This window comes from Gluconacetobacter azotocaptans (assembly GCF_014174355.1).
Taxonomy (GTDB): domain Bacteria; phylum Pseudomonadota; class Alphaproteobacteria; order Acetobacterales; family Acetobacteraceae; genus Gluconacetobacter; species Gluconacetobacter azotocaptans.
Genome location: NZ_JABEQF010000020.1, coordinates 1 through 57,671 on the forward strand (window position 1 = coordinate 1; position 57,671 = coordinate 57,671).

Sequence of the window (57,671 nt, forward strand, 5' to 3'; positions counted from 1 at the left end):
ACCCAGAACAAACCAGATGCCCAATCCTCCAAAACAACCCAGATCACTCCAGATCGTCAGAACGCCGCCAACATATCCCTTCCAAACTCTCTTATTCTATTGTCAAAGACCAGCACCGAAGGGGCAGTGCCGTTCGGTGAAGCGGCTTTTACGGGGACTGGCGGGGGATGTCAACACACTGTCTCGCCTGCCAAAAATCGCTACTTCCGCCGAAAAACCGCCATTCCCGCCCCCTATCCCCCCAGGCGGGCCGAAAGAATGATGAATTTTTTTCGTCAGCGACCGGCAAATAACCGGGGAAGGCGGAATCCGCCTTCCCCCACGTGCCGTCAGGCCGCCCCGATCGGCTTGCCGTTGATGGTCAGGCCGCCTTCGTTGGCAGACACCCGCACCGTTTCCCCATCGTGGATGGTGCCTTCCAGCAGCAGGCCCGCCAGCGGGTTCTGCAAGGCGCGCTGGATCACCCGCTTGAGCGGACGCGCGCCATAGACCGGATCGTAGCCTTCCTCGGCCAGCCACAGATGGGCGGGCTCGTCCAGCGTCAGTTCGATATGCCGATCGTCCAGCAGCTTGCGCAGACGGGCGATCTGGATATCGACAATCCGGGTCATGTCGGCGCGCTGCAGGCGCGAAAACAGGATGATCTCGTCCAGGCGGTTGAGGAATTCCGGCCGGAAATGATCCCGCACCACCTTCATCACCTCGGCCTGCACCATGTCGGTCGATTCATTGTCCGGCAGGTGGGCCAGCACGTCGGACCCCAGATTGCTGGTCAGCACGATGATGGTGTTGCGGAAATCGACCGTCCGGCCCTGTCCGTCCGTCAGGCGTCCGTCGTCCAGCACCTGCAGCAGGATGTTGAACACGTCCTCGTGCGCCTTCTCGACCTCGTCGAACAGGATCACCTGATAGGGACGACGCCGCACGGCCTCGGTCAGCACGCCGCCTTCCTCGTACCCGACATAGCCCGGCGGGGCGCCGATCAGGCGCGATACCGCGTGCTTCTCCATGAACTCGCTCATGTCGACACGCAGCAGCGCCTTTTCGTCATCGAACAGGAAGCGGGCCAGCGCCTTGCACAGTTCGGTCTTGCCGACACCGGTCGGGCCGAGGAACAGGAACGATCCGATGGGCCGATTGGGGTCCTGCAGGCCCGCCCGGGCGCGGCGCACGGCGTGGGCCACGGCCGTCAGCGCCGGTTCCTGGCCGACGACACTGCGGCGCAGTTCGTCCTCCATCCGCAGCAGCTTGGCGCGCTCGCCCTCCAGCATCCGGTCCACCGGCACGCCGGTCCAGCGCGAGACGATCGCGGCGATGCCCTGGTCGGTCACGGCCTCGCTGACCAGGCCGGCCCCCTCGGCCGCCCCCTCGATCTCCTCCTGCGCGCGGGCGATCTGGTCCTCCAGGCCGGGGATGACGCCGTACATCAGTTCCGACGCCCGCCCCAGGTCGCCGCGGCGCTGCGCCACCTCGACATCCGAACGCGCCTGGTCGAGCTGTTCCTTCAGCTTCTGGACCGCGTTCACCCGATCCTTCTCGGCGTGCCAGGCGGCGGACATGGCGTTCGATTTTTCCTCGATCTCCGCCAGTTCCGCCTCCAGCTTGACCAGCCGTTCGCGGCTGGCGGAATCATCTTCCTTGCGGATGGCCTCGCGCTCGATCTTGAGCTGGATCAGGCGGCGGTCGAGTTCGTCCAGTTCCTCGGGCTTGCTGTCGATCTGCATGCGCAGCCGGCTGGCGGCCTCGTCCATCAGGTCGATCGCCTTGTCGGGCAGGAACCGGTCGGTGATGTAGCGGTTGGACAGCGTCGCCGCCGCCACCAGCGCGTTATCGGTGATCCGCACGCCGTGATGGAGTTCGTACTTCTCCTTGATGCCGCGCAGGATCGAAATCGTGTCGGCCACCGACGGTTCGCCGACATAGACCGGCTGGAACCGGCGGGCCAGGGCGGCGTCCTTTTCGATATATTTGCGGTATTCGTCCAGCGTCGTGGCGCCGATGCAGTGCAGCGTGCCGCGCGCCAGCTCCGGCTTGATGAGGTTGGACGCATCCATCGCGCCATCGGACCGGCCGGCGCCGACCAGCGTGTGCATCTCGTCGATGAACAGGATGACCTGCCCCTCGGCGCTCTCGATCTCCTTCAGGACGGCCTTCAGCCGCTCCTCGAACTCGCCCCGGAACTTCGCCCCCGCGACCAGCGCGCCGAGATCGAGGGACAGCAGTTTCTTGTTCTTCAGCGCCTCGGGCACGTCGCCATTGACGATCCGCAGGGCCAGCCCCTCGACGATCGCGGTCTTGCCCACCCCGGGCTCGCCGATCAGGACGGGATTGTTCTTGCTGCGCCGCGCCAGAACCTGGATCGCGCGCCGGATTTCCTCGTCCCGGCCGATGACGGGGTCGAGCTTGCCCTGCTGTGCGACCTCGGTCACGTCGCGGGCATATTTCTTCAGCGCGTCGAAGCCGGCCTCGGCGTTCTCGCTGGTCACGGTGCGGCCCTTGCGGATGGCGGCCACGGCCTTGTCCAGCGCCTGCGGGGTGGCGCCGCCGTCGCGCAGGGCGCGGCCGGCCGGCGTCTCGGACGCCGCGATGGCGACCAGCAGCCGGTCCTGCGCGACATATTCGTCGCCGGCCTTCTGGGCCGATTGCTGCGCCGCATCCAGCAGCCGGACCAGGTCCGGCGTGGCCTGCGGCTGCCCGGCGCCCCCACCCTGCACGCGGGGAAGCTTCGCCAGCGCGGTCTCGACGGCCGACACGATTGCCGGCGTCTGGCCGCCCGCCGCGCGGATCAGCGCCGACGCGGCCCCTTCCTCGTCATCCAGCAGGGCCTTGAGCAGATGCTCCGGCGTCAGCTGCTGATTGTACTCCCGCACCGCGATGGTCTGCGCGGCCTGAAGGAAGCCGCGCGACCGTTCGGTGAATTTCTCGATATTCATGATCCCATGTCCCTTTCACTCAGGCGACCTGACAGCCGGCGACATCGCCCCTTCTCGAGGCAGCGGCGTCACCGGATCAAATCCGAGATGGGGTGCCCCAGGCGTTATGACAAGAGGACCGCCATGGGCGGAGGAGATGGCAGACCCCCGCATAACCGGGGAAGGCCGGGCCGCCCGAACCCGGCAAGGGCCAAGGCCCTTGCATCCCCATTCGTTTATAAAACCCTGGGTTTCCAAAGGGCGAAGCCCTTGCCTCCCCTCTCAGTTCCGGAAGTCGATCACCATCCGACCCTGCACCGTGCCGTGTTCCAGGTCGTCGAAGATGCGGTTGATGTTCTCCAGCCGTTCCGGCGCCACCACGGTGCGGACCTTGCCGTCGGCGAAGAAGGACAGGGCCTCGATCATGTCCAGGCGGGTGCCGACGATGGACCCCCGCACCGTGGTCCCCGCCATCACCATATCGAAGATCGAGATGGGGAATTCGCCCGGCGGCAGGCCGTTCAGCACGATCGTCCCGCCCCGACGGGCATAGCCCATGGCCTGGGAAAAGGCGCTGCGCGACACCGCGGTCACCAAGGTGCCGTGCGCACCGCCCACCTGGTCCTGGATGAAGGTGGCGGGATCGGTCTGGGCCGCGTTGACCGTCAGCGCCGCCCCCAGCGACCGGGCCGTGGCCAGCTTCTCGTCGTCGATATCGACGGCGATCACGTTCAGCCCCATGGCCACGCCATATTGCACCGCCATCTGCCCCAGCCCGCCGACGCCCGAGACCGCCACCCACTGGCCCGGGCGGGTATCGGTCATCTTCAGGCCCTTATAGACCGTCAGCCCCGCGCACAGCACGGGCGCGACCTGGATCGGATCGACCCCCTTGGGCAGATGCGCCACGTAATTGGGGTCGGCCACCACGAATTCCGCGAAGCAGCCGTTGACGGTATAGCCGGTGTCGTCCTGCGTCTTGCACAGCGTTTCCCACCCGCCCAGGCAATGTTCGCAATGCCCGCAGGCGGAATACAGCCAGGGCACGCCGACCACATCGCCCTCGCGCACCCATTTCACCGCACTGCCCACGGCCACCACATGGCCCACCCCTTCATGCCCCGGAATGAAGGGCAGCGTGGGTTTGACGGGCCAGTCGCCGCGCGCGGCATGCAGGTCGGTATGGCAGACGCCGCAGGCGTCCATCTTCACCAGAATCTGGTCGGGCCGGATGTCCGGAACAGCCAGTTCCTCGATCGTCAGTGGTGCGCCGAACGCCCGCACGACGGCCGCCTTCATTGTCCCTGCCATCCTGGTCCTCCGAATATGTCGGTTCTCAAGAGAAAGGCATGCACCCTGCGCCGCCATGACCCAGATCAACGGCGGCGGGGTGCGCCTGCCGTCCTGCCCCGCGCGGGGGCAGGACAGGATGCGGGTCAACCTGGCAGATTGTCGGTCCGGCGGATGAAGTCGGCGGCGTTGTCGTGCAGTTCCTTCAGCGCCGGCGCATGGGCGTAGACCATATGGCCCGACATGTACTGGTGGATTTCGACATTGCCCGCCAGCCTGCGCGGAATCGGCAGGTGGCGCATTTCGAACACGCCCTCGAAATACGGCGTGCCGAGATCGAAATAGCCTTGGTTCAGCTGCACCTTCAGCAGGGGGTTTTCCTTCATCGCCATGGCCAGGTCGGGCAGCACGTTGGGCAGGCCACGGTTGGAGAAGGGCATGTCGGGCTGTACGTGCGTGAACGACCATTTGCTGATCGAATGGGCGCTGGGCTTGTATTCCTCGTACGCGCCGGTGGGGCTTTCGCCACCGTAATGCAGCACGTCACGCGCATAGGCGTTGAAGGTCGAGATATAGGCCGCCCCCATCGACGCATCCATCGGGTCGTAGAACGGCCGCTGCGACAACGGGTCGATCGACGCGCCCGAGAACCGGCTGTCGAGACGGCCGGTGTCGATGTCTTCGTCCCCCATCAGGGTCTTCTCGAACTCGCCGCCATTCACGCGCAGGTTCGCGTGCTTGATGTACTCGACCGGCAGCCCGGTATAGGCATGCAGGCGCGTGGCGATATCGTTGAAGTGCGCGTCGGAAATGGCCGTGCCCTCCTGCAGGGCGGCGGCATAGTCGGTCAGGGCGAACTGCTCGACCTCGTGCAGGAAGGCCTTCAGGTCTGCCGGCTGCTGCGGCAGCTTGTGGTGATACCACGCCGTGGCGGCGAAGCTGGGCAATGCCAGGACATAGGGCTGGTCGACGCTGGGATTGGCCTGCGGGCGATCGATGCTGTTGTCGTAATCGAGGATCTGCGACAGCAGCATCACCCCGTTCAGGTCGATTTCCTTGTCCTGCTTCAGCATGTTCGCGACGATGGCCGACCGCGTGGTGCCATAGCTTTCGCCATATAGATATTTGGGCGAATTGAAGCGGCCGTAGCGGCCCAGGAACTGGGCGATGAAATCGGTGAACGCCCAGGCATCGGGATCGGTGCCGTAGAATGCCTTGTCCTTGTCCTTGCCCCCCAGCCGGCCGAAGCCGGTGCCGGGCGCGTCGATGAAGACCAGGTCGGTCACATCCAGCAGGCTGTCGTCGTTGTCGACCAGCCTGTAGGGGGCGGCCGCGGTATGGGAATCGTCCGACGTCACGATCCGGCGCGGACCGAATGCCCCCATATGCAGCCACACCGTGGCCGACCCGGGGCCGCCGTTATAGACGAAGGTGATCGGGCGCGCGATGCTCTGCACCCCCTTCTTGAAATAGGCGACGTAGAACATCGCGGCGACCGGTTCTTCCTCGGGCTTGGCCTTCTTTTCGGGCGCGGCATCGTCCCAGTCGCGGGGATGAACGACCAGGGTTCCGGCAACGGCCTGATAGGCGATTTTCTGCCCGCGCACCGTCACGCTGCCATCGGAAATCTTCTGCTGCGGGGTGAAATCGAACCCGTTGGATGCCGGTTTGGCCGGGGTGTCGGCGTGGGCCGGATGGTCCTCGGCCCGCGCCGGAGAGAGGGGGGCCATAGCCACCAGACACGGCGCCAGGATCGCCAGGGCGACGCCGTCGAGAAGGAAGGATCGTGTCATCTCAATTGATTTCCGTAATGATACATCGGGTCGGGCGTCGCCCGAACCCACCAGGGCGGGCGTAAGCGGCGTCAATGTGTATGGCCCGGGATCGGACGCGGCGGCATGCCGGCGAAGGTCACCAGGCTTTCGGCCCCCGACGCGGACAGGGCCGACACGCCGAAGACGTGATCGTCGATATTCACGTTCTTCAGCACCAGCGACGTCGCATCCGCGGACGCATTGTGCTGGTCCGTCCAGGCCGTCCCGTCGGCGAGGCGCCAGCGCACGCGATAGGACGCGGCCCCCGGCGCGGCCGTCCAGGTCACCGTCGTGTCGTCCGACAGCGCGCCGGCGATCGTCGCGGTCGCCGGCGCGGCGGGGGCGGCGGCCAGGTCCGACAGCACCGCCATGTTCAACGCCGTGACCCGCGCCAGGTACGGGAAATCCACGAAGGCGATGGTGTCGCCGTACTGGCGTCCGGCTTCGATCCGCACGCGCTGGTGCTGGCGGTCGTAATCCTCGACCGCCTCGGTGAAGCGGACGGCGGGAAAGCCTTCGGCCAGGAATGGAATATGGTCGCCGCCGCGCATGAACCGGTCGGGTCGCCGCACCGCCCGCACCGACAAGCCGATGCCCGGATGCGCGGCTGCCTGCATCACCACCGCCTTCGCCAGCGCGCGGGACGGCGAATCGTCCTCGGCCCCCGTGGCGCGCTGCGCCTTGATGCCGGCGGCGTCGGCGGCGACGCGGATCCCCTCGCTGAACACGCGGACGCGATTGTCGACGTGCTCCCCTCCGATGCCGTGGGTGTTGCCGACGATATCGTTGTTCAGCACGCCGGCCACCTGCCAGCCCCGCGCCTTGGCCGTACGGGCCAGCAACTCGCCCCCCCACAGGCCCTGTTCCTCGCCCGACAGCACGGCATAGACGATCGTTGCCGGGAAATGCTGCCGCGACAGCAGGCGCGCGGCCTCCATCACCAGCGCCACGCCCGACGCGTCGTCATTGGCACCCGGCGCGTCGGTGGTCGCGTCCATCACGTCGTTCACGCGGGTGTCGATATGGGCCTGGACGATCACCACACGGTCGGGATCGGTCGTGCCCTTCTGGACCGCCAGCACGTCTTCCACCCGCACACCGTCCGGCGCGCGCGGGCCGGTGAAGCGGTCGCCGATCGTTTCAACCGACAGGCAACCGCCGCAGGCCGCGCCATCGGCCGCGAACCGGTCGGCCACCCAGCGCCGCGCGGCGCCGATCCCGCGCCGCGAATCCGTCGTGGTGGACAGGGTGTGCCGCGTGCCGAACCCGACCAGCGCCGTCACCGTCCGGCGCAGCGCCGCCTGGTCCGGATGCGGCAGCCCACTCGGGGGGTCGGCCATCGCGGCGTGTGCGATCCCCCCACACAGGCCGGCGGACAAGGCCGCGAGGAGGAACGGACGAAGCCGGGCGTGCAAGCCAGAAAGACGTTTCATATCGAAAACATTGCCGCCTTTCCGCCGCCATGCAAGACCGCCGCCCCGTCCGCCGGACACCGACCTAGCGGAACTGCGGCGAGACCTCCTTCAGCGCATCGACGGCGCAGGCCTCGTCCTTGTCGCCGCCGGGGGCGCCGGACACGCCGACGCCCCCCAGGATGGTCCGGTCGGCACGCCGGATCAGCGCGCCGCCCGGCACGAACAGAACCTGCGGGATGGTGTTCAGCGCCCCGTTTTCCGGGCCCGTCACCTTGGCCGCAATCAGGGCGCTGGTCGTGTCCTTGTCGAAGGCCAGACCGTAGGCATAGGCCGTATAGGCCTTGCGATAGGACACCGACAGCGATTGCAGCGGCACGGCATCGCCCTTGATGATGACCTGTTCGTGCCCCGACGGATCGACCACCGCCGCCGTCACCGACCAGCCGCGCCCGGCGCAGATGCGCACCGCCGTCGCGGCCAGGCGTTCGGCCAGTTCCCATGTCAGTTTCTGGGTCGTGACCACGGGCGAGCCCGCCGCCCGGGCCGGGAACGCGGCGAGGAAGGCCGAAGCGACGAGGGCGGCGCAGCCCATCCCCGTCGCCATGATGGCGGGTCGCGTCATCGCTGCTATGCCGTCTTGATCGAGGGGCCGAGCAGTAGCAGATCCGCCGCCGACAGCCGGTCCGACGCCGTGCTGGCCTGGTGCCAGTACGGATAGAGCAGCGGCGGCGCGCTGGCCTTGTCCAGCCGGGCCATTTCCTCGGCCGACAGCGCCAGTTCGGCGGCCTTCAGATTGTCGGCAAGCTGCGCGTCGGTGCGAGCGCCGATCACCACCGAGGTGATGGCCGGGCGATGCGCCACCCACGCCAGCGCCACCTGGGCCGCCGACACCCCGCGTTCCGCGCCGATCGCCACCAGGACCTCGACCACGTCGTATAGCTTTTCGATGTCGTAGACCGGCGGTTCGTTCCACTGGGCCAGCTGGCGCGTGCCCTCGGGCTCGGGCTTGCCGCGCCGGTGCTTGCCGGACAGCAGGCCGCCGGCCATCGGGCTCCAGACCTGGACGCCCAGGCCCTGGTCCAGCGCCAGCGGCAGCAACTCGTACTCGGCCTCGCGCGCCTGCAGCGAATAGTAGATCTGCTGCGACACCGGGGCGATCAGGCGGTTGCGCTCCGCCGTGCTCAGCGCCTTCATGATGTGCCAGCCCGAGAAATTGGACACGCCGGCATAGCGGACCTTGCCCGCGCGGGTCAGGATGTCCAGGGCCTCCAGCGTTTCGTCCAGCGGGGTCTGGCCGTCCCATTCGTGCAGGTAATACAGGTCGATATGGTCGCGCCCCAGGCGGCGCAGGCTGGCCTCGCACGCGCTGACGATATGATGGCGCGAGGACCCGGCGTCGTTCTGCCCCGGCCCCATGCGGAAACGGGCCTTGGTGCCGACCAGGACTTCCTGCGAGCGGCCCTTCAGGGCCTCGCCCAGGATCTCCTCGGACACGCCGGAGGAATAGACGTCGGCGGTGTCGAACATGTTGATGCCGGCGCCGATGCACATGTCGATCTGTCGCTTCGCGCCCGCCACGTCCGTGCTGCCGGTCTTGGCGAAGGCGCCCTTGCCGCCGAACGTCATCGTCCCGAGGGTAAAGACGGAGACGCGCAGGCCGGAGCGGCCGAGTTGGCGATACTGCATGGTGGATCCTCCCGGTCGAAGATGATCGAATATCCGGGGGACTATGGGCGCCGCCGCCGGGGAATGATAACCGTCGAAATCAGGAAACAGTTTCCGGAAAAGGCGAAGGGTCAAATGCGCGACTCGGACGAGATGGAGATTTTCGTCGAGATCGTCCGCCAGGGGGGCCTGTCGGCGGCGGCCCGTCACCTGGGTCTGGCGCCGTCGGTCGTCAGCGAACGGCTTTCGCGGCTGGAACGCCGGCTGGGCACCCGCCTGCTGGTCCGCACCACCCGCCGCCAGACCCTGACCGAGGCAGGACGGATCTATCTGGACGAAGCCGGCGCCATCATGGCGGCCACGGCGGAAATGGAAGCCCGGGTCCGCGCCACCGTCAGCGCCCCGGGCGGCATGCTGCGCGTCACCGCGCCCATGCCCTTCGGCCGCATCCGCCTGGCGCCCTTCGTCGCCGGGTTTGTCCGCCGCCATCCCGACATCCGCGTCCATCTGGCGCTGGAGGACCGGATGACCGACATCGTGGGCGAAGGGTACGACATCGCCATCCGCGCGGCCCCGGTGGTGGATACCACGCTGACCGGGCGGCGGCTGATGGAAAGCCGGCGGGTGCTGGTGGCCAGCCCCGACTATCTGGCGCGGCACGGGCGGCCCCACACACCGGCCGACCTGGCCCGCCATGCCTGCCTGGTCGCCAACATGACGGGGCAATGCCGGGGGGAATGGCGATTCGGCCGAGGGAAGGACATCCGCATCCTGCGGGTCGACGGCGTGCTGGCGTCCAGCAATTCGGAACTGCCCGTCCACTGGGCGCTGGACGGGTTGGGCCTGACCCAGAAATCACTGTGGGAGGTCGAGGACCATCTGCACGCCGGCCGGCTGGAAACGGTGATGGAGGCGTGGGAACCCGACCCGGTCACCTTCTACGCCATCCACACCGTCAGCACCGCCCAGTCGCACAAGATCGCCCTGTTCATGGGCGAACTGCTTCAGCCGGGGGGCATCGATCTGGCGCCACCCTGCTAAAGGAAGGTCGGGCGCTGCCCGAACCCGGCAAGGGCCTCGGCCCTTGCATCCCATTCGTTTTAAAAGTCCTGGGTTTCGCGCCCGATCACGCCCCGTAGGTCACGTCCAGTTCGCCGAGGCCGTCGCAGGTCGCGTGCAGCACATCGCCGGGCTGCACCGCGCCCACCCCCGCGGGTGTGCCGGTCATGATCAGGTCGCCCGGGGCCAGTGCCACGAAGGCGCTGAGCTGCGAGACGATTTCAGCCACCGGCCAGATCATGTCCGCCAGATCGCCCTGCTGCCGGAGCGTGCCGTTCACGGCGAGGGCGATCCGGCCCGCGTCCGGGACGCCGAATTGGTCCGCCGGCACGACGGGGCCGATCGGGCAGGACTGGTCGAACCCCTTGGCCAGCGCCCACGGCCGGCCGGCCTTCTTGGCCTCGGCCTGCAGATCGCGCCGCGTCATGTCGAGGCCCAGCGCGTAGCCATAGACATGCGACAGGGCCTCGGCCGCCGGGATGTCCCGCCCGCCCCGGCCGATCGCCACGACCAGTTCGACCTCGTGATGCAGATTGGACGTCTTCACCGGAAACGGCAGCGCCCCGCCGCCCGGCACCACTGCGTCGGCGGGCTTGGCGAAGAAGAACGGCGGCGCGCGGCCGGGTTCCTGCCCCATCTCGCGCGTATGTTCGGCATAATTCTGGCCCACGCACCAGATGCGGCGCACCGGAAAGCGCGCGTTGCTGCCCGCGACCGCCAGGCTGGCCTGCGGCGGCGGGGGAATGACATAATCGACCATCTATCCTGCGTCCCTGTCTGTTGCCACGCATGGCGTGCCGCCACATAGCATGCACCGGCGCGACAGGTTGACGCACGAGCCGGTGAGGCGGTGTCCTTGTCGCACGCGCTGCGGTATTCAAGGAAGGGTCGCGCCATGCGCCATCACATCGTCCGGCACGCGCGACATATCGGGGTCGTCGCCCTGGCCGCGGGCCTGGGGGGATGCTTCGGGCCGACCGGTCCCATCTACGGCCAATGGTCGGGCTATCAGCCCGACGGCGCCTTGGGATATGAACGCAATGTGCGGCTTGTCCTGGAGGGTACGCCGGAGGCGCGCGCGGGGACCTATCGGATGCGGATGACGCCGATCAATCCGGCCGCCCTGCTGCAGGGCGCATCGAGCGTCTACTACAGCGATCACTGGACCCTGGAAGCCGGGGCCACCAACGGGCAGGCCTGGACACGCCTGCATCTGGCGGGTCTGCCGGGCACGCAGTTCGATACCTACGACATGCTGCCGGACCGGACGCTGGTGCCCCACACCCCCGGCCAGCCGCCGGAGGCGGCCATGCCTTACCGGCTCGGCCCCCTGCCGCCGACCACGTACGGCTACGGGCGGATCTGAAAACCGCCCTGCGGGAGGCCGCTGGCGACTGGGATCCAAGGGGCAAAACCCCTTGGACCTTCTCCCGCCAGGATCAGTTGCGGGTCTTGTCGACCAGCTTGTTCTTGCCGATCCACGGCATCATGGCGCGCAGCTTCTCGCCGACCTGCTCGATCTGGTGGGCGTTGTTGCGGGCGCGGATCGCCTTGAAGCCGACATTGCCGGACTGGTTTTCCAGGATGAAGTTGCGCACGAACGTGCCGTCCTGGATGTCGGTCAGGACGCGCTTCATCTCGGCCTTCGTCTCCGGCGTCACGATGCGCGGGCCGGTGGCGTATTCACCGTATTCGGCGGTGTTCGAGATGGAGTAGTTCATGTTCGCGATGCCGCCCTCATAGATCAGGTCGACGATCAGCTTGGTTTCGTGCAGGCACTCGAAATACGCCATCTCGGGCGCGTAGCCGGCCTCGACCAGCGTTTCGAAGCCGGCGCGGATCAGTTCGACCAGGCCGCCGCACAGCACCGCCTGCTCGCCGAACAGGTCGGTCTCGACCTCTTCCTTGAAGGTCGTCTCGATGATGCCGGCGCGGCCGCCGCCATTGGCCGAGGCATAGGACAGGGCGATTTCCAGCGCATTGCCCGACGCGTTCTGCGCCACGGCGACCAGCGAGGGCACGCCGCCGCCGCGCTGGTATTCGGAACGCACGGTGTGGCCCGGCCCCTTGGGCGCGATCAGGAACACGTCCAGGTCGGGACGGGCCTCGATGATGCGGAAATGGATCGACAGGCCGTGCGCGAAGGCCAGCGCCGCGCCCTGCTTCAGGTTCTTTTCCAGGTGCTCGGCATACAGCGCGCCCTGGCCCTCGTCCGGCGTCAGGACCATGACGACGTCGGCCCAGGCGGCGGCCTCGGACGGACCCATCACCTTGAAGCCCGCGGCTTCGGCCTTGGCCACCGCTGTGGACCCCGGACGCAGGCCGATCACCATGTCGGTGACGCCGCTGTCCTTCAGGTTGTTGGCGTGGGCATGGCCCTGGCTGCCATAGCCGATGATCGCGACCTTCTTGGATTTGATCAGGTTCACGTCGGCGTCGCGATCGTAATACACGCGCATGGGAAACACTCCTGTTGAAACGATGGAAAACGAAAAGACCCGTCGCGTCGGGACCGGCCGGGGGCGTCAGATCGTCCGGGGACCCCGGACGATGGCGGCGACCCCGGTGCGGGACACTTCGGCCAGGCCGAGCGGACGCATCAGGTCGATGAACGAATCGAGCTTGTCGGTCGCGCCGGTCAGCTCGAAAACGAAGGATGTGGCCGTCGTGTCGACGGCACGGGCGCGGAAGGCCTCGGCGATGCGCAGAGCCTCGGTCCGGGCTTCGCCCGAGGACACCACCTTCACCAGCGCCATTTCACGCGCGACATGGGGGCCGAGCGCCGTCAGGTCCGACACGCGATAGACCGGCACCAGCCGCCCGACCTGCGCCTTGATCTGCTCGATCACCTGCGGCGTGCCGGACGTCACGACATTGATGCGCGACTGGTGGCGCGATTCCTCGACCGGGGCCACCGTCAGGCTTTCGATATTGTAGCCGCGCCCCGAAAACAGGCCGATCACGCGGGCCAGCACGCCGCTCTCGTTCTCGACCAGAATGGAAATGACCGCGGAGATCGTCGTCTCCTCCTGCGTGGTCATGATATGTCCGTTTCCTGCATGGGTATCGGCGCGGGGCCTCGTTGCCCCTGCCGCCGACTGGGAAAAATGAAGGTCCGGCCGGAAGCCGGCGCGTCCGTCAGACCAGCATGCGCCCCTCGGCACTGACCGTGACCTCGCCATCCTGTTCCGGCCCCAGCAGCATCTGGTTGTGGGCGGCGCCGGACGGGATCATCGGGTAGCAGTTCTCGTCCTGCGCCACGCTGATGTCGGCGACCACCGCGCCCGGTTCGGCCAGCATCGCGCGGATCACGTCGTCCAGTTCGCCCACGCAGGTCGCGCGCATGCCGCGGGCGTGGAAGCTTTCGGCCAGGCGGACGAAATCCGGCAGGGCGGCGCTGTAGCTTTCGGAATAGCGCGACCCGTGCAGCAGTTCCTGCCACTGCCGGACCATGCCCATATACTGGTTGTTGAGGATAAACAGCTTCACCGGCAGGCGGTACTGCGCGATCGTCCCCAGCTCCTGGATGTTCATCAGGGTCGAGGCCTCGCCCGCGATGTCGATGACCAGCGCGTCGGGATGGGCGATCTGCGCGCCGACCGCCGCCGGCAGGCCATAGCCCATCGTGCCCAGCCCGCCCGAGGTCAGCCAGCGGTTCGGCCGGTCGAACTGGAAATGCTGGGCCGCCCACATCTGATGCTGGCCGACCTCGGTCGAGACATAGGTGTCGCGGCCGGTTTCCATGGCCAGTTCATACAGGCGACGCACCGCGTACTGCGGCCGGATGATCGCCGAGGGGGTCATGTCCTGCTCGAAATGCAGGCTGCGGATGCCGCGCCAGGCGTTGATCTGCTGCCACCACTGCGCCAATGCCGCATTATCGGGGGTGGCGGACTGGCGGGCCCATTCTTCGATCATCATCTCGATGGTCCGGCCGGCGTCGCCCAGGATCGGCACGTCGACCCGCACGATCTTGTCGATCTGCGACGGGTCGATATCGGCGTGAATCTTGAACGAATCGGGCGAGAACGCATCCAGCCGCCCGGTTACGCGGTCGTCGAAACGTGCGCCCAGCGCCACCAGCACGTCGCAGCCATGGGTGGCCAGGTTGGCCTCGTAGGTGCCGTGCATGCCCAGCATGCCCAGGAACTGCCGGTCGGTGGTGGGGAACGCCCCCAGCCCCATCAGCGTCGAGGTGCAGGGAAAGCCCGTCATCCGCACCAGCCGGCCCAGGGCTTCGCTGGCCTGGGGGCCGGAATTGATGATGCCGCCGCCGGTATAGAACAGCGGGCGCTTCGCCCCCTTCATCGCGGCGACCGCGCGCGCCACCGCCTCGCGGTCCGGTTCGGTGCGCGGACGGTAGGACGGATGCGCCGTGCGGGGCGCCGGCTGGTAGGGCGCGGGACCCACGGTCAGGTTCTTCGGCAGGTCCACCAGAACGGGGCCGGGGCGGCCGCTGCGCGCGATATAGAAGGCCTCATGCGCCACGCGGGCCAGGTCGCCCGCGCGGCGCACCAGATAATTATGCTTGGTCGCCGGGCGGGTGATGCCCGTGGTGTCGGCCTCCTGGAACGCATCGGTGCCGATCAGGGGCACGCCGACCTGGCCCGAGAAGCAGACCACCGGTATGGAATCCATCAGCGCGTCGACCAGGCCGGTCACCGCATTGGTGGCGCCGGGGCCGCTGGTGACCAGCACCACGCCGACCTTGCCGGTCGAACGCGCGTACGCCTCGGCCGCGTGCACGGCTGCCTGTTCGTGTCGGACCAGGACGTGGCGGATCGCGTTCTGCCGGAACAGCGCGTCGTAGATCGGCAGCACCGCCCCGCCCGGATAGCCGAAGATGACTTCGACACCCTGATCGACGAGAACGCGGAGCAGGACCTCGGCCCCGGAGAGGACGACGTCCCCCGCCCCGGCGCGCGTGTTCGGCTTCAGATCGTTCAGGTTCGGTGTCGCGTTCATATCCCTGGCTCCTCCGTCCGGCGTGTTTCGGAAAGCCCCCAACGTGGGCCGTCCGGACGGAATGTCGGCTGGGTTTAGGGAATGCTCCGACCCACGTCAATCCGGTTTAGAATAAAAGAAACGATATCGCCGTCGTTTCTTTCCATTTGTTGCGCATCTGCGGATATTCTAGCCCCGATCACCCGACTGTCATCGGGCGCGGCCAGGGAATGATGGCCGAACCAGGTCGATTGCCGCCGCGTGTAGCGGCCGGTGGCCAGCACCGCGCGGCGTTCGGCCTCGTCCAGCGCGATCTCGCCGCGCAGGTGGGCGGCCAGTTCGGGCACGCCGTGCGCCCGCATCGCCGGCAGGGCGGGCGACAGGTCCCGGGCCAGCAGGGCGCGCACCTCGTCCAGCGCGCCGGCCCGCACCATCGCCGCGAAACGGGTGGCAATCGCCGCGCGCAGCGTGTCGCGGGGTGGGTCCAGGCGCACGGCGACGAACCGGCAGGCTAGTGGCGGCAGCGTCGCCTCGCGCCGCCATTGGGCAATGCCCCGGCCGGTGCCCGACCAGACCTCCCACGCGCGGGCGATCCGCTGGGTGTCGGCGGGGTGCAGGGCGGCGGCGCTTTCGGGGTCTGCCTCCATCAGGCGGGCATGCAGGGCGGCCGGGCCTGCGCCCGCGACCAGCGCCCGGGCCTGCGCCCGCGCGGCGGGTCCGGGATCGGGGATGTCCGTCAGGCCGTCGGTCAGCGCGCGCAGATACATGCCGGTGCCGCCGCACAGCACCGGCAGCCGGGATTGGGCCCACGCGGCCTCGATTTCCGTGATCGCGCGCTGGCGCCACCAGGCGACGCTGCCGGTTTCCCCGGCCGGCAGTACGCCGTACAGGCGGTGCGGCGCCGCCTCCTCGTCGGCCGGCGAGGGGCGGGCGGTCAGGATCCGCAGGTCGCGATAGACCTGCATGGAATCCGCATTGACGATCACCCCGCCCGCCGCGCGCGCCACCGCCAGGGCCAGCGCCGATTTCCCCGAACAGGTGGGCCCCGCGATCACCACGACCGGCCGCGCCGGCCCATCCGCCGCTTGCGTCATGCCGTCATCCCTGCCACACGCCTTGCGTCATGTCGCTGTCCCATACCCTTACGCTTGTCGCCCGCCGCGACGCCACTACCCTGACCGACGCCGTGGTCCGCGCCGCACGCGACATGGTGCGGGGCGCGGCACCCGTCATCCTGTCGCCGGGCGAGGCCGTGGACATCCCCTGCCCCGCCACCGCGCCGGGCATGCCGACGCTGGACACCATCCGCGCGGCCTTCGGCCCCCGCCATGTCGACACCCTTCTGACGCGTTCGCGCGGACGACGCAAAGGGCTTCTGATCGCGGATATGGACAGCACCATCGTCGCGAACGAGACGCTGGACGACCTGGCCGCCCACGCCGGCATCGGCGAACGCATTGCCGAGATCACCCGGCGGTCGATGAACGGCGAAATCGATTTCGAATCCGCCCTGCGCGAACGGGTCGGCCTGCTGAAGGGCCTGCCCGCGTCCCTGCTGGAAACCGCTTGGAAGGATGTGCGGCTGAACGAGGGCGCGCGCGAACTGGTGGCCACCATGCACGCGCACAATGCGCGCACCGCGCTGGTGTCGGGGGGCTTCACCTTCTTTACCGGCCGCGTCGCGGCGCTGTGCGGGTTCAGCGAACATCATGCCAACGTGCTGGAAAGCCGCGACGGCACCCTGACCGGCGAGGTCGGCACCCCCATCCTGGGCCCCGACGCCAAGCGCGCCCACCTGCATCGCCTGGCCGAGGCCGGCCGGCTGAAGCCCGCCGCGACCCTGGCCGTCGGCGACGGCGCCAACGACCTGGCCATGCTGCGCGAAGCCGGGCTGGGCATCGCCTTCCACGGCAAGCCGATCGTCCGCGCGGCAGTGACCAACCGCGTCGACCATACCACGCTGCGTACCCTGCTGTTCGCCCAGGGCTATCCGGCCGCGTCCTTCGTGGACGTGGACTGACGGAGCGTCACCCAAGGGGCATTGCCCGGCGTGTCCGTCCGAGCATCGGAGCGGAGCGGCCTTGATGGCCGTGAGCGCCGAAGCACAGGACAGGCACGTCGGATCTCCAACAGGGCGGATTTCAGGCCAGCCTCGGGGCGCCGGCGGCCAGGCGGTCACGCCCATCCTGCGCCTCGATGAAGGCGTGGGTGATTTCGGGGAAGCTGTCCTTGATCCGCCGTTCGATCCGCGACACCGCGTCCTCCACGTCACCAGCCGACTGGGCGTCGTCGAAATCCAGGCTGATCGCCACCAGCACGTCCGACGGGCCGAAATGCATGGACCGGATCTCGTTCAGGCCCAGCACGCCCGGCTCGGCCAGGGCGATGTTACGGATGCGGGCCAGCCCTTCCGCCGCCATGCCCTCGCCCGTCAGCAGGGACTGCGATTCCCGCGCCAGGAACAGGGCCGTGAACGCCAGGATGCTCCCGATCAGGATCGACGCCACCCCGTCCAGCACCGGCTGACCGAACAGTTGGGACAAAAGGGTGCCCAGCAGCGCGACCGCCAGGCCGCACAGCGCGGCGGTGTCCTCGAACAGCACGGTGAAGACGGTCGGGTCCTTGCTGTGGCGCACCGCCTCGATCCAGCCGCGCCGGCCCTTGCCGTGGCGGCGGAATTCCCGCAGTGCCGTCAGCCAGACCCCGCCCTCGAACACCAGCGCGATGCCCAGGACGGCGTAATTGATCGCCACATGGTCGACAGGATGCGGATGGCGGATCCTGGCCACCCCTTCCAGGATCGACGCGCCGGCCCCCACCCCGAAGATCAGCAGCGCCACCACGAAGGTCCAGAAATACAGTTCAAGCCCGTAGCCGAACGGATGCGACGTCGTCGCCGGTCGGGCCGCACGCCGCATGCCCACCAGAAGCAGCATCTGGTTGCCGGTGTCGATCAGCGAGTGGATGGCCTCGCTCAGCATCGCCGAACTGCCGGTCAGTGCCGCGGCACCGAATTTCACCAACGCGATCAGCAGGTTGCCAGACAGCGCGGCATAGATCACGAAACGGGAAGACGAGGAGGCCATGAGTGCTCCGCCAAGGGGACCGGCGATCATAGCCCGCCCCCGCCACGCCCCCAAACGCCCCCGCGTCGGCCCGGGCCGGCATGACGGCGGCTGTTGCAGTCCCGTCGGCCGGCCCCCTATAAGCAGTGGGCAACGATCGGCACGCCGCGCGCGGTGCGCGCCCCCTCGGATGGAGTTTCACGTGCGCACCACTGTCGTCCAGATGGCCCCCGGGTCGTCCCTGCCCGACAATATCGACCAGGCGCGCCGCCTGATCGAGGCCGCGATCCACACCGACCGGCCGGACCTGGTGGTGCTGCCCGAAATGTGGAGCTGCCTGGGCGGCACGCGCGACGTGAAATTCGCCAGCGCCGAGGAACTGCCGGCCCCCGGTGCTGCGGACGACGCGGCCGGCCCGCTCTATCGCTTCATGCGCGACATGGCGCGCACCCATGGCATTACCCTGCATGGCGGCTCCATCGGCGAACGCCGTGGCGACCGGCTGATGAACACCAGCCTGCTGTTCGACCCCCACGGCGTCGAACGCGCGCGCTATCGCAAGATCCATCTGTTCGACATCACCACCCCGGGCGGCGAAGGCTATCGCGAGAGCGACACCTACGCCCCGGGCGGGGACATCGTGACCGCCTCTGTCGGGCCGTTCACCGCCGGCCTGGCCATCTGCTACGATATCCGCTTTGCCGAACTGTTCCTGACCCTGCGGCGCCAGGGGGCGAACCTGATCGTGCTGCCGGCGGCCTTCACCGCCGAAACGGGCGAGGCGCACTGGGCGACCCTGCTGCGCGCCCGTGCCATCGAAACCCAGTGCTGGATCGTGGCCTGCGGCACCACCGGCACCCATATCGACGCCGAGGGCAACGCGCGCAGGACCTACGGGCATTCGATGATCATCGATCCGTGGGGCACGCTGGTGGCGCAGGCCACCAACGGCGCCGGATGGGCGACGGCCCGGCTGGACATGGAGGTGGTGCAGAAGGTGCGCGCCGGGATTCCGGTAATCGACCATCGCCGCCTGCCCCTGTGACCACGACGCCCCGCGCCGACCGATGACCGAGCCCCACCAGCCCCCGCCGTGGCCCGTCGGCATGATACCGAGCCGCTTCGCCTTCGTTGCGGCGCCGAACCCCGGCGCCCGCCAGACGCTGGCCGCCCTGACCGCCCGCTACGGCCAGCATGACCCGCAGGAGGCCGACGTCATCATCTGCCTGGGCGGCGACGGCTTCATGCTGGAGATCCTGCATACCACCCTGGGCCGCGCCATCCCGGTCTATGGCATCAATTGCGGATCGGTGGGGTTCCTGATGAATCCGGCAATCCCCGACGACCTGCCGGCCCATCTGGCCAAGACGCAGGCGGCGACGCTGCATCCGCTGCGCATGCACACCACCACCCGGACCGGCGAGGTGATCGAGGCGCTGGCGCTGAACGACGTGTTCCTGTTCCGCCAGACCCGTCAGGCCGCCAAGATCCGCATCGAGGTCGACGGCCGCGAACGCCTGTCCGAACTGATCTGCGACGGGGTGCTGGTCTCGACCCCCGCCGGATCGACGGCCTACAATTTGTCGGCGCACGGGCCGATCGTGCCCCTGTCGGCCAACCTTCTGCCGCTGACCCCGATCAGCGCCTTCCGCCCCCGGCGCTGGCGCGGCGCGCTGCTGCCCGCGACCGCACGGGTCACCTTCACGATCCTGGAACACGACAAGCGCCCCGTCGCCGCCGTCGCCGATTTCACCGAGGTCCGCGACGTGATCTCGGTCGCAATCGAGGAAGACCGGACGCTGCACACCATCCTGCTGTTCGACCCGGACCAGAGCCTGTCCGAGCGCATCCTGGCCGAACAATTCACGGTATAGTCCCCTTTGTTCGACAGGTGCCGCATTTATACCCATCCGCGTTATGAATCGCTGTTCGGTGGCAAGCCTCAGGGCGCTGCCCTGAAACCCGCCAAAGGGCATCGCCCTTTGGAAACCCGGTCGTTGGTGCATGATCGGGGTCCAGGGCCTCAGGCCCTGGTGGGTTCGGGCAAAGCCCGGGTTCTATCAGCGCTGCTGGTCGCCCTGCTGATGCTGCCCGCCCTTCCCGCCCACGCACAGGACCTCATCGTCCGCGAAGCCCGATCGGTGACCGAGGCCGGCGACCGGCACGCCATCGTCGGCACCGCCGAAAACCACTCGGGCCGAATGCTGCAAACGGCCAAAGTAATCTTCAATCTGTACGGCGAACACGGAACGATCATCGGCAGCGCCATCGACGAAACCCACGACCTGCCCCCCGGCGGACATTGGACATTCCACGCCCGGGCCTGGACGCTGTTCGCGAATTTCGGGCTGGCGCGAATCCGGACCGTACCGGCGGTGCGCTGACGAACGGCGCGCCTTATTGTGCCGCACACAGGCAGAACTGCGGGGTAACCAAGGTAGAAGGTTCTAATTTTATAGAAATCACCATGAGAATTTTCATTCTCATGGCGAAAAACATATGTCTCGTGAAAATCCTGGCCAGATTTCAGAAATCGGCGGACAGCGTCACCATCGCCGTAAATGCCGACCCAACGACATAGGACGGGGTTGAAGCATTGACCGTATTACCGAGAATACCTTTCTGCTTCACCGCAGTCAGACCAAACCCGCTGATTGACGAGAGGTAATTGATACCCCCCATATTGACGAGATTAAGCATGATCCGAGGATGCACAGGGGTATGAAAGGACGGAAGCGTTCTACCCATATTCAGATCTGCCGTTACATATCCAGGAATTTTCTGGTCATTCATGAGCGTCGAATACTGCTGCCCCTGATAACGGAAGTTGAAATTGCTGAAATAAGTCCCGTCATCATAGGTCAGTCCAATCGCACCGCTGAATTTGGGCGATCCGGGCTCCTGCTTGCCCTTGGTCGGCAGGTAATCCGTGCCGGCATTCACGTTGTCGCCAATCTCCGTATGCAGATACTGCCCCGAAGCATAGGCGTTGATATGATGCCAGGGCTTCGTGGCAATCTCTCCCTGGAAGCCCCATGCTTCTTCACCGCCCGCGGCAATCTGGGTGCTAATCAGCACACTTGTGCCTGGAAGGTAGGACGAGCTCGAAATCTGATGGTTCGTCAGGTTGTAGTGAAACCAGGACGCAGAAAAGCTGATCGGGCCATTATGCCGGAAACCCAACTCTTCGCCGATGAAATATTCCGCTCCCAGATTACTTGACGGGGTGCTCGAAGGCGTTGCGGACGTCATGGGGAACTGCTGGACATACGGGCTCCAGCCGGCAGGCAACCGGTACGACGTGGTTGCGTTCATGTAAATCTGATCCGATTTCGTTACATGATAGCTGGCCAGAAACTGGGGCGTCGGTTCAAAATAACTCTTTCCAGCCTTGTAAGGACTTGCTCCGGGCAGATTTTCCGTTGCCGAAACAGAAGCCATGGAGGCCTTGAAACCCGCATCAAGCAGGAGCTTGCCGCCCAGAAGGGTCAGCTTGTCGTCAATGCCGATGGCATTGACCTGCTGAATGGTATTTTCCTGGTATCCTGTGACACGGAGCCCATTGGCGGTCAGGTACTGCTGGTTGTAGCTCCAGTCCCCTCCGGGCGAAAGGGCATACTGATTCTGGTATTCCGTGTGATTTCCATAGGAATACCAGTAAAATATCGACAGGTCGTTGGGGCCCTTTTTCCAGTCGAGATTGGTCGTTATGCCGCTGCTGTTCTGCCTCCATGGATGAACGCTCTCGACCGTGACCTTGCCTGACTGCCCTTCATAGCCATCCAGGTAATCATAACGCTGCGTTCCGATATATCCCCCCGCGATGGGGATGGTGGCGCCATAGTTGTTCGGCCCGGACTGGAACGTCGTGTATGGCTCGACATGTAGTGTCAGATCGCGAGACAATTTGAAATCATTGTGGATTGCTCCAAAAACGACGTTTGTGAAGCGCTCATTTATTTTATAATAATTCGTATCCCCGGGAGTGTATTTTCCATCATAGTTGAAACTGGTTCCGTACTGGTTCCATTGCGCCAGGGAAGGATAACGATAGATGTTCTGGTGGGATCTCGTATATCCGAACACGATGTCTGACGAACTGTCACCGGACCAACGCTTCTCGAGATTTGCGTCGATATGATAACGTTCGATATCTCCCGGCCCACGCCACAGATTGCCTGCCGAATGCGAAAAGGATGCAAAAGCCCTTACGTCGCTATGGCCGATCTCGCCGGTGTTGAGACGCAGGAACTGCTTCTGCAGGCTGTGCGTACCGCCCGAGAGGTCGATGTAACCGCCAAAATGGTCTGACGGGCGGATCTCCTGCATCGTGACGATGGCGCCGTCGGCGTTGTACAGCGGTGCCGCCAGATCGACAGACCCCTGTGTAACCTTGACGGATGCCAGATTTTCGTTATCCACCATCGAGGACGTCCAGGGCGCGTAACTGAAAGCGTCCGAAACGGGAACGCCTTCAAACAGGAACCCGATCTGGGTCTGGTCCAGCCCCCGAATATGCATGGTTTCCGCTTCGGTACTCAGCGGACCTTCATTTCCCGCCTGCACGCCGGGGAGGCTGGCGATCAGCTGCGTGGGCGAAATTGTCGGAACCTGCTTGGAAATATACGCGCGCGAAACCTCGCTGACCGACACAGGCGCCGTCTGGTGCACCAGAAGCCCACCACCCGAATTAAGCTGCTGCGCGACAACATTGAGTTCTTCAGCCTGGGCGCGTGATTCAACCCGCTTCGGGGCAGCAGGGCGCGAAGTCGGCGTCGCGGGGGAGCGCGCCGCCACCTTCTGGCCGGACGCTGCTTTCCGCTGCGGGTGCCCCTTGGCCGACTGTGCCGCAAAGACATGTCCATCTGCGGCCACAACACCGAAGGCCATCACGATGCAGGAAGAGAGAAGCTGGCACCGCAGCAGACCATGCGGAGCGCTGTTTCGTCTGGTGGTCATTGTTTTCCTTGGGAGCTCACTGAATCGGGGAAGAGCTCATCGAGAGCGCGAATGTTGAAAAGCCGCGAGCTTCAGCGCGGCGAAGAAGACGTGAGCGGCCGCGAAAAGGCGGCTGGCACGGAACCCGTCTCTGAATCGTAGCCGGGGCTGGACGGGTTGGCCGGATCCGGAATTTCCGGAGCAGGCGGCAACCCACTCTCGCGCCAGGCGCGGTAGACAAGGTCACGCAGCATCGCGGCCGCCGCCGCCGTGCGCCCATAGACCAACTGGCGGGCCTCCGGGTTATGAGGATCGTTCAGCGCTCCGGATTTATCGAGCGTATAGACTGTCTCGACATCCTGATGAGAGCGGTCGAGATAGGCGAGAACCTGATTGAAAACATCGCCGTCCTGATGGGAAACAGGCCCCAGCCGACGACTGATATCCGTCTCCTGCAGCGCAATCATGTCCACGTACCGGGACTCGAAGCGTCCGTGTATGGCGGTCTCGCGCGTATACCCTTTCGGGTCGAGCCCAACCCACCCGTCATGATGGATCGTGACATGCAGGGGCTGGGAGCCGTCCGCGACGTAATGCCCCATCCAGGCGACAATAAAGGCAGTGTCTGTCTCAAGGGCGTTCGTATCTTTCCCCTGGCTCCGCATCGCCCGGATCAGCCGCATCTCCGCAACGAGATGGCCGTACCCTTCGACCACGGCATAAGGAAGCGTACCCGTCCAGCGGATGTTCATACGCTGTGCAGCGTCACGATCCGTCGTATTGAGGCGCTCATGCTCACGGTAAAGCGCAAGCACGAAGGCGTCACGGGAACGAGGTATGGAGGTCATGAACGCGAACTGCTCGCGAAACCACCCGTGATTGGGGTCCTCGTCCATTTTTGAAAAAGGCTCGGACGATGCGCGCCACGTATCCGGCAGGCTGGCCGAACGGACGATCAGATTGACCTGACGCTTCAGGAAGACCGGACCGTCCGCCGGAAGGGCGCTGATGGCTGCCTGGTCAATGACCGCATGGGCTCGCTCACCCCAGCCATAAACGACCTGTGGCGCCATTACGCACGCCCCGAAGGCCGCCGCACACAGAAATCTTCGTATGAGCATCAGGATGGCCCCCAAGCGTCAGCCATGTAGGAACGGGCAACCTTGTAGGGGGCGAACGAAAGCCTGTGCGTGATCCTTTCGAGATAGTATCGTTATATTTTTTTGAAATATTGATAAGGAGACCCGAGAACCCGTCCTGATTATCCCTGCGATGCGGCATACTCGGCGTCCACGGCAATTCTGTCCCTCTCGTCGGGTGTCTGGCTTTTGAAAAAATTCCTTCGCAAGGCCCTGCCATTTCTGGTGTATGTCGGATCGTGTACCTGCACATTCTCGGTCGTATCGGCGGCGCCTGTCGCCCAGACAGGTCATGACCCCGTAACGGAAGGCCTGCAACGCAGGATATTTCCGGCGCTTTCCGAGATCATATCCGACCCCGCCTGGCAGAAGGCTTTTTTGTCTGATCCGGACATGGTCGCACTGGAGGAGGAGCGCCGTTCAAGATCGGCGCGGAATTTCAGCTGCACACCCGCACCCCGCTGCATGGTCGAAACGTGGAAAATCAGTCAGGACGAACGACGGATTGTAGGGGAGACGCTTGAGCGCCTTGCCTCCCGACTTCCCTCACAAACATATGGCATTGCACAGTGGCGGCGGGATGCCGATGCAATCAATTACATTCTGTCCGTTTACGGTGAAGCCGCCCCGCCACGCTATCCGCTCATCGACGCCATGTCGCTGGATGTCACATCAAAAGACTTCGGCCGCCTCGTAGCCGGTTTGCAGGCACAGGACCTGCAAACCCCTCATGGCGCGGAAGAAGCGGTCTTTGCAACTCCCCTGCGATATGCTGCGATTCTTCTTGATGCCAATGACCGCGACGACGCCATTCATTTCCCTGAGCTCTGGGAAAAATGGAATGCACAGTCCCTGCATGCCGCACGTCACGCATACTGGCGACGCTATCCTTATGCGGCCATTATCATTCCGGGAGAAGGTCCGGAAGACGCGACGTTGCCGCTATCCGCTCTCGGTAAATTCCGCCTGACGCTGGCTGTAGAAACCTTCCGGCAGGGTCTCGCACCCTTCATAATCGTGTCCGGAGGCGCAGTTCACCCCGCTCGGACACATTACGTGGAAGCCGAAGAAATGCGGCGCGCTCTGATAGAACGCTTCGGCATCCCTGAACGTAACATCGTTATGGAACCGTACGCCCGCCATACGACAACAAACCTGCGCAATGCGTCTCGCATACTGAACACACTTGGTGCACCAGACGGGATGGCGGCCCTGATCGTGACCGATCCGGACCAGAGCGCCTATATCGAAGGCCCCACTTTCGCGGAGCGCAATCAACGCGAACTGGGTTGTGAGCCAGGCACCCTCGGCAAACGTCTCTCCCCCTTTACCATCGCTTTCTATCCTTCACTTAAATGCGTCGAAACTGATCCAAGTGACCCTCTTGATCCATAAAACCGGTAGGATTTCCGGATTTCGGAAGCCAGAGTTAGCCGGGTGAATTCGGACAGTCTGAATTGGCGCAGCCTCAGGACGTCCATCCGAGCCCGATCCCGACCTGGAGGGCGCATCTGGTTAAGGAGAAGGATTGTGGAGCGAAAGGGCGCTTTCACTCCAACCAGAAGCTTTTATCCTTGAGTTTCAACCCGAAGGCCTGCGAGCTGCGGGACTCGAACCCGCACGCCCTTGCGGGCGCAAGATTTTAAGTCTCGTGCGTCTACCATTCCGCCAAGCTCGCCCGGCTCGCCCTCTAGCACACTCGTCAGGCGGGTAAAATCCGTTGGTGGGGTTTTTGCGCCTATGCGGCGCGCAACAGCGCCGTGCCGTAACGGCGGAGCCACGCTTCGGCCGCACGGCGGTGCGGGGTCAGGGTGGCGACCAGGGCCCAGAAGTCCGGGCCGTGATTCAGGTGCCGCAGATGCGCCAGTTCGTGGGCAATGACGTAATGCTGGACTTCGGCCGGGGCCATCAGCAGCCGCCAGCTCAGCATCACCGTGCCGTCGGCGTTGCAACTGCCCCACCGGCTGCTGGTGTCCTTGATCGTCAGGCGCCGGGGGCGCAGGCCCGACTGAACGGCCAGCTCCGCCACCCGCGCGCCCAGCCGCACCCCGGCCTCGCGCCGCAGGAAGGCGCCCAGGCGGCGCGGCAGGAACGGGGCCTCGCCGCTGACCAGGATGGCGCCGTCCTCGATCCAGACGCCGCGCCGGCCCTGCGGGCAATGGCGGATGGCATGGGGCCGGCCGTCCAGCAGCACCTGCCCGCCATCCTGCCACGGCGTCGGCGCGGGCAGCGTGTCGATGCGCGCCACCACCCAGTCAGCATGAGTGCGCAGCAGGCTCAGCCCGGCCTCGCGCCCCACACGGGGCGGCAGGGTAACGACGACACCGCCGCCGCGCGGGTCGATCCGCAGCGACACGCGGCGCGCCCGCGCCGAACTGCGCCAGCGCAGCGGGACCTCGCGCCCCGCCAGATGGATCGTCTCGCCCGTCCCGTCCGCGCTGCCGGACAGGGGCTCGGTCATCGGGACTCGCCGTCCGGGCCGGACCGGTCCCGCGCCGGCCGCCGCACCCGGGGCTTGCGCCCGGCCGGCATCTGGCCGGGCCAGTCGGCGATATGATGTTCCAGCGGGCCGGCCCGCCGTTCGCTGACGGCGCGGCCGCGCACCGAAACCCCGGCCTCATGCACCGTTTCCGGCCGGCCCGACACCAGCGGATGCCACCACGCCAGGGGCCGGCCGTCCGCCACCAGCCGATAGGCACAGGACGGCGGCAGCCAGTCGATATCTTCCAGCGCGTCCGGGGTCAGCCGAACGCAATCGGGCACCTTGCGCTGCCGGCCCGCGTAATCCGAACAGCGACAGCTATCGGTATCCAGCAGCCGGCAGGCCACGTCGGTATACAGGACCGTGTCGGTCTCGTCCTCGCGCAGCTTGTGCAGGCAGCAGCGGCCGCAGCCGTCGCACAGCGATTCCCACTCTTCGGTCGTCATCTCGTCCAGGCGCCGGACCTGCCAGAAAGGGGGGGAATCAGTCATGGGTGCTGTTTTACGCACTCCGGCCCGTCCCGAAAAGGAAAAGGCGCGGCAAAGGCCGCCTATCGGGCGTCGACCAGCGCGACCAGCACCGACCCGCCGACCGCCAGCAGCAGCGCCGCCAGGCCGGACGGCCCCAGCAGCGGCAGCCACAGCATGCGCGCCCGTACGCCTCGCCCGGCTCCCAGCCCTTCCGCCGTACGGGCCAGCCCCGCCGGCAACCGGCAGGCCGCCCCCAGCGGCGGCAGCAGCACCAGCGGCACCAGGCACAGCCCTTGCAGGACGGCGCGGGGCACACCGCCATCCTCCCCTGCCAGACGCGGCAGCAGCAACGCCAGCGCGCAACCGGGAATCGCCAGGGCCACCGCCAGGGTGCGGCAGGCCGCCAGCACGCGGCCGGACAGGCCCGGCCCGGCGGCGCGCAGCAGGACGAACGCCGCCACCCCTAGGCCAGCCGCCGCCGCCGTCATCCCCAGGCAGGCGGCCAGGTCGGGCAGCATCACGCCGGGCGCGGTCATGCCGGGGCCGCCAGCCAGTCCGCGAACTTCCGGGCCAGGTCGGGCAGGTGATCCTGCCAGAACGCCGCGTCCATCGGCAGGGGCTGCGCCGCCGCGTCGTCGGGGCGGGCGCGATACAGGGCAGCGAAGCGGGCCACCCGATCCGTCCCTGCCATATAGTGCAGCAGGTCGCGCGCCCGGTCGCGCTCGGCCGCGTCCAGCCCGGGGGCGATGCCCCAGGACAGGCCGTCATCCAGGCCCTGCGCCCACTGGAGCCCGACATCGCGCCGCCCCCGCCCGGCGGCAGACGGCGCCGCAGCCTGCGTGGCGGCCTGGGCCGCCACCTCGCCTGCCGCCGCACTGGTCATCAGCACGCCGCCATTGCCGATGATCCGCGCGGAATCCGCCCCCGTGGTCCACCACACGATATAAGGCCGCAACTGGCTGAGCTTGTGGAACGCCCGCGCCACGCCCTCGGGCGTGGCCAGCACGGTATAGACATCCGCCGGCGCCACCCCGTCGGCCATCAGCGCGATTTCCAGTGTCGAGCGCGGGTCCTTCCGCAGCCCCCGCTTGCCGGGATAGCGCACGACGTCCCAGAAATCGCTCCAGCGCGGGGCGGACGGGATCCGGCCCCGGTCCCAGGCCAGGACGATACCGTCATGCAGGGCCGGCACGCTGCAGGCTTCCGCGCTGCCGGCGCTGCCGCCCAGACGCTGCAACAGCCCCTGCATGCAGGCGATGCGGGCGGTGCTGTCCTCCATCAGGGCCATCGCCCAGGCGTGGCGCCCCCGCGCCGGACGGTTGGCCGGCACCTGCGCGTCGCCGTCCCAGGCGAACCGCCGGACGCCGACGCCCTTGGCGCGCGCGAAGGGCTGGAAGAACGCCTGGTCCTGCGCCTTGCCCAGAGCGCCGCCCCAACTGGCGACCACCAGCGTATGCCCGCCGCCCCGGGCGTCGACCCGGGCCGGCGCCGACAGCGCCAGCAGCAGAAAGGCCCCCGAGAGGGGACGGGACACTCGGAAAGACGGGCGGGGCGGGGCGGACAGGGGGGATCTCTTTCACAGCGCGGAACGAAGTGCGGAAAACTAGACCAGTTCGCCACGAAACGGAAAGGCCACTGCGTGCGCCGGCTGCCACGCCAGAAGGGCGCGCCGGCCGGGCGACAGGCCCGCCAGGGTCTGGATCGGCGGACGGCGGACCAGGACCTCCTGCCCGTCGGGCAGCCGCAGCCGCAGCCGCACATGATCGCCCATGTGGTGGACCGCCACCAGGGTGGCGGGAACGTCGCCGTCACCGCCATCCGCCGCGTCGCGGCCATGGAACGGCCCGGCGGAGAATCCGGCGGGAAACAGCGTGGCGATCCGGTCGGGCCGGACGCACAGGGTGCACAGCGCGTCGGCTTCCAGCCCCTCGGCGGCCATCGCCTCCATCACCGCGCCGCTGGCCAGGCGGACGCGGGCCTGGTCGTCCTCGACCCATTCGACACGGCCGGTCAGGCTGTTGGCATCGCCGAATCCGGTGGCAACCCGGTCGCAGCCCGGGCGGTCGAACAACTCGGCGGCCGTCCCCGTCTGCAGCAGCGTGCCCCCGGACAGGAAGCCGATCCGGTCGCCCAGCAGCAGTGCGTCCTCGCGGTCACGGGTCGCCAGCAGAACCGTCAGGCCCTGCGCCCGCGCCAGACGGGCCAGAAGCGTGCGCATGGCCCGCCGCCCCTCGGGCTCCAGCGCCGCGAAAGGGTCGTCCAGCAGCAGGACGGGGGGCGCGAAGGCCAGCAGGCGCCCCAGCCGCACACGCCAGGCCTGTTCCGCATCCAGGTCGCGCGGTCGGCGCGACGCCTGCCCGTCCAGCCCCAGCAGGGCCATGATCTCGCGCACGCGGGCTGCGGTCTGCGGCCGGGGCATCCCCCGCGCGGCCAGCGGAAACGCCAGGTTCTGCCGCACGCTCAGGTGCGCGAACAGCGGATCGCGCGCGCTGAACAGGCCCATGCCGCGCTGGCCGGGCGGCCGGGCGGTCACGTCCTGCCCATCCACGGCGATGCTGCCCGCCACGGCGGGCAGGTGCCCCGCCAGCGTATCCAGCAGGCAGGAGAGGTCCGCCGCGCGGTTGCCCAGCAACGCCAGGCACGTGCCGGCGGCGACCTGCACGCCCAGGCCGGGGCGCGATGGGTCGAGCGGCGCGCGCACAAGTCCGCGAACGTCAAGACGTGGGAGGGAAGGTGGCATGCAAGAACCGAAACCTGACGAGCGGGCGGGACGTTGGTAACAATGTACACAACCGCATCGGAGGACACGACCCATGTTCGGCAGCAAGACCAAGAAACCCACCCAGGAGGCCCTGAAGGCGACGCATGACGAATTGCTGTCGCTGAAGTCGCAGGTGGAGCGGCTGATGAACGAGCATGTGACGCCGGTGCTGGCCGATGCGGCCGACAGGGCCGAGCACGTCGTTGCCAATGCGCGCGAACTGACCGATCATCAGGTGCAGGACGTCACCAGCCGCGTGCGCGCGAAGCCCATGATCGCCATCGCCATCTTCGCCGCGGTCGGCTATCTGCTCGGGCGCATCACCCGGTAGGCCGTCCGCCCAACGCAGCAGAGGGACGAAGCGAGGACCATGAGAATAGCCGAACTTGGCAAGGCCACCGTGCAGGCGGAACTGACTGTCCGCCGGCAGATGGCCATCCGCATAGGCCGGCAGGCGGCTTTCCTGGTCATCGCAGGGGTTTTCGGCCTGCTGGCCATCCTGTCGGGCCACGCCCTGCTGTGGGCGTTCGCCTACCAGACGCTGGGCTTCAGCGTCCTGGGCGCGGCGGTCCTGGTCTTCGCCGCCGACGCCGTGGTCGCCCTGCTGTTCCTGCTGCTGGGCCGGCGGTCCATCATGACGCCGCAGGAAATCCGCGCGCGCTTCGAACGCGACCACGCGATCAACGAACTGCGCCAGGCCATGGCCCTGACGGCCGTCACCACCGCCGTCGCGGGGCCGGTCGGCCGGCAGGCGGGCCGGGCGATCTGGCATGTCGTGCGATCGGCCTTCGGCCGGAAGGGCAAGGCCTGACGTCTTTTCCCTCCTGAACCGGAGGGACGGCATTGCCGGAAGGTATCCATGCTGAAATTGCATTGGCCCCGGTCCGGCATTTCTGGAAACGTGCCCCCGGACGATGATCGTGAGCACACGAACGGTTCGCGTGCTCATCAAATTGGGAAACCGGGTAGCAGAAACGGATGGCCGAGACCGAGCAGAGTGCGCGGGAACGATCCTTTGGACGTCGCCTGGCCCATCTGGGGGCCGCCTGGCGGCGTCAGATCGATCATGACCTGCGGGATTTCGGCCTGACCGAGGCCACCTGGCGCCCCATCCTGTACCTGGGCCTGCTGCCGCCGCCTGTCCGGCAGAGCGACCTGGCCCGCGCGCTGGGGATCGAGGCCCCGTCGCTGGCGCGCCTGCTGGACGTGCTGGAACGCAGGGACCTGATCGTGCGCACCCGCGACGAAGAAGACCGCCGCGCGAAACTGGTGCGCCTGAGCCCCGGCGGCCAGCGGATCGAGCACCAGGTGCGCCAGGCGGCCGATTCCGTGTCGGCCCGCCTGCTGCGTGACGTCACATCCGGCGAATTGCAGGCCTGCTACGCGGTGTTCGACCGGATCGAAAGCGCGCTGGGCGCCCCGCGCGACGACGAAGGCGCGCCCCTCGCCGAAGCCATGGCGACCGAAACCCAGGCGGCCCTGCCATGCGGCTGATCCCGCCGGTCGGCGCGCTGTCGCTGTCGACCCCCCTGCTCCGTTTGGGCAGCTTCGCCTTTCCGGAATGGAAAATCATCAGCCCGACGGTGGCCTATGCCGCGCGGGTGGTGCTGGCGCTGGGGCTGGCGCTGTTCCTGTCGTTCTATTTCCAGCTCCAGACACCGATGTCGTCGGTGACGACGGTCCTGATCGTGGCCAATCCGGTCGTCGGCGCCATGGTATCCAAAAGCTTCTGGCGCATCTTCGGCACGGTGATCGGGGCGGTCAGCGCCGTCGTGCTGATGGCGCTGTTTCCGCAATCACCGCTGCTGTATTTCCTCGGCCTGTCGCTGATCATCGGCATCGCCTGCTGTGTGTCGACCCTGCTGCGCTTCTTCAAGGCGTATGCCGCCGTGCTGACGGGCTATACGATCGTCCTGATCTCGGTCTCGGCCTTCAGCGAGCCCGACCATATCTTCATGTCCGCCATGTCCCGCCTGTCGGCGGTGACGGTGGGCATCGTCTGCACGGCGGTCGTCTTCTTGGTCACGTCCATCAGCCGGCCAGAGCGCATCCTGCGGCAGGTGGATCAGACCCTGCGCAACATCACCGCCCGCTTCTCGCACCCCGCGGACCTCGAGGGGGCGATCGCCGGCTCCACCCTGATGCCCGACGACAGCGGCCAGCCGCTGTCGTTCCGGGCGATGACGGTGACCAGCTACGACGAACGCGCGCGCCTGCTGTCGCAGGCCAACGCGCTGGTCGAAGCGATCGAATATGCGGCCGCCGACAATTTCGCCATCGGCCGGCGCGCGCGCGGCCTGCACGCCGGCGTGGCCCGCCTGCTGGGGCTGCTCAGCACCCATCACCCCATCTGGGAGGATGTGCCGCTCGACACCCCCCATTCGGCCGAGGCGCGCCGGATCGTGCAGGAGGTGATGGCGACGTTCGCCGCCACCCCGCCCGAGGACCTGCATCTGGACGACCCGGGCGACATGCGCGCGCGGATCGTCGCCGCCATCGCCCGCCTGGACGAACTGACCGAGCAGACGCAGGACCTGCCGACGATCGCGTTCATCGACAACGAACGCGACATCCTGGACCAGCTGCGCGCCGCGCTGGACGATTTCGTGGGGCCGCAGCCGCGCGTGCACCGCCTGCCGCTGAAGGTGTATTTCGACTGGCCGGCGGCCCTGCGCAATGGCGCGCGCGGGGCCTGCGTGACGTTGCTGGGCTGCCTGGCCTGGTATGTCCTGCGCTGGTCGAACGGCGCCACGATGCTGACCTACCTGATCCCGGCCTCGTGCCTGCTGGCGACCAGCCCGCTGGCGTCGCGGGCCAGCGCCCTGTTCGCCAGCGGCACGCTGGCCGCCATCCCCGCGGCCTTCCTCTGCCAGACCTACATCCTGCCGCAGATCGACGGATATCTGCTGCTGTGGTTGTCGTTGTCGATCTGCCTGCTGCCGGGCATCTGGATCCAGTTCCATCCGCGCCATGCCATGCGCGGCTTCGGCTATGCGGTGTTCTTCAACGCGATGGTGCAGATCCGCAATCCGATTTCCTATGACGATATCTCGCTGATGAATCTGTGGCTGTCGTACCTCATCGCCCTGATCGGGCTGGCGCTGGTGTTCAGGGTGATCCTGCCGGCCGACCACCGGCTGGATACCGGGCGGCTGGTGATGTCGATCGTCCGCGCCACCGAACGGCTGGCGTGCCGGCCGATCCACCGCCCGGTGGACTGGATGGTGTGGGAAAACCTGCAGATGCAGAAGATCCTGCGCCTGATCCAGCGCTTCTCGCTCGTCGCGCCGCCGCGCCGGGTGTACGAGGTCACGGATGCGGCCTTCGTCGCCGTGTCGCTGGGCCGGGTGATCGCGCGCCTGCGCGGCCTGATCCAGGACCCCGCGGTGCATCAGGACGACCGCGACCGCACCCGCGCGGCCCTGGCCGCCTTCCGGCACCTGCGCAGCCGCCCCGGCCTGACGGCGACGACCCTGCGCGAGACCGCGCAGGCGATCATCGCGCATGTCGAGGGACGGCACGCGGCCTCGCACGTGCCCACGCGCCGGATTGCCGCGTGCCTCGAACAGGCGTCCCTGCTGCTGGACGCAATTCCGGGATTCTTCCATACGCATGGACCGCTGCAATTGTCGGCCGACATGCCTGGCGCCGATAACCGGCTGACCCTTGCCATCCCCCCGGGAACGAATTTGTTCGGAATGAAAGCCGCGTGATGCTGACCGAGTTCAATTTCTTCGGCGTCTTCATGGCCCCGATCGTCGTCTACGCGATCGCGGCCCTGCCCGTGACCATGCTGATCCGCTTCCTGCTGTGGTGGAGCGGCATCATGAAATGGTTCTGGCACCTCGCCCTGTTCGAGGTCGCCCTGTACACCTGCGTCCTCTGCCTGATGATCCTCTACGTCTGAACTGCTGCCCCCAGGAAGGTTCGAGAATTTACAATGCCCCTTCTGCGCACCCTGATCCGCGTGGTCCTGACCCTGACCGTGGTGGCCCTGGCCATCGTCATGGGCGTCACCCTTTGGGACACCTACATGATCGCGCCATGGACCCGCGACGGGCGCGTCCGCGTCTATGTGGTGGACGTGGCGCCCGAAGTGCCCGGCACCGTGGTACAGGTGCCGGTGGTGGACAACCAGTTCGTCCATAAGGGCGACCCGCTGTTCGTGCTGGACCCCGTGCGCTTCCGCCTGGCCATCCGCGAGTCCCAGGCCCGGCTGGACGGCGCGCTGGAAGAGCTGAAGCTGAAGCAGAACGACGCGAAGCGCCGCATGGGCCTGGGCGGCATCGTCTCGGCCGAAGAACAGGAGGTGTTCAATTCGAACGTCGCGACCCAGGTCGCCGCCGTCGACGCCGCGCGCGCCTCGCTGGACCTGGCGAAGCTGAACCTGCAACGCTCGGTCCTCTACTCCCCGGTCAACGGCTACGTCACCAACCTGAACCTGCGGGTCGGCGACTATGTGACCTCGGGCGCGGCGCGGCTGGCGGTGATCGACGCCGACTCGTACTGGGTGAACGGCTATTTCGAGGAAACCAAGATGTGGGGCGTGCATGTCGGTGACGTCGCCCGCGTCAAGCTGATGGGCTACAAGCAGATCATGCCCGGCCATGTCGTCTCCATCGCCCGCGGCATCAACGACCAGAACGGCGCCCCCGACCGCCTGGGCCTGCAGGACGTCAACCCGATCTTCACCTGGGTCCGCCTGGCGCAGCGCATTCCCGTACGCATCCATCTGGACCACGTGCCCGACAGCGTGACGCTGGCCGCCGGCATGACCTGCACCGTCACCGTCGGCCCCGAATCCCGGGGACAGCGGGGACGCCTGACCACCTGGCTGCAAGACCATCTGTAAGGCCCCCGGCACCCCCATGACCATGAAGACGATGACCCGAAGGGCCAGCCTGTTCCTGACCTCCGCCCTGTTCCTGGCAGGGTGCACGGTCGGGCCGCGCTACCAGCCGGACCGGATGAAGCTGCCGGCAGCCTTCACCGAGGACGAGCACCCCGCCACACCGGACGAAATCGCGCGCACCAACGCCGAGCTGAAGGAATGGTGGCACCGGTTCAATGACCCGGAGCTGGACAAGCTGGTCGACCGCGCGATTGCAGGCAATTACGACCTGCAGATCGCCGGCCAGCGCATCCTGGCCGAACGCGCGCTGCGCGATGTCCAGGCCTCGGCCTGGTATCCGCAGGTCGATGCCAACACCACCAACGGCGACAGCCGCTATTCGCTGAACATCGACAACTGGCCGCTGCGCCCGGGCAACCCGGCCAACCGGCCCGGCGCGTCCTACCTGTCGTACGGCGTCAGCGCCAGCTGGCAGGTCGATGTGTTCGGCCGCATCCGCCGCAGTGTCGAAGCCCAGGAACACGCGGTCGAACAGACGATCGAGGAACGCCGCGCCGTCCTGATGACCATGCTGTCCTCGCTGGTCAGCGACTATATGGTGCTGCGCGACACGCAGTTGCGGCTGGATATTTCCAACCGCAATATCCGCGTGGCGCAGGATGCCTACGATCTGACGCAGCGCCTGTACCTCGAAGGCGTGGGCAATACGCTGCAGATCGCCCAGGCAAAGGCCGAACTGGACGCCCAGCTGGCGGCCCGCGAACCCCTGCGCACCCATATCGCGCAGATCACCCACGCCCTCGACGTGCTGATGGGCCAGGTGCCCGGCACCACCGAGGCCGAATTGAAAATAGCCCGGCCGCTGCCCAAGGTGCCGGACTTCCCCGCCACCCTGCCGTCCATCGTGCTGGCCAACCGCCCCGACATCCGCCGCGCCGAACGCGCCTATGCCGAGGCCACGGCCCGCATCGGCGTCGCCGTCGCGCAGATGTATCCGAATTTCAGCATTCCGCTGAACTTCAACCCCAATGCGTCGGCCATGTACCAGCTGTTCGAGGCCGGGGCGTTGAGCTGGCAGTTCTTCATGCTGGCGTCGGTGCCGCTGATGCACGGCGGCAAGCTGACGGGCCAGATCCGCGCCGCCCAGGCCGCGGCCGAGGCCAGCCGCCTGGGCTACCGGCAGACCGTGCTGCAGGCGTTCCGCGAGGTCGAGGACGCCATGGCCGCGTGGCATGACGACGTCGAACATACCGAACTGCTGCACCGGGCGGCGGAAGACAGCACCCTGGCCAGCGAGCGCGCGCGCAAGCTGTACGGCGCCGGCCTGGTCGGCTTCCTGGAGGTGCTGACCACCGAACGCACCGCCCTGGCCGCCGAAAATGCCGAGGCCGTGGCCCAACTTGAACGGTTGCAGGATGCCATCGACCTGTACACCGCCATGGGTGCCGGCTGGCAGGGCGTGGGCGTCACCGCGGCCAGCCTGCCGGTGTCGCTGGAAACGCAGAACGTCCTGGCCCGCGCGTTGAAACAGTAAGGGAGGGTCGGGCGCTGCCCGAACCCGGCAAGGGCCTCGCCCCTTGCCCATTCGTGGGTCAAGGGCGCATCCCTGATGTGATGGGATAGGCCTGCCACGCGGGGGCAAGAGGCTTCCCCAGCCAGGCGTTCAAAAGCGCGCCGGACGCCGGAAAAAGCGGCTCGGGAAGGCAGTCGCGGCGTGTCCACGCCCAGCACGCGAACACATGCGGTTCCAGAATCCGGGGTTCCGCATCCTCGCCGACCATTGCCACCACCCCGCAGGTGAGCGACGGAACGGGCGCCGCAAGATCCATGACCATAATCGTCGCGGTCACCGGCGCGAGGACGGTCAGTCCCGTTTCCTCGGCGATTTCCCGCACGGCCGCCTGTGCAAAACTTTCCCCCGCTTCGACATGGCCCCCGGGCAGGCACCAGCTCTCCGGCTCATCCGTTTTTATCCGACGCCCCAGCAGCACTTCGCCTCTGCCGTTCAGGACGATGGCTCCGACCCCGACGGTCGCATTGCATCGAGGACCATCCGAGGCCCCTGGGCCGGGTTGGGGCAGACTCTGCCCTGCCCCGGCCCGGTCCGTTACGACCAACGCCATTCCTCGATTTCGGGCATGTCCTTCCCATGTTCGGCAATATAGCGCGTGTGATCGACCAGCTTGTCGCGGATCGCCTGCTTGGCATAGGCCGCGCGCGTGGCCAGGCCCGGCACGCGGTCGATGACGTTCGACACCAGATGGAAGCGGTCCAGATGGTTGCGCACCACCATGTCGAAGGGGGTGGTCGTCGACCCTTCCTCCCGGAAGCCGTGGACGTGGAAGTTCCGCGCGTTGGCCCGCCGGTAGATCAGCTTGTGGATCAGCTGCGGATAGCCGTGGAAGGCGAAAACCACCGGCGTGTCCATGGTGAACAGCGCATCGAACGTGGAATCGGGCAGACCGTGCGGATGCTGGCTGGCGGATTCCAGCGTCATCAGGTCGACGACGTTGATGACGCGGATCTTCAGGTCCGGCACATGTTCGCGCAGCAGCTTGACGGCGGCCAGCGTTTCGATGGTGGGCACGTCGCCGGCGCAGGCCATCACCACGTCGGGCGTGCCGTCCTTGTCGTTGCTGGCCCATTCCCAGATGCCGATGCCCGAACTGCAATGGCGGATGGCGGCATCCATGTCCAGCCACTGGGCCTCGGGCTGCTTGCCGGCGACGATGACGTTGATGCGGTCCCAACTGTGCAGGCAATGCGCGGCCGTGCACAGCAGGGTATTGGCATCGGGCGGCAGGTAGACGCGGACGATATCGGCCTTCTTGTTGATGACATGATCGATGAAGCCCGGGTCCTGATGGCTGAATCCGTTATGGTCCTGCCGCCAGACATGCGACGTCAGCAGGTAGTTCAGCGACGCGATCGACCGCCGCCACGGTACTTCGCGCGAGGTCTTCAGCCATTTCGCATGCTGGTTGACCATCGAATCGACGATGTGGATGAACGCCTCGTAGCAGGACATGAAGCCGTGGCGCCCGGTCAGCAGATAGCCTTCCAGCCAGCCCTGGCAGGTGTGCTCGCTGAGGATTTCCATGACATGGCCGTCGCGGGCCAGATGATCGTCATAGTCCAGCGTTTCGGCGTTCCAGGCGCGGTTGGTGACGTCCAGCACCGCGTTCAGCCGGTTCGAATTGTTCTCGTCCGGGGCCAGCACGCGGAAATTGCGCGACGGCAGGTTTTCCTTCATCACGTCGCGCAACCACGTCCCCAGGACCCGCGTGCCCTCGGCCTTGTCATGTCCGGGCATGGCCACCGGCACCGCGTATTCCCCGATGTCCGGCAGTTTCAGCGGGCGCTTCAACTGCCCGCCGTTGGCGTGGGGATTGGCGCTCATGCGCCGGTCGCCCACCGGCGCCAGCGCCGCGATGTCGGGGAACAGGCGGCCGCTTTCGTCGAACAGTTCCTCGGGCCGGTAGCCGCGCAGCCAGCTTTCCAGCGCCTGCAGATGCCCCGGCTTGGTCAGGTCCGAGAACGGCACCTGATGCGACCGCCAGTAGCCCTCGGTCCGCAGGCCGTCGATCTCCTTCGGGCCAGTCCAACCCTTGGGACTGCGCAGCACGATCATCGGCCAGACCGGACGGGTGGTCTCGCCCCCCTCGCGCGCCGCCTTCTGGATCGCGGCAATCCGGTCGAACGCCAGATCCATGGCGGCGGCCATCTTCTGGTGCATCGGGTCGGGGTCGTGCCCTTCGACGAAGATCGGGTCGTAGCCATAGCCGCGCAGCAGGGCCGTCAGCTCGGCGGGCGGGATGCGGGCCAGGATGGTCGGGTTTGCGATCTTGTAGCCGTTGAGATGCAGGATCGGCAGCACCGCGCCGTCGGTCTGCGGATCGAGGAATTTGTTGCTGTGCCACGAGGTCGCCAGCGGCCCGGTCTCGGCCTCGCCATCGCCGATGACGCAGGCGACGACCAGGTCGGGGTTGTCGAATACGGCGCCATAGGCGTGCGACAGCGAATAGCCCAGTTCCCCGCCTTCATGGATCGAACCGGGCGTCGTCGCGGCGGCGTGGCTGGGAATTCCGCCGGGAAAGGAAAACTGCTTCAGCAGCCGGCCAAGCCCCGCCTCGTCCTGCGACACGGCGGGGAAATATTCGCTGTACGTTCCTTCCAGATAGGTGCTGGCCACGATGCCGGGCGCGCCATGGCCCGGACCCGCGATGAACAGCACGTTGGCGTCGCGCGCACGAATGATCCGATTGAGGTGCAGATACAGGAAATTCAGCCCCGGCGTGGTGCCCCAGTGGCCCAGCAGGCGCGGCTTGGTGTGTTCCAGCCGCAGCGGTTCGCGCAGCAGCGGGTTGGCCATCAGGTAGATCTGCCCCACGGACAGGTAGTTGGCGGCATGCCACCACCGGTTGAACAGCCCGATCTCGGTCGCTGACAGGGGGGATGCCGTCGGCGTCCCGCTTATCGTCTCACTCATCTTCGGTCCTTTCGAAACTGTCGCGCAGGGGAACGGTCAGGCCCCTGCCAGGCAATCCGCGACATGGCGGCGGATCATGCTTTCCTCGTCGGTCGGGATCACGCGGACCTCCACCGTGCTGTCCGGGGTGCTGATCACCGCGGCGTGGGCCGCGTTGGCGCCCGCGTCCAGCCGGACGCCCAGCCAGCCCAGGCGCGCGCAGGCCGCCGCGCGCACCGCGGCATCATGCTCGCCGATGCCGGCGGTAAAGACCAGCCCGTCCAGCCCCCCCAGCACCGCCGCCATCGCACCCACCTGCTGCACCAGGCGGTAGGCGAACAGATCCAGCGCCTCGCGCGCCTGGGCGTCGCCGGCGGCGCGGCCCTGAAGGTCGCGCATGTCGCTGGACACGTCCGACACGCCCAGCAGGCCCGAATGCCGGTACAGCACGTCCTCGATCGCGGCGGCGTCCAGCCCTTCGGCGCGCAGCATGTACAGGATGACCCCGGGGTCGAGCTGTCCGCAGCGCGTGCCCATCACCAGTCCGTCCAGCACCGAGAACCCCATCGTGGTCTCGACGCTGCGTCCGGCGTCCAGCGCGCACAGGCTGGCCCCGTTGCCCAGATGCGCCACCACCGTCCGCCCCGCCGCCAGCCGCTGCGACAGGCCCAGCAGGCAGGACGCGATATATTCGTAGGACAGGCCGTGAAACCCGTAACGCCGCACCCCCCGCTGCCCATAGGCGCGCGGCAGCGCCAGCCGCGTCGCCGCCGCCGGCATGGTGTGGTGGAAGGCGGTGTCGAAACACGCCACCTGCGCCAGGTCGGGACGCAACGCCGCCAGGGCGCGGATCGGGCCCAGGCTGGCCGGCTGGTGCAGCGGCGCGAACGGGGTCAGCGCGTCCAGCCGGGTCAGGATATCCGGCGTGATCCGCACCGGCTGGATAAAATCGGGCCCGCCATGCACCACCCGGTGCCCCACCCCCGCCAGCGGCACGTCGCCCAGATGGGACGTTACCCAGTCGATCAGGCTGCCGACCGGGCCCTGATGGGCGTCCGTGGTGTCGGCCGGGTCGGGGGCCGGCCAGGTCCGTTCGGCCAGCACATGCCCGTCGGCGTCCACGGCGCGGAAATGCGGATGGGTGGTGATGCCTTCCAGTTCGCCCGAGGCGATGCGCCGCGCCGCTCCCCCCTCATCCTGATGGAACAGGGCGAACTTGACGCTGGACGAACCGGCATTGAGCGCGAGTACCGCCGTTGCCATGACATGTCCCTTCCATCCCGTACGGCGGGTAACCTAACAGGCCGGAGGACGAAAGGACATTGACCCGTGTCAAACCCGGCCCCCACCGGGCCGGGCGGAAGGGGCCGGAAGGGCCGCGTCAGGAGGGCGGAGCCGCCGGGTCCGCCAGGTCGAAGAACGGTTGCAGGTCGACGGTGAAATGGCGGGAGTAGGCCGGATCGTTGCGATAGATCGGCCGGTCGCGCCATTTTTCCTGCATGAACTGCGTTTCCGCGAAGAAGCGGGCCTCGGTCTCGGGCCGGTTGTCGCTGCCGCGTGACAAGCTTTCGTGATGATAGGCGACGAATTCGTTGCACTGGATGATGCGGTAGCCGGCCTCGCGCACGCGCAGGCACAGATCGACGTCGTTATAGGCGACGGTCAGGTTCTGTTCGTCGAACCCGCCGAGGGCGCGGAACAGGTCGGCGCGGATCAGCATCCCCGCCGCCGTCACGGCCGAGACCTCGTGCGAGAGCTGCGCCCGCCCGATGAAGCCGTACTCGTTGCCGTCCAGCCCGCGATGCACATGGGCCGCAACGCCGGCCGGCCCCACCACGACGCCGACATGCTGCACCGTGTCGTTGGGATAGAGCAGCTTGCCGCCGACGATGCCGATATCGTCGCAGGACATCGCCTCGTTCACGAGCGTCTTCAGCCAGCCGGCATCGCGGACGAAGACGTCGTTGTTCATGAAGAAGTAAAAATCGGCGCTGCTGTCCCGCGTCGCCAGATTGTTCAGGCGGGAATAGTTGAACCCCTCCTCGACCGTCAGGACGCGGACCCGGGGGGTGGCGGCCATTTCGGCGCAGAACAGTTCGGCCTCGCGCGTCAGGGACCAGTTGTTGACCAGGATGATATCGTACTTGCGATAATCGGTCGTCGCCAGCACCGTCTCGACGCACCGGCGGGTGATGTCGATCTGGTCCTTGAACGGGATGATGACGGTGACCGAGGGCTGGGCGCGCGGGGCCTTCCAGTCCACGCGATACAGGGTCAGCCCCCGCAGCGACGACACGCTGGCCTTCTTGCCGACCCGCTTGAGGTGGTCGCCGACGCAGCGGACGCCGGCGTCGATCGCGTAGGTCTTGTTGCCGATCGCCACCGCCGTGGAATTCGGCGTCTTGCGCCAGTGATACAGGACTTCCGGCACATGATGGATCTGGGCGTGCGGGACCGCCTCGGTCAGCCGCAGGACCAGATCGTGGTCCTGCGCGCCGTCGTACTCCGACCGGATCTCGCCCACCGCGCGCATGACGGCGGCATCGACCATCATCAGATGGCAGATGTAGTTGCAGCCCAGCAGATAGCGATAGTTGAAATCGGGCTTCAGGTTCGGCTCAAGGAAATAACCGGCCTGGTCGATCTTGTCCTCGTCCGAATACAGGATCTTCGCCCCGGTCCGGCGCGCATCCGCCACCATGACCTCCAGCGCCACATCGACCAGCAGGTCGTCATGGTCGAAGAAGACGATCCACTCCCCCCGCGCCGCCTTCAGCCCCACGTTGGTCGCCCCGGCGATGCCGAGATTCTTCTTCAGCGGCACCGAGCGGATGCGGGAATCGGCCCGGCAATATTCCTCGATCCGCGCCGCCACCGGAACGGACTTCATCCCGTCATCGACGATGATCAGTTCCCAGTTCCGGTAGGTCTGCGCGATGACCGATTCCACCGCCGCGGTGAAATCGTTCATTTCCGGCTTGTAGGTCGGGCAGATCACGCTGACCAGCGGTTCGGCCGCCGGGTGTCCGTCCGCCGCGCGCCGTTCGGCCATGCGGGCGCGCAGACTGTCGTAATAGGCGCGCGCCCAGCGGTCGTAATCGCCCAGATTGTAGCCCGGGCTTGGGATCAGATCGACCATCTGCCGCCGCAGGGACGTGATTTCCCCATGCAGGCGCGCGATGGTTGCGGACAGATCGAGCAACCGGCCTTCGAGCTGGTCGGTGACGATCGAGGTCTCGACCGGGCTGCCGCCCAGTTCGACATTCTCGGGCATGACGAAGAAGCGGAACCGCACCGCGCCGAACCGGCGGCGGGAATTGGGCACCACGAGTTCGAACCCGCAATTGGCCTCGCCCCCGATGGCCGCCGTCACGTCGCCGCGATAGCGATCGGCCCGCACCTGCGCGATGGGGGCGTCGTCCATCGTCACCAGGATGTGGCAATGGCCGCCGACCTCGCCGGTCAGCGTGTCGATCCGCTGGATCCAGCCCCGCAGCGCCCCGGATTTCAGCCCGTCGACGAACGACCGGTATTCGTATTTCGAGCGAATCCGGAATGTGCAACTGTCGCTGAGCCGCGACGGATCTTCCGGGTCCAGCGTCGGCACCACCGACCGGTCGGGAAAGCGCAGCGACAGGCTGTGCGGGCGATCGTCGATGAACTGGTCGGGAATGGGAAAGGCAAACCCCAGGCCGGTGGCGGTCGTGCCCAGGACCTGCTGCACATCCGGACGGGGCTGCCCGCACCGGATGGTCCCGACCTCCTGCTCGTCGATCAGGACATGAAGTTCCGTGACGTCTTCGGGCGCGTTGGCGTCGAACGCCCAGCCCACCGCCAGCCTGCCCGTCACGCCATCGAAATGACCCTGGAAATTCGTCAACTGACGAAGCGGAACCGGACTGGACATGCACCCTCTTTTCAGACAGGCAAGGCCGCCGCGGAACGCAATCTCCGTCATGCCACCTCGCCGGACAAATCCGACGGGTCCAGCACAGACGTGAAACATTGAAATTAAATTAAGGGATTGGCCGAAATGTCGGGCTTTGCCCGACCGTCCTGTGGTGTTTACGACGTCTGGAAAAAGCGGCCGCGCAGAAAGGCGACGGCCCGCGACCGCGCCTGCGCCGCGTCGCGGCCCAGCGTCACCAGGGCCGGGATCTGCCAGGGGCGCCGCAGGACGCTGGCCAGGATGCGGCCGATGCCGATGCCGCCGTCCGGCCCCAGCGCCAGCACCGCCGCCGGCGGCAGGCTGCGGTTCGCCGGATCACAGACCACGCGCAGCACCGCGAACGGTACCCCAGCCCGTGCGCATGCCTCGGCGACGATGCCGCTTTCCATATCCAGCCCGGCGCAGCCAGTGCGGTGGAAGCAGGCGCCCTTGCGTCCGGCGGTCACCACCACATCGTCACTGTGCAGCAGATCGGCCGGCATGATGTCGGGGCGGCCGTCGCCCAGCCAGGCCAGCCAGGCCGGATCGGCCGGCAGGCGCCGCCCGTCGGGCAGTGCGACATGGCGCGGCACCAGAATCGCGCCGGGCCGCAGGGCCGGGTCCAGCCCGGCCGCCAGCCCGAAGGACAGGATCGCATCCACCCCCGCGTGCAGCAGGCGCGCCACGGCGGCTTCGGCCCCGGCGCGGGTGGCGCCGCTGACGCCGATCGCGGCGTGGGGCGCGAAGGCGCGGATCAGCGCGGCCTCGGCTTCCATACCCACGACGATGCCCGGCCGCGCGGCCGGCATCCCGCCTGGGCTGTTACCCTGCCCCGATACCGGCGCGTCCTGCGCCGTTCCCGATCCGTCCGGCATCAGAAGCCGAACGCGACGTGGCAGCTGTTGCTGGAGGCCAGGTTGCGATAGCGCGACAGCGCCATCAGCGGGAAGAACTGGCGATAGCCATGATAGCGCAGGTAGAAGACCTTGGGGAAACCAACCGCGTTGTACGGTTCCTCGTCCCACTCGCCGTCCGCGTTCTGCATCCGCGTCAGGAAGGCCATGCCGCGCGCCACCGCCGGGTCGCCATGCAGGCCCGCCGCCATCAGGCCCAGCACCGCCCAGGCGGTCTGCGACGGCAGGCTTTCGTGATAGATGCCGGGGGTGGCGCCTTCGTACGACGCGCAATCCTCGCCCCAGCCGCCGTCCTCGCGCTGGACGGCGCGCAGCCACTCCACCGCCCGGACCATCGACGGGTCGTCATGCGCCACCCCCGCCGCGTTGTACGCGCACAGGACCGACCAGGTGCCGTAGATGTAGTTGGTGCCCCAGCGCCCGAACCAGCAGCCTTCCTTTTCCTGGTCCGACCGCAGGTAGGCGATGCCGCGTTCGATCACCGGCCGGTCCTCGGGGTGGCCGAGCTGCGCCAGGAACGAGATGCAGCGCGCGGTCACGTCCGCCGTCGGCGGATCCAGCAGCGCGCCGTGGTCGGCAAAGGGAATGTGGTTGAGGAATTCGAGGTTGTTGTCGATATCGAACGCACCCCAGCCGCCATTGCTGCTCTGCATCCCGATGATCCACTGGCGGGCGCGTTCGATCGCCTCGTCATTCGCGGGATCGCCCTCGCGGTGCAGCAGCATGCCGACCACCGCCGTGTCGTCGACATCCGGGTAATGATCGTTGCGATACTGGAAGGCCCATCCGCCGGGCGCCACGTCCGGGCAGTTGATGGCCCAGTCGCCCTTGACGTCCAGGATCTGGCGGTCACGCAGCCATCCGGCGGCAGCGGCCAGCTTCTGGCGCGTTTCCTCGGGCCGGACGCCGTCGGGGCCGGACGCGGCCTCGATCATTGCGTGGCCGGCCAGGCCGGTGTCCCAGATCGGCGACACGCAGGGCTGGCAATAGGTTTCCTCGCCGTTCTCGACCAGCAGGTTGCGCACCGCCTCCCACGCCGTGGCGGCGCGCGGGTCGCTGTCGGGCACGCCCAGCGCGCGGTACATCATCACCGTGTTGGCCATGGCGGGATAGATCGCGCCCAGCCCGTCGACGCCGTTCAGGCGGGGTTCGATGAAATCGACGGCCGCCTTGATCGCGCGGCGGCGGGTGGCCTCGGGGATCAGCCGTTCCGCCGGGCGCACCAGCTTGTCCACATATTTGAACACGCGGCCCAGCGGCGAGCGGTACGGCCCGCGGATCCAGTCGCGGATGCGCGACGGCGGGGTGACGAACAATTCCTGCACATGCACGCCATGCGGGTTGATCGCGCGCGGGCGCAGGGCCGCCAGCACCAGCAGCGGCGCGATCACCGTCCGCGACCAGTAGGACATGTTCCACATGGAGAAGAACGCCTTGCGCGGCAGCAGCACCAGCTCCACCGGCATGGCGGGCGTGGCATGCCAGGGCACTTCGCCATATAGCGCAAGCTGGAAACGGGTGAAGACGTTGCTGCGCTCGGCCCCGCCATGGTCCAGGATCGCAGCGCGGGCGCGCGCCATGTGCGGGGCATTTATATCGTCGCCGATGGCCTTGAGCGCGAAATACGCCTTCACCGACGCCGAGATGTCGAACTTGCCCCCGTAATACAGCGGCCAGCCGCCGTGCTCGCCCTGGATGCGGCGCAGATAGACGCCGATGCGCGCCTGCAACGCGGGGTCGATCCGGTCCAGGTAATGTTCCAGCAGGACATATTCCGCCGGAATGGTGGCGTCGGCCTCAAGCTCGAACACCCAGTGCCCGTCGTCGTTCTGCCGCCGGCCCAGCGCCGCGTGGGCGCGGTCCGTGGCACGGTCGATGTCCGCCATCGGCACGATCGGGTCCCGTGCGGCGGGGCGAGAGAGATCGAGGGTATCGGTCGCGTTCGGCATCATTCCACGTTCCCCGCCATCCGGCGCGGGCCTGTCCAAATTTCCTGTCCGGAGGGGATCGGCGCGCCGCGCATCACCCCGTCGCCCGGGCGGACCGCCCGCGCGCACGCAGGACGCGTATCGCAGTCGCCCCGGATCTCATTGCACCTTCGATTGTTGCGGGCAACCCCGTGGCCGTCCAGTCCCCCGCCAGCAGCAGGTTGCCCAGCGCCGTTTCGCATCCCGGCCGCAGGCGTTCCTGCGCCGGGGTTGCGGCGAAGGTCGCACGCTTCTCGCGCACCACGCGCATGGGTGGCATCGCGACCGGCAGGGGGCTGGCCAGTGCCGGGTCGAGGGCGGTTCGGACCTCATCCCAGATTGTTGCCGCCAGCGTATCCGGGTCGCGGTCGGCGTAGCGGTTGGCGGCGCTGACGGTGACCGACAGCACGTCGCCCTTGACGAACACCCATTCGCTGATCCCGCCGACGACGCCGATAAAGCGCGCCTGCCCCAGCGCGCCCAGCGCCGAGGGCGGAACAGGCATGCGGAAATGGACGTTCAGGATGCTTTCGAACGCATCCGGCGCGGTGAAGCCCGGCACCTTGCCGGCCAGCAGGCCCGCCGCCACCGGCGCCGGCACCGCCAGGATCACCGTATCGTCCGGCCCCACCGCCACCAGCCGGTCGGGCAGGCGCAGGCCGGTCACCCGCCCGTCGGCGACTTCGACCGCGGCGACGCGGCAGCCGGTCTCGACCTCCGCCTTCAGGATCGACAGATGCGCCAGCGCCGGATCGACGAAGCTTTCCGACAGCCCGACTTCGGGGAAACAGGGAATGCAGGCGCGCCCGCCCTTGGCCAGGCTTTCGCGGACCACCGCCCCCAGCAGGGCGGCGCTGCCGGTATCGCACGGCGTGTTCAGCGCCGAGACCGCGAACGGCGCCAGCAGGCGGCTGGCCAGCATGCCGGGCAGCAGGCAGTCGGCCACCGTTTCCTCCGGCCCGGCCCGGGTCAGGCGCGTCAGGCCACGGATTTCCGACAGGCGCATGCCCGGCACGCGCCGGCGCTTCGACAGCAGCCAGAACGGCAGCCGTCCCCGCGACAGGTCCAGCGTCCAGCGCGACCGGTCGCCAAGATCGACGAAGGGAAAGATCGGCCGGCCGGGACCGGTCAGGCTGCGTTCCGCCCCGATCAGGCCCAGATAGCGGAACACCGCGTCATTCGCCGACAGCAGCAGATGGTTACCGTTGTCGATCCGGCAGCCCAGGTGCCGGTCCTCGTACGACCGGGCGCGGCCGCCGCAGGCCGGCCCGGCCTCGTAGACCGTGATCCGCACCCCGCTGCCCGCCAGTTCGACCGCCGCCGACAGGCCCGCCAGGCCGCCGCCGACGATATGGACATGCCCTGTCATGCGGTCAGCCCACCAGCGCGCGGGCCGCGATCAGCAGCTTGCGCGGGCGCGACAGCGACACCCGCCGTTCCGGCGTGCGCCAGCCCTGCTTTTCCTGCGCCGCCAGGATCGCCGCATAGGTCGCGCCCATCAGGCGCGCCGGCCGCATGGCCTGCCGGTCGCACCGGCCCATCGCCCGGTAGGCGGCACGGAAATGATCGCGCGCGCGGCCGGCCAGCACCCGGCACACGCCTTCCAGCCTGCGGGCACGCGCCACGCGGGCGGGGTCGGCCGGCACGTCGAAGCGCGCCAGAAGTTCGCGCGGCAGGTACAGCCGCCCGCGCGCCGCGTCCTCGGCGATGTCGCGCAGGATGTTGGTAATCTGCAACGCCCGCCCCAGATGGTAGGCCACGCGGTCGGCCTCGGCCGAACTGTCGCCGAACACTCGCACCGACAGCCGCCCCACCGCCGAGGCCACGCGGTCGCAATACAGGTCGAACGTCGCTTCGTCCGGGGCGACGATGGGGCCGGCGGCGTCCATCATCATGCCGTCGATCACCGCGTCGAAATCCGCCTGCCGCAGGTCGAACCGGCGGATCACCACCCCCAGCACCCGGTCCAGCGCATCGGGGGGCGGCGCATCCGGGGCGCGGCCCACGTACAGGCGCGCGATCCGCTCGTGCCAGGCCCGCAGGCGGGCGCACCGGTCCTCGGCATCGCCGTCTTCGTCGTCCGCTATGTCATCGACCAGGCGGCAGAAGGCATAGACGGCGTACATGCCGTACCGCCGGTCCGCCGGCAAAATCCGCATGCCCTTGCCGAACGACGTGCCCGACGCGGCGACCACGCCCTCGACGTCCGCCAGGTCGGCGGGGTCGCATCCCAGGGGGGCCGTGTCCGCCGTTCGCCCGCGTGCAAATCCCATTCCCGCCTTCCCGTTCAAATCCCGCGTCCTCACGCCAGCACCCGCAGCGCGCCCAGGCCCGCCTTTGCGACGTCGCCTTTCGACAGCTTCACCCGCCCGGCCACCGGGTCCTCGCGCCGCAGGCGTTCGGTCAGGCGATGGGCCAGCCCGACGATCACGGCGCTTTCCAGCCGCATGCGCCGGTCCCGCACCAGGGCAGGCAGGCGCGCGGCCTCGCGGTTCAGCATGTCCACCTTGTCCAGCAGGGCGTCGATCACCCGGCGCAGGCCGGGGGACGCGCGGCTGGCGCCCAGGTCGTCCAGCGACGCGCCCTCCCGCGCCAGCCAGGGCAACGGCAGATAGCAGCGATCGAGCACGCGCAGGTCGTCCGCGCAGTCCTGCAAATGGTTCAGCACCTGCAACGACGTGCACAGCGCGTCCGACGGGCCGAACGTGCCCGCGTCCTCGCCATGCAGGCCCAGCAGGAAACGGCCTACCGGATTGGCGGAATAGCGGCAATAGTCCACCAGTTCGTCCCAGGACTGGTACCGCCCCTTCACCGCGTCCTGGCGGAACGCCACGATCAGGTCGGTGGCCGTGGCCGCCGGCACGCCGGTCACCGCCAGCGCCCGCCCGACCCGCACCGCCGTCTGGGCGTCGCGACGCGGCGGGGCCTGGCGGCGGCCCAGCACCACGTCCTCCATCGCGTTCAGGCGCGCGATCTTGGCGTCGGCATCCAGCCGGTCGGTGTCCACGATGTCGTCGATCACCCGCGCGAAATCATAGTACGCATGCACATGCGGGCGCAGCCGGCGGCTGATCAGCAGCGACCCCACGGGAAAATTCTCGTCCGACGCGCCCTTGCCGGACGACACGTCTTCCGTTCCCCACACGGCGTCCGGTGCCGGGGTCCCATTGTTGTTCGGGCTGGCGTTCACGTCCTGTCCTGTCATCCTCGTCATGCCGGGCGGACACTATCGCGTGCCGTGGTCTCTGCCTACCGTGCGCCGGGGATGCCGTCACCGGCCCCCGTCGGTTCGGTGTAGGCGCGGCTTTTCCAGACCACGCCGCGTCCGCGATGATGGTCGATGGCCGACCCGACGGTCGCCGCGGTATAGAACAGCGCCACCAGCGGCAGCAGCGGCGCCCAGGCCGGCGACAGGCGGAAGCGGCGCAGGGTCGGCACGAACGACGCCATCGACGCCCCCCAGGCCAGCACCCCCAGCAGGCGCGTCGCGCCATGGCCGGACAGGGCGAATACCATCGGCGCGATCCAAACCAGCACCATGCCCAGCACCGTGGCCAGCAGCAGCGCCGGCGAATAGCGCAGCTGCACATAGGCGGTACGCGCCACCATGCGCCAGATGTCGCGCGGATGCGGATAGGGGCGGATCGAGCGGGCCAGCCGGCTATGGCCCAGATACAGGCGGCCGCCGCTGCGCTTGACGCGAACGGCCAGGGTGCAATCGTCGATCAGCGCCCCGCGCAGCGCCTCGATCCCGCCGATGCGCGCCAGCGCGCTGCGCCGGATCAGGATCGACCCGCCGGCGGCCCCGGCCACCCGGCTGCGCGGATCGTTGACCCGCGCAAAGGGATAAAGCAGCGCGAAGAAGAAGACGAAGGCCGGCACCAGCATCTGTTCGGCAGCACTCTGGCAGTTCAGCTCCACCATCTCGGACACCTGGTCCAGGCCGTCGGCCTGCGCCTTGGCAACCAGGGTGGCCAGGTGGGCCGGATCGTGCTGGATGTCCGCGTCGGTCAGGAATACGTAGCCCCCCTCGTCCGGCACCTGCCGCCGGGCCTCGGCCACGCCCTGCGCCACCGCCCAGAGCTTGCCGCTCCATCCCGCAGGGCGTTCCTGCCCCGTGATCACCGTCAGGCGGTCCAGCGGGTCGGGCACGGCGCGGGCAAGGGCGCCGGTGCCGTCCGTGCTGTTGTCGTCGACCAGGATCAGGCGCAGCGTCCCGGGATAATCCTGCCCCAGCAGCGAGGCCACGCAGGCCCGCACCGATTCGGCCTCGTCCCGCGCGGGGACGACAATGCAGACGGTGGGCCAGACGGCGGGGGTGGCCCCGTCCGGCAGGGTCGGAGCGAGGATCGGGCCAGCCTGCCAGAACCGGCCATGGAAGAAGACGAGGACGACCCAGATCAGAACAGACAGCAGCGACAGGACCAGCCAGAGCATTCGATCAAATCCTTACCCCAGCATGCCACTCTGACGAAACCAGTCGATGGCGTCGGACACCGCCGCGCGCGCCGGGCGGGGGGCATAGCCCAGTTCGTGCTCCGCCTTGGCCGAGGAAAAGAACATCTTCTTGTGCGACATGGCCAGCATCTCGCGCGTGACGCGGGGCGCGATGCCGAAGCCGCGCGACAGCCATTCCGAAACGACGGCCACCGGCCAGATCACCGATTGCGGCAGGCTGATGCGCGGCGGCCGCACGCCGGCGATGTCCGCCGTCATGGCGAACAGGTCGCGCAGCAGGTAATTCTGGCCGCCCAGGATGTATTTCTGGCCCACGCGGCCGCGTTCCAGTGCCAGCGCGTGCCCTTCGGCGACGTCGTCGACATGGACGATATTGACGCCGGTATCGACATAGGCGGGCATCTTGCCGGCGGCGCAGTCCAGGATCATCTGCCCGGTCGGCGTCGGCTTGATGTCGCGCGGCCCCACCGGGGTCGAGGGGTTGACGACCACCGCCGGCAGGCCGCGTTCGCGCACCAGGCGCAGGACCTCCTGCTCCGCGCGGTATTTGGACCGCTTGTAGATGCCGATCACCGCATGTTCGTGCACCGGCGTGGTCTCGTCCGACACGGTGCCGTCGCCGATCAGCCCCAGCGCCGCGACCGACGAGCAATAGACGATCCGTTCGACCCCGGCCTCCTGCGCCGCGATCATCAGCTGCCGCGTGCCCTCGACATTCGCCATCATCATCGGCGCCGGGTCGGGCACCCACAGCCGGTAGTCGGCGGCGACGTGAAAGACGTAGCGGCAGCCCTTCACCGCCGCCGCGAAGCCCGCAGGCGCCGACAGGTCGCCCTCGACCAGTTCGGCCGGCAGGTCACGGATATTCGTCAGGTCCGCCCCCTTGCGCGCCATCAGGCGCAGCGAATGCCCGCGTTCGAGGAGGTTGCGGGCGACGGCCGAACCGACAAAACCGGTCGCACCGGTCACAAGCGTGGGGGCAGTCATGATGCGGCCGGGTGCTCCGATAACGTGAAGAAGGCGCGCCCGCGGAGAACCCTCGGGCGACAGGGGGTTCATTTATCCCGACACCTCATGGTGGCGCCAGACCCTGCTGTGGTGTAAGTCAGGCCCAACCCATGCGCCGGAACGCCCCGTCAAGGACGCTCGTGGCGCGGCAGACGAAGTGCGATCCATCCTTGAAAAAACTCACGATCCTGCTGGCCTTCCTGGGATTGGCCCTGATTACCGGTTGTACCGCGTGGCTGGGCGCGGGGGCGGTCGTGAAGGCCGTCCTGTCCATCGGACTGGTCGGATTCGGCGCGACGGTGCTGGCCCAGCTTGCGGTCGACGCAATTCTGGGTCTTGCCTGGCACGCGGCTTGCCGCGAGATCGGGCTGGGGCACCTGACAGGCGCGCGCATGGTGCGCGACGCGGCGGCGACCTGCCTGCCGTTCTCGCAACTGGGCGGCATCCTGGTGGGCATCCGCGCGACCTGTTCGGGCCTGGCGCGGCGACAGACCGGTCGCCCCGTCGAATGGCCCGAGGCCGCCAGCGCCAACATCGTCGACCTGACGACCGAGGTGCTGGGCCAGATCGTCTTCGTGCTAGTGGCCGTCGTCTTCCTGGTCGCGCACCAGCAATCCAGCCCGTTCGCCAAGCCGGTCATCATCGGCACCGTCCTGCTGGCCCTGGGCATCGGTGGCTTCATCTGGACGCAGCGGCATGGCGGCACCATCCTCAAGCGGGTCGCGCGGGGGCTCAGCCGCAACATCGCCTCGCAATGGCACAGCGCGCTGCTGAGCAGCGCCGACACCATGCAGCAGCGGCTGGACGAGGTCTGGTCCCATCCCGGCCGCATCGCCGAGGCCGCCCTGCTGCATGTGGTCGCCTGGGTGGGCAGCGCGGCCACGGTGTGGGTGGCCTATTATTTCCTCGGCGCGCATCTCAGCTTCACCGGCGCCATCGCCATCGAGGGCGTGGCGTGCGGCATCATGTCGGCGTCGTTCCTGGTCCCCGCCGGGCTGGGCGTGCAGGAAGCGGCCTACATGGCGCTGGGATCAGCCTTCGGGATCGACCCGTCGCTGTCGCTGGGCCTGTCGCTGCTGCGGCGGGGCCGGGACCTGGTGATCGGCGTCCCGGTGCTGCTGCTGTGGCAGGCATCGGAAATGCGCCTGCTGCGCCAGCGCGAACGCGCCATCCCCCCGGCGCGCGAACAGAAGCCGGCCGCCTATGCCGCGTCGGAACGCTCGCGCTGAAACAGGCCCCGTCATGACCGATTCCATCACCGCCTCTTCCGGTCCGCTGTTCCGCAGGCTGGCCATCATCGGCCCCGGCCTGATCGGCTCGTCCATCCTGCGCCGCGCGCGGCAGGACGGCACGATCGCGGCCCGACTGGTGGCCTGCGACATCAGCCCCGACGTGTGCCGCCGGGTGGCGGAACTGGGCCTGGCGGACGAGGTGGAGCAGGACCCGCTGCGCGCCGTCGCCGACGCCGATTGCGTAATCCTGTGCGTGCCCGTGGGCGCGATCGCCGAAGTCGGGGCCCATGTCCTGCCGGCGATGAAGCCCGGCGCCATCCTCAGCGAGGTCGGGTCGACCAAGCTGTCGATCCTGACCGCCCTCGCCCCCGCGCTGCGCCCCGACGTGCCGTTCGTGCCGACGCACCCGATGGCCGGGACCGAGCATTCCGGCCCCGACGCCGGCTTCGCCACCCTGTTCGACGATCGGTGGTGCCTGCTGACGCCGCTGCCCGAGACGCCGCCGGCTGCCACGGACCTGATCGTGGAGATGTGGCACCGCATGGGCGCGCGCACCCGCGTCATGGACCCGGCCCATCACGACCGGGTCTGCGCGATCGTCAGCCATCTGCCGCATCTGCTGGCCTTCACCATCTGCGGCACCGCCGACGACCTGGCGGACGAAACCCGGTCGGAAGTGCTGGATTTCGCGGCCTCGGGCTTCCGCGACTTCACCCGCATCGCGGCGTCCGACCCGGTGATGTGGCGCGACATCTTCCTGAACAACCGCGAGGCGCTGCTGGAAATGCTGGCCCGCTTCATGGAGGACGCGCAGGCCATGGCCCGCGCCATCCGCTGGGGCGACGAGGAGTTCATCGTCGACCGGATCGAACGCGGCCGGCATATCCGCCGGAGCCTGATCGAAAACCGCCAGGCGTAATCGGGGTCCAGGGCCTCAGGCCCTGGCGTGGTTCGGGGCAGCGCCCCGACCTTTCCGCCCGCCGGTCTCAGTCCGCCAGGTCGTAGGCCGGGCTGTAGGTCATGCCCTCGATCCACGAGCGGATATCGGCGGGGCGGTCCACCTGCGCCATACCGGACTCGAAGATGTATTCGGCCAGGCGGCAGGCCGAGGTGATCTGGACCTCCAGGATCTGGCTTTGCGGCGGGTAGAGCATGCCGCGCGCCTGCGCCGTCACGTCGACCTGGTCGGCCAGGGCGTGCGCGGCCTCGATGATCAGGGCGTCGGTGATCAGGCGCGGCCGGGTGGCATAGGTGGCCAGCCCCAACCCGGGGAAGATGTAGAAATTATTGGCCTGCCCGGGGCGGAAGACGGCCTCGCCGCGCGTGACCTGCGGAAACTGCACCCCCGCCGCGTACAGCGCCCGTCCGTCCGACCAGGCATAGGCCTGTTCGGCCGTGCATTCGGAATGGGGGATCGACAGCGGGAAGATCACCGGCCGCACGTTGATCTCGGCCATCAGCGACACGATTTCGCGCGTGAAGGCCCCGCCGGCGGTGGACACGCCGATCAGCACGCTGGGGCGTACCCGGCGGATGGTGGCGGGCAGGTCGCGCGTGGGCTCGGCCGTGTGGGCGTAGCGGCGCTGCTCGTCGCTCAGGTCGGCGCGCGAGGGTTCGACCAGGCCGTGCACGTCCATCATGGTGATCCGCGCCCGGGCCTCGGCCTGCGACAGGCCCTCGGCCTGCATCGCCTTCACCAGCAGGTCGGACGTGCCCAGCGCCGACGACCCGGCGCCGAGGAACAGGAACGTCTGGTCCGACAGTTTCTCGTCCTTGATCCGCAGGGCGGTGATCAGGCCGGCCAGGGTCACCGAGGCGGTGCCCTGGATGTCGTCGTTGTAGCACAGCACGCGCTCGCGGTACTGTTCGAGGTAGCGGATGGCGTCCGTGCCTTTCCAGTCCTCGAAATGGATGCAGCAGGCAGGGAAGACCTCCTGCACGGCGGCGACGAATTCCGCGACGAAGGCATCCAGTTCGGCCTGGGGCGGCGGCTCGCGCCGCAGGCCCAGATACAGCGGATCGGCGCGCAGAGCGGCGTTGGTGGTGCCGATATCAAGCTGGATGGGCAGCGTCGTCTGCGGCGGCACCGCAGCACAGGCGGTGTAAAGCTGCAGCTTGCCGATGGGGATGCCCATGCCGTTGGCGCCGATGTCGCCCAGCCCCAGGATGCGCCCGCCGGTGGTGACGCAGATGAACCGCACGTCGGCGACCGGCCAGTTGCGCAGGACCTCGGCGATGCGGCCCTTCATCTCCAGGCTGAGATACATGCCCCGGGGGCGGCGATAGATGTGGCTGAAGGCCTTGCAGGCCTCGCCCAGGGTAGGGGCATAGACGATCGGCACGAAACGCGCCGGATCGGACATCAGCACCTTGTAGAACAGGGTCTCGTTCCGGTCGACCAGCGCGGACAGGTAGATGTAGCGTTCCAGGTCGGTCGGCTTGGCGTCCAGATGGCGCAGGGCGCGTTCCGCCTGCCGGTCCAGCGTCTCGATCTGCGGGGGCAGCAGGCCTTCCAGCCCGTAGGCGCGCCGTTCCTCGCGGGTGAAGGCGGTGCCCCGGTTGAAGGCGGGGTCGTTCAGCAGCGCCGTGCCTCGCAGGCTGTGCTGGGCGGATTCGTTCATTTTTATCGCTCTCCCTGAAATTGCATGGCCTTGTCGGGCGGCCTTTTTTGAATCGTCACGGGCAGGGTCGGCGTCAGACCCCCGGCAGTTCGTTGACGGTGACGATGCGCCACGCCTCGGGGAAGCGTTCCACGATCGTCAGCGACAGGTTCTGGATCGAGAAATGCAGGGCCGTATCGGCATGCACGCGCAGGGCATGCGCCAGCGCCGCCCGGATGGCGCCGCCATGGCTGACGACCACCATGTCCTGCCCTTCGTGCCGGCGCGCCAGGCGATCCAGGGTTTCGCCGACGCGGGCGCAGACATTCAGCATGCTTTCGCCGCCGGGCGGGCATTCGGTAGCCGACACCGACCAGAACAGGTGCGGCGGCAGCGTCAGGCAATCGGGCAGTTCGTGATGGCGCAGCCCGTGCCATTCGCCCATCGACTGTTCGGTGAAGCCGGGTTCGACCGTCCAGTCCGCGGGGCCGTAACCGGCCTCCTGAATCGCCTGGGCCGTGCGGTGCGTGCGCCCCAGCGGCGAGGTGAACCACAGCGCTTCGCGCGGCAGGCGGGCCGCCAGCGCCTCGTACATCGGGCGCTGGGCGATCAGGCTGTCGGGGCAGAGCGGCACGTCCAGCGACCCGTAGAGGCGCATCCGGGCATTTTCCTCGACCAGCGCGTGGCGGATCATCCAGAAGCGGGTCACGCCGGGCTGGAGCTTGGGGGTGTCGAGGAAATGGCCGTGATTCTGGTTCATGCAGGCGGATCCGATCGGCAAGGGGGCAGTTTCACCTCGGCATCCATACCCGGATACGGGGCGTAGGTCTGTACCGGCGCGGCCCCGGCGATGGCCGGCCAATGCCGCAGGATCAGCCCGATCTTGGCCACGACCCGCAGTGCATCGCCGATTTCCCGATCCATGCGCCTGTCGGGAACCAGCCCGTCATGCGACGGCTCGCCCGACACAAGGCGCGCGCCCGCCGAGATGCGCAATGCCCCCGCCGGCCCGTCCGCCCGCCCCGCGTGCGGCAGCGGAACCGGCTGGCCGACATGGCACAGCAGGCCGGCCAGGGCGCGGTCCGCCTCCGGCGGGACCAGCCGCGACAGATCGGTGTTGAGCCAGCGATAGAGAGCGCGCGCGTCCTCCAGCGACAGGGGCACGAACGACGCGGCGGACGACGCCGGGTCCCGCACGAAGAACGACAGGATGGTCGGCCGGTCGTCCCAGGCATCGGCCAATGGCGGCCGGACGGGCGCAGGCGCCGGCAGGCGCGCCAGGTCGGGGCTGGCGTCGATGGAGCGTTCGACCGCCGTCAGGAAACGGTCCAGCCGGTCGCGCACCACCGCGCGGGGGATGGCGTGCAGGGCGGTCATTTCCGCCAGCGCCGCCGACCAGCGCAGGGCCAGGCCGATGTTCTCGCCCACGGGCAGCACCTGCCCGGCGGGACAATCGGGCCACGCCCCCCGGTGGCTGTACTGCGCCAGACCCGCCGGCAGGCGCCCGTCCGCCAGCCGCGCCGCCACCCGGGCAGGCAGCAGCAGCGCGCCGCAGAAGGGCGGGCCGGTGAAGAATTTGGACCCGGTGATCATCACCATCCAGCCGCGATCCAGATAGTCGCGCACCCGGCAGGGATCCAGCCGGGCCTGGCAGGCATCGACCACGATGTCGGGCGGCGGCCCGTCCCAGCCCGTCAGCCCGTCCAGCACCGCCATCCCCGGCGCCAGCAGCCCGGTCTTCGACAGGTCCAGCCGGTGCAGCAGCACATGCCGGCCGGCGGCGCGCGCCTGCCGCGCCAGCACCGCACAGTCGCGATCGACCTCGCCGTCCGGGCGCAGCGCGCCGTCGGGGCCGCGCAGGGGCACCGACAGCAGCATGGTGTCCGCCGGGAAGCCGTCGATCAGCCCGCCCTGCCGCACCTGTGCGCCCAGCGCGGTGTCGTTGGCGAAATGGCAACCTTTTGCCGCTAACGGTACGCCACTCCCGGTTTCCTCGGGGGCCAGAAGGATATTGCTGACCGGATGTCCACCAGGTGCCAGCGCAGCCAGAACCAGAGCGTCCAGTTCGCAGTCCGTGCCGGACGGGGCCAGAACCACGCCCTCGTCGTCGGCCAGATGGAAATGCGCGGCGATCCGGGCATGCAGGTCGCGCACCAGCGCCGCGCGCGCGGCCTCGCCCCGCCCGACCATGCCGTCCGTCACCAGGCGCAGCCGCGCGGCCTCGGCCCCCGCGAAGCCGCGTTCGGACAGGGACGAGGCGGTCGAGGAAGCGAAGGTGACCGCCCACGGG

General features: G+C 67.8%; 49 protein-coding genes and 1 tRNA gene (1 of these 50 running past the window's edge). 16 read left to right on the forward strand and 34 right to left on the reverse strand.

The features are described 5' to 3' along the window. Positions 1-329 precede the first annotated feature (329 nt). From clpB to HLH34_RS17205, 6 genes are all read right to left on the reverse strand, one after another. Complete coding sequence (clpB, locus tag HLH34_RS17180) at positions 330-2,933, reverse strand: ATP-dependent chaperone ClpB (protein ID WP_183120792.1); 2,604 nt, start codon at positions 2,931-2,933, stop codon at positions 330-332. A gap of 261 nt (positions 2,934-3,194) precedes the next feature. Next, entirely contained in the window at positions 3,195-4,223 is a 1,029-nt protein-coding gene (gene adhP / locus HLH34_RS17185; protein WP_183120793.1) for an alcohol dehydrogenase AdhP, read from the reverse strand. A 125-nt stretch (positions 4,224-4,348) separates the two neighbouring features. Next, positions 4,349-5,995, reverse strand: a complete 1,647-nt coding sequence (locus HLH34_RS17190) for a S10 family peptidase (protein ID WP_183120794.1) — start codon at positions 5,993-5,995, stop codon at positions 4,349-4,351. Positions 5,996-6,066: 71 nt separating this feature from the next. Next, a complete protein-coding gene (locus tag HLH34_RS17195) occupies positions 6,067-7,356 on the reverse strand; it encodes a M28 family peptidase (protein WP_183120795.1) in 1,290 nt (429 codons plus the stop codon). A gap of 157 nt (positions 7,357-7,513) precedes the next feature. Next, positions 7,514-8,023: a GlcG/HbpS family heme-binding protein gene (locus HLH34_RS17200; protein WP_244960029.1), complete on the reverse strand. Its 510-nt coding sequence runs from the start codon at positions 8,021-8,023 to the stop codon at positions 7,514-7,516. 35 nt (positions 8,024-8,058) lie between these two features. Continuing rightward, positions 8,059-9,117, reverse strand: coding sequence for an aldo/keto reductase (locus tag HLH34_RS17205; protein WP_183120796.1), 1,059 nt, complete (start codon positions 9,115-9,117; stop codon positions 8,059-8,061). Positions 9,118-9,231: 114 nt separating this feature from the next. On the opposite strand from HLH34_RS17205, the gene HLH34_RS17210 reads away from it, so the two are divergent. Beyond that, positions 9,232-10,137 carry a LysR family transcriptional regulator gene (locus HLH34_RS17210; RefSeq protein ID WP_183120797.1) on the forward strand — a complete coding sequence of 302 codons (906 nt, stop codon included), beginning with the start codon at positions 9,232-9,234 and terminating at the stop codon, positions 10,135-10,137. 85 nt (positions 10,138-10,222) lie between these two features. Here the strand turns inward: HLH34_RS17210 and HLH34_RS17215 are convergent, their stop codons facing one another. Continuing rightward, a complete protein-coding gene (locus HLH34_RS17215) occupies positions 10,223-10,915 on the reverse strand; it encodes a fumarylacetoacetate hydrolase family protein (RefSeq protein ID WP_183120798.1) in 693 nt (230 codons plus the stop codon). 135 nt (positions 10,916-11,050) lie between these two features. Here HLH34_RS17215 and HLH34_RS17220 point away from each other — a divergent pair, with 135 nt between their 5' ends. Then, a complete protein-coding gene (locus HLH34_RS17220; RefSeq protein ID WP_183120799.1) occupies positions 11,051-11,521 on the forward strand; it encodes a hypothetical protein in 471 nt (156 codons plus the stop codon). Positions 11,522-11,594: 73 nt separating this feature from the next. Here HLH34_RS17220 and ilvC read toward each other — a convergent pair whose 3' ends face one another. The 4 genes from ilvC to miaA all read right to left on the reverse strand — a co-directional run bounded on the left by ilvC (position 11,595) and on the right by miaA (position 16,193). Next, the gene (gene ilvC / locus HLH34_RS17225; protein WP_183120800.1) at positions 11,595-12,614 is read right to left on the reverse strand and encodes a ketol-acid reductoisomerase; all 1,020 of its coding nucleotides are present in this window, start codon (positions 12,612-12,614) and stop codon (positions 11,595-11,597) included. Positions 12,615-12,680: 66 nt separating this feature from the next. After that, on the reverse strand, positions 12,681-13,196 hold the full coding sequence (gene ilvN, locus HLH34_RS17230) for an acetolactate synthase small subunit (RefSeq protein WP_183120801.1): 516 nt from the start codon (positions 13,194-13,196) through the stop codon (positions 12,681-12,683). Positions 13,197-13,293: 97 nt separating this feature from the next. Continuing rightward, the gene (ilvB, locus tag HLH34_RS17235; protein WP_183120802.1) at positions 13,294-15,120 is read right to left on the reverse strand and encodes a biosynthetic-type acetolactate synthase large subunit; all 1,827 of its coding nucleotides are present in this window, start codon (positions 15,118-15,120) and stop codon (positions 13,294-13,296) included. 74 nt (positions 15,121-15,194) lie between these two features. Further along, positions 15,195-16,193 (reverse strand): tRNA (adenosine(37)-N6)-dimethylallyltransferase MiaA, encoded by a 999-nt coding sequence (gene miaA, locus HLH34_RS17240; protein WP_183120803.1) that lies wholly within the window; start codon positions 16,191-16,193, stop codon positions 15,195-15,197. Between the two features lie 29 nt (positions 16,194-16,222). Between miaA and serB the strand changes: the two genes are divergently transcribed. Continuing rightward, a complete protein-coding gene (serB, locus tag HLH34_RS17245; protein WP_183120804.1) occupies positions 16,223-17,119 on the forward strand; it encodes a phosphoserine phosphatase SerB in 897 nt (298 codons plus the stop codon). Positions 17,120-17,240: 121 nt separating this feature from the next. Here serB and HLH34_RS17250 read toward each other — a convergent pair whose 3' ends face one another. Beyond that, a complete protein-coding gene (locus HLH34_RS17250; RefSeq protein ID WP_183120805.1) occupies positions 17,241-18,185 on the reverse strand; it encodes a cation diffusion facilitator family transporter in 945 nt (314 codons plus the stop codon). Positions 18,186-18,366: 181 nt separating this feature from the next. On the opposite strand from HLH34_RS17250, the gene HLH34_RS17255 reads away from it, so the two are divergent. From HLH34_RS17255 to HLH34_RS19700, 3 genes are all read left to right on the forward strand, one after another. Beyond that, complete coding sequence (locus tag HLH34_RS17255; protein ID WP_183120806.1) at positions 18,367-19,209, forward strand: carbon-nitrogen hydrolase family protein; 843 nt, start codon at positions 18,367-18,369, stop codon at positions 19,207-19,209. Positions 19,210-19,231: 22 nt separating this feature from the next. Beyond that, on the forward strand, positions 19,232-20,038 hold the full coding sequence (locus tag HLH34_RS17260; RefSeq protein ID WP_183120807.1) for an NAD kinase: 807 nt from the start codon (positions 19,232-19,234) through the stop codon (positions 20,036-20,038). Positions 20,039-20,197: 159 nt separating this feature from the next. After that, positions 20,198-20,548 (forward strand): FxLYD domain-containing protein, encoded by a 351-nt coding sequence (locus HLH34_RS19700; protein ID WP_183120808.1) that lies wholly within the window; start codon positions 20,198-20,200, stop codon positions 20,546-20,548. Positions 20,549-20,690: 142 nt separating this feature from the next. Here the strand turns inward: HLH34_RS19700 and HLH34_RS17270 are convergent, their stop codons facing one another. Together HLH34_RS17270 and HLH34_RS17275 are read right to left on the reverse strand one after the other, a co-directional pair. Further along, on the reverse strand, positions 20,691-23,123 hold the full coding sequence (locus tag HLH34_RS17270) for a TonB-dependent receptor (protein ID WP_244960028.1): 2,433 nt from the start codon (positions 23,121-23,123) through the stop codon (positions 20,691-20,693). 71 nt (positions 23,124-23,194) lie between these two features. Beyond that, complete coding sequence (locus HLH34_RS17275; protein ID WP_220792239.1) at positions 23,195-24,175, reverse strand: phospholipase C/P1 nuclease family protein; 981 nt, start codon at positions 24,173-24,175, stop codon at positions 23,195-23,197. A 255-nt stretch (positions 24,176-24,430) separates the two neighbouring features. Between HLH34_RS17275 and HLH34_RS17280 the strand changes: the two genes are divergently transcribed. Continuing rightward, a complete protein-coding gene (locus HLH34_RS17280) occupies positions 24,431-25,636 on the forward strand; it encodes a YdcF family protein (protein WP_183120809.1) in 1,206 nt (401 codons plus the stop codon). A 200-nt stretch (positions 25,637-25,836) separates the two neighbouring features. On the opposite strand, the gene HLH34_RS17285 is transcribed toward HLH34_RS17280, so the two are convergent. The 6 genes from HLH34_RS17285 to HLH34_RS17310 all read right to left on the reverse strand — a co-directional run bounded on the left by HLH34_RS17285 (position 25,837) and on the right by HLH34_RS17310 (position 29,933). Next, a tRNA-Leu gene (locus HLH34_RS17285) sits at positions 25,837-25,919 on the reverse strand. 60 nt (positions 25,920-25,979) lie between these two features. After that, positions 25,980-26,702 carry a M48 family metallopeptidase gene (locus tag HLH34_RS17290; protein ID WP_183120810.1) on the reverse strand — a complete coding sequence of 241 codons (723 nt, stop codon included), beginning with the start codon at positions 26,700-26,702 and terminating at the stop codon, positions 25,980-25,982. Beyond that, complete coding sequence (locus tag HLH34_RS17295) at positions 26,699-27,214, reverse strand: YcgN family cysteine cluster protein (protein ID WP_183120811.1); 516 nt, start codon at positions 27,212-27,214, stop codon at positions 26,699-26,701. The genes HLH34_RS17290 and HLH34_RS17295 overlap by 4 nt, the downstream gene beginning before the upstream one ends. Positions 27,215-27,273: 59 nt before the next feature. Further along, complete coding sequence (locus HLH34_RS17300) at positions 27,274-27,729, reverse strand: hypothetical protein (protein ID WP_183120812.1); 456 nt, start codon at positions 27,727-27,729, stop codon at positions 27,274-27,276. Continuing rightward, positions 27,726-28,727: an extracellular solute-binding protein gene (locus tag HLH34_RS17305; protein ID WP_264784450.1), complete on the reverse strand. Its 1,002-nt coding sequence runs from the start codon at positions 28,725-28,727 to the stop codon at positions 27,726-27,728. The genes HLH34_RS17300 and HLH34_RS17305 overlap by 4 nt, the downstream gene beginning before the upstream one ends. Before the next feature lie 69 nt (positions 28,728-28,796). Further along, positions 28,797-29,933, reverse strand: a complete 1,137-nt coding sequence (locus tag HLH34_RS17310; RefSeq protein WP_183120813.1) for an ABC transporter ATP-binding protein — start codon at positions 29,931-29,933, stop codon at positions 28,797-28,799. 73 nt (positions 29,934-30,006) lie between these two features. On the opposite strand from HLH34_RS17310, the gene HLH34_RS17315 reads away from it, so the two are divergent. The 7 genes from HLH34_RS17315 (at position 30,007) to HLH34_RS17345 (ending at position 36,340) form a co-directional block, all read left to right on the forward strand. Beyond that, entirely contained in the window at positions 30,007-30,285 is a 279-nt protein-coding gene (locus tag HLH34_RS17315) for a hypothetical protein (protein ID WP_183120814.1), read from the forward strand. A gap of 39 nt (positions 30,286-30,324) precedes the next feature. Beyond that, positions 30,325-30,765, forward strand: a complete 441-nt coding sequence (locus HLH34_RS17320; protein WP_182943334.1) for a hypothetical protein — start codon at positions 30,325-30,327, stop codon at positions 30,763-30,765. A 167-nt stretch (positions 30,766-30,932) separates the two neighbouring features. Next, positions 30,933-31,448 carry a MarR family winged helix-turn-helix transcriptional regulator gene (locus HLH34_RS17325; RefSeq protein WP_183120815.1) on the forward strand — a complete coding sequence of 172 codons (516 nt, stop codon included), beginning with the start codon at positions 30,933-30,935 and terminating at the stop codon, positions 31,446-31,448. After that, positions 31,439-33,667, forward strand: coding sequence for an FUSC family protein (locus HLH34_RS17330; RefSeq protein WP_183120816.1), 2,229 nt, complete (start codon positions 31,439-31,441; stop codon positions 33,665-33,667). Before HLH34_RS17325 ends, HLH34_RS17330 begins: the two co-directional genes overlap by 10 nt. Next, positions 33,667-33,861 (forward strand): DUF1656 domain-containing protein, encoded by a 195-nt coding sequence (locus HLH34_RS17335; RefSeq protein ID WP_183120817.1) that lies wholly within the window; start codon positions 33,667-33,669, stop codon positions 33,859-33,861. The genes HLH34_RS17330 and HLH34_RS17335 overlap by 1 nt, the downstream gene beginning before the upstream one ends. 33 nt (positions 33,862-33,894) lie before the next feature. Further along, the gene (locus HLH34_RS17340; protein WP_183120818.1) at positions 33,895-34,806 is read left to right on the forward strand and encodes a biotin/lipoyl-binding protein; all 912 of its coding nucleotides are present in this window, start codon (positions 33,895-33,897) and stop codon (positions 34,804-34,806) included. 16 nt (positions 34,807-34,822) lie between these two features. Beyond that, on the forward strand, positions 34,823-36,340 hold the full coding sequence (locus HLH34_RS17345; RefSeq protein WP_183120819.1) for an efflux transporter outer membrane subunit: 1,518 nt from the start codon (positions 34,823-34,825) through the stop codon (positions 36,338-36,340). 58 nt (positions 36,341-36,398) lie between these two features. On the opposite strand, the gene HLH34_RS17350 is transcribed toward HLH34_RS17345, so the two are convergent. From HLH34_RS17350 to hpnA, 11 genes are all read right to left on the reverse strand, one after another. After that, the gene (locus HLH34_RS17350; protein ID WP_204739227.1) at positions 36,399-36,929 is read right to left on the reverse strand and encodes a nucleotide triphosphate diphosphatase NUDT15; all 531 of its coding nucleotides are present in this window, start codon (positions 36,927-36,929) and stop codon (positions 36,399-36,401) included. After that, positions 36,914-39,283: a phosphoketolase family protein gene (locus HLH34_RS17355; protein WP_183120839.1), complete on the reverse strand. Its 2,370-nt coding sequence runs from the start codon at positions 39,281-39,283 to the stop codon at positions 36,914-36,916. The genes HLH34_RS17350 and HLH34_RS17355 overlap by 16 nt, the downstream gene beginning before the upstream one ends. A 48-nt stretch (positions 39,284-39,331) precedes the next feature. Next, positions 39,332-40,537, reverse strand: a complete 1,206-nt coding sequence (locus HLH34_RS17360) for an acetate/propionate family kinase (protein WP_183120821.1) — start codon at positions 40,535-40,537, stop codon at positions 39,332-39,334. Between the two features lie 118 nt (positions 40,538-40,655). Next, positions 40,656-43,181 carry a glycosyltransferase family 2 protein gene (locus tag HLH34_RS17365; RefSeq protein WP_183120822.1) on the reverse strand — a complete coding sequence of 842 codons (2,526 nt, stop codon included), beginning with the start codon at positions 43,179-43,181 and terminating at the stop codon, positions 40,656-40,658. 158 nt (positions 43,182-43,339) lie between these two features. Continuing rightward, positions 43,340-44,080: a phosphorylase family protein gene (locus HLH34_RS17370; protein WP_373318634.1), complete on the reverse strand. Its 741-nt coding sequence runs from the start codon at positions 44,078-44,080 to the stop codon at positions 43,340-43,342. After that, complete coding sequence (gene shc / locus HLH34_RS17375) at positions 44,077-46,068, reverse strand: squalene--hopene cyclase (RefSeq protein ID WP_183120823.1); 1,992 nt, start codon at positions 46,066-46,068, stop codon at positions 44,077-44,079. The genes HLH34_RS17370 and shc overlap by 4 nt, the downstream gene beginning before the upstream one ends. Positions 46,069-46,138: 70 nt before the next feature. Beyond that, complete coding sequence (gene hpnE / locus HLH34_RS17380) at positions 46,139-47,452, reverse strand: hydroxysqualene dehydroxylase HpnE (RefSeq protein WP_183120824.1); 1,314 nt, start codon at positions 47,450-47,452, stop codon at positions 46,139-46,141. Positions 47,453-47,456: 4 nt separating this feature from the next. Continuing rightward, positions 47,457-48,356 carry a presqualene diphosphate synthase HpnD gene (gene hpnD / locus HLH34_RS17385; RefSeq protein WP_183120825.1) on the reverse strand — a complete coding sequence of 300 codons (900 nt, stop codon included), beginning with the start codon at positions 48,354-48,356 and terminating at the stop codon, positions 47,457-47,459. A gap of 29 nt (positions 48,357-48,385) precedes the next feature. Continuing rightward, the gene (gene hpnC / locus HLH34_RS17390) at positions 48,386-49,288 is read right to left on the reverse strand and encodes a squalene synthase HpnC (protein ID WP_183120826.1); all 903 of its coding nucleotides are present in this window, start codon (positions 49,286-49,288) and stop codon (positions 48,386-48,388) included. Positions 49,289-49,332: 44 nt separating this feature from the next. Beyond that, a complete protein-coding gene (locus HLH34_RS17395; protein WP_183120827.1) occupies positions 49,333-50,520 on the reverse strand; it encodes a glycosyltransferase in 1,188 nt (395 codons plus the stop codon). A 12-nt stretch (positions 50,521-50,532) separates the two neighbouring features. Next, positions 50,533-51,528: a hopanoid-associated sugar epimerase gene (gene hpnA, locus HLH34_RS17400; RefSeq protein WP_183120828.1), complete on the reverse strand. Its 996-nt coding sequence runs from the start codon at positions 51,526-51,528 to the stop codon at positions 50,533-50,535. Between the two features lie 191 nt (positions 51,529-51,719). Between hpnA and HLH34_RS17405 the strand changes: the two genes are divergently transcribed. Beyond that, entirely contained in the window at positions 51,720-52,778 is a 1,059-nt protein-coding gene (locus tag HLH34_RS17405) for a lysylphosphatidylglycerol synthase domain-containing protein (RefSeq protein WP_183120829.1), read from the forward strand. A gap of 13 nt (positions 52,779-52,791) precedes the next feature. Continuing rightward, the gene (locus HLH34_RS17410) at positions 52,792-53,700 is read left to right on the forward strand and encodes a prephenate dehydrogenase/arogenate dehydrogenase family protein (protein ID WP_183120830.1); all 909 of its coding nucleotides are present in this window, start codon (positions 52,792-52,794) and stop codon (positions 53,698-53,700) included. 67 nt (positions 53,701-53,767) lie between these two features. On the opposite strand, the gene HLH34_RS17415 is transcribed toward HLH34_RS17410, so the two are convergent. From HLH34_RS17415 to HLH34_RS17425, 3 genes are all read right to left on the reverse strand, one after another. Then, positions 53,768-55,402: an NAD-dependent malic enzyme gene (locus tag HLH34_RS17415; protein WP_183120831.1), complete on the reverse strand. Its 1,635-nt coding sequence runs from the start codon at positions 55,400-55,402 to the stop codon at positions 53,768-53,770. Positions 55,403-55,475: 73 nt separating this feature from the next. Further along, positions 55,476-56,141 (reverse strand): histidine phosphatase family protein, encoded by a 666-nt coding sequence (locus tag HLH34_RS17420; protein ID WP_183120832.1) that lies wholly within the window; start codon positions 56,139-56,141, stop codon positions 55,476-55,478. Further along, positions 56,138-57,671, reverse strand: the 3' portion of a protein-coding gene (locus HLH34_RS17425) for a hypothetical protein (RefSeq protein WP_183120833.1). 575 nt of this gene lie beyond the right edge of the window; 1,534 of the gene's 2,109 nt are visible here — the last part of the coding sequence; its start codon lies beyond the right edge, outside the window; it ends in the stop codon at positions 56,138-56,140. Before HLH34_RS17425 ends, HLH34_RS17420 begins: the two co-directional genes overlap by 4 nt.

What these genes read in the sequence shown, in the direction of transcription:
- hpnA (WP_183120828.1), bottom strand. Translation starts at nt 51,528, where the DNA reads ATGACTGCCCCCACGCTTGTGACCGGTGCGACCGGTTTTGTCGGTTCG.
- HLH34_RS17270 (WP_244960028.1), bottom strand. Translation starts at nt 23,123, where the DNA reads ATGACCACCAGACGAAACAGCGCTCCGCATGGTCTGCTGCGGTGCCAG.
- HLH34_RS17260 (WP_183120807.1), top strand. Translation starts at nt 19,232, where the DNA reads ATGACCGAGCCCCACCAGCCCCCGCCGTGGCCCGTCGGCATGATACCG.
- HLH34_RS17295 (WP_183120811.1), bottom strand. Translation starts at nt 27,214, where the DNA reads ATGACTGATTCCCCCCCTTTCTGGCAGGTCCGGCGCCTGGACGAGATG.
- HLH34_RS17330 (WP_183120816.1), top strand. Translation starts at nt 31,439, where the DNA reads ATGCGGCTGATCCCGCCGGTCGGCGCGCTGTCGCTGTCGACCCCCCTG.
- HLH34_RS17325 (WP_183120815.1), top strand. Translation starts at nt 30,933, where the DNA reads ATGGCCGAGACCGAGCAGAGTGCGCGGGAACGATCCTTTGGACGTCGC.
- clpB (WP_183120792.1), bottom strand. Translation starts at nt 2,933, where the DNA reads ATGAATATCGAGAAATTCACCGAACGGTCGCGCGGCTTCCTTCAGGCC.
- HLH34_RS17365 (WP_183120822.1), bottom strand. Translation starts at nt 43,181, where the DNA reads ATGTCCAGTCCGGTTCCGCTTCGTCAGTTGACGAATTTCCAGGGTCAT.
- HLH34_RS17315 (WP_183120814.1), top strand. Translation starts at nt 30,007, where the DNA reads ATGTTCGGCAGCAAGACCAAGAAACCCACCCAGGAGGCCCTGAAGGCG.
- HLH34_RS17215 (WP_183120798.1), bottom strand. Translation starts at nt 10,915, where the DNA reads ATGGTCGATTATGTCATTCCCCCGCCGCCGCAGGCCAGCCTGGCGGTC.
- HLH34_RS17345 (WP_183120819.1), top strand. Translation starts at nt 34,823, where the DNA reads ATGACCATGAAGACGATGACCCGAAGGGCCAGCCTGTTCCTGACCTCC.
- HLH34_RS17290 (WP_183120810.1), bottom strand. Translation starts at nt 26,702, where the DNA reads ATGACCGAGCCCCTGTCCGGCAGCGCGGACGGGACGGGCGAGACGATC.
- hpnD (WP_183120825.1), bottom strand. Translation starts at nt 48,356, where the DNA reads ATGGGATTTGCACGCGGGCGAACGGCGGACACGGCCCCCCTGGGATGC.
- serB (WP_183120804.1), top strand. Translation starts at nt 16,223, where the DNA reads ATGTCGCTGTCCCATACCCTTACGCTTGTCGCCCGCCGCGACGCCACT.
- ilvN (WP_183120801.1), bottom strand. Translation starts at nt 13,196, where the DNA reads ATGACCACGCAGGAGGAGACGACGATCTCCGCGGTCATTTCCATTCTG.
- HLH34_RS17300 (WP_183120812.1), bottom strand. Translation starts at nt 27,729, where the DNA reads ATGACCGCGCCCGGCGTGATGCTGCCCGACCTGGCCGCCTGCCTGGGG.
- HLH34_RS17340 (WP_183120818.1), top strand. Translation starts at nt 33,895, where the DNA reads ATGCCCCTTCTGCGCACCCTGATCCGCGTGGTCCTGACCCTGACCGTG.
- HLH34_RS17395 (WP_183120827.1), bottom strand. Translation starts at nt 50,520, where the DNA reads ATGCTCTGGCTGGTCCTGTCGCTGCTGTCTGTTCTGATCTGGGTCGTC.
- HLH34_RS17205 (WP_183120796.1), bottom strand. Translation starts at nt 9,117, where the DNA reads ATGCAGTATCGCCAACTCGGCCGCTCCGGCCTGCGCGTCTCCGTCTTT.
- HLH34_RS17275 (WP_220792239.1), bottom strand. Translation starts at nt 24,175, where the DNA reads ATGGCGCCACAGGTCGTTTATGGCTGGGGTGAGCGAGCCCATGCGGTC.
- HLH34_RS17250 (WP_183120805.1), bottom strand. Translation starts at nt 18,185, where the DNA reads ATGGCCTCCTCGTCTTCCCGTTTCGTGATCTATGCCGCGCTGTCTGGC.
- HLH34_RS17190 (WP_183120794.1), bottom strand. Translation starts at nt 5,995, where the DNA reads ATGACACGATCCTTCCTTCTCGACGGCGTCGCCCTGGCGATCCTGGCG.
- HLH34_RS17335 (WP_183120817.1), top strand. Translation starts at nt 33,667, where the DNA reads ATGCTGACCGAGTTCAATTTCTTCGGCGTCTTCATGGCCCCGATCGTC.
- hpnC (WP_183120826.1), bottom strand. Translation starts at nt 49,288, where the DNA reads ATGACAGGACAGGACGTGAACGCCAGCCCGAACAACAATGGGACCCCG.
- HLH34_RS17195 (WP_183120795.1), bottom strand. Translation starts at nt 7,356, where the DNA reads ATGGCCGACCCCCCGAGTGGGCTGCCGCATCCGGACCAGGCGGCGCTG.
- HLH34_RS17200 (WP_244960029.1), bottom strand. Translation starts at nt 8,023, where the DNA reads ATGGGCTGCGCCGCCCTCGTCGCTTCGGCCTTCCTCGCCGCGTTCCCG.
- miaA (WP_183120803.1), bottom strand. Translation starts at nt 16,193, where the DNA reads ATGACGCAAGCGGCGGATGGGCCGGCGCGGCCGGTCGTGGTGATCGCG.
- HLH34_RS17415 (WP_183120831.1), bottom strand. Translation starts at nt 55,402, where the DNA reads ATGAACGAATCCGCCCAGCACAGCCTGCGAGGCACGGCGCTGCTGAAC.
- HLH34_RS17220 (WP_183120799.1), top strand. Translation starts at nt 11,051, where the DNA reads ATGCGCCATCACATCGTCCGGCACGCGCGACATATCGGGGTCGTCGCC.
- HLH34_RS17210 (WP_183120797.1), top strand. Translation starts at nt 9,232, where the DNA reads ATGCGCGACTCGGACGAGATGGAGATTTTCGTCGAGATCGTCCGCCAG.
- ilvB (WP_183120802.1), bottom strand. Translation starts at nt 15,120, where the DNA reads ATGAACGCGACACCGAACCTGAACGATCTGAAGCCGAACACGCGCGCC.
- HLH34_RS17420 (WP_183120832.1), bottom strand. Translation starts at nt 56,141, where the DNA reads ATGAACCAGAATCACGGCCATTTCCTCGACACCCCCAAGCTCCAGCCC.
- HLH34_RS17350 (WP_204739227.1), bottom strand. Translation starts at nt 36,929, where the DNA reads ATGGCGTTGGTCGTAACGGACCGGGCCGGGGCAGGGCAGAGTCTGCCC.
- HLH34_RS17320 (WP_182943334.1), top strand. Translation starts at nt 30,325, where the DNA reads ATGAGAATAGCCGAACTTGGCAAGGCCACCGTGCAGGCGGAACTGACT.
- HLH34_RS17410 (WP_183120830.1), top strand. Translation starts at nt 52,792, where the DNA reads ATGACCGATTCCATCACCGCCTCTTCCGGTCCGCTGTTCCGCAGGCTG.
- HLH34_RS17310 (WP_183120813.1), bottom strand. Translation starts at nt 29,933, where the DNA reads ATGCCACCTTCCCTCCCACGTCTTGACGTTCGCGGACTTGTGCGCGCG.
- shc (WP_183120823.1), bottom strand. Translation starts at nt 46,068, where the DNA reads ATGATGCCGAACGCGACCGATACCCTCGATCTCTCTCGCCCCGCCGCA.
- HLH34_RS17360 (WP_183120821.1), bottom strand. Translation starts at nt 40,537, where the DNA reads ATGGCAACGGCGGTACTCGCGCTCAATGCCGGTTCGTCCAGCGTCAAG.
- ilvC (WP_183120800.1), bottom strand. Translation starts at nt 12,614, where the DNA reads ATGCGCGTGTATTACGATCGCGACGCCGACGTGAACCTGATCAAATCC.
- adhP (WP_183120793.1), bottom strand. Translation starts at nt 4,223, where the DNA reads ATGGCAGGGACAATGAAGGCGGCCGTCGTGCGGGCGTTCGGCGCACCA.
- hpnE (WP_183120824.1), bottom strand. Translation starts at nt 47,452, where the DNA reads ATGACAGGGCATGTCCATATCGTCGGCGGCGGCCTGGCGGGCCTGTCG.